The 57,671-nt window shown below is 52.8% G+C and carries 54 protein-coding genes (1 of these 54 running past the window's edge); 30 read left to right on the forward strand and 24 right to left on the reverse strand.

What is annotated here, in order from left to right; translation table 11 throughout:
• Positions 1–863: 863 nt before the first annotated feature.
• The 3 genes from ACLJPQ_RS17740 to ACLJPQ_RS17750 all read right to left on the reverse strand — a co-directional run bounded on the left by ACLJPQ_RS17740 (position 864) and on the right by ACLJPQ_RS17750 (position 5,605).
• Positions 864–1,085, reverse strand: a complete 222-nt coding sequence (locus ACLJPQ_RS17740) for a membrane protein (protein ID WP_000825645.1) — start codon at positions 1,083–1,085, stop codon at positions 864–866.
• Between the two features lie 237 nt (positions 1,086–1,322).
• Positions 1,323–4,436 (reverse strand): efflux RND transporter permease subunit, encoded by a 3,114-nt coding sequence (locus ACLJPQ_RS17745; RefSeq protein ID WP_001524677.1) that lies wholly within the window; start codon positions 4,434–4,436, stop codon positions 1,323–1,325.
• An 11-nt stretch (positions 4,437–4,447) separates the two neighbouring features.
• Positions 4,448–5,605, reverse strand: a complete 1,158-nt coding sequence (locus tag ACLJPQ_RS17750; RefSeq protein WP_000160383.1) for an efflux RND transporter periplasmic adaptor subunit — start codon at positions 5,603–5,605, stop codon at positions 4,448–4,450.
• Between the two features lie 413 nt (positions 5,606–6,018).
• Between ACLJPQ_RS17750 and envR the strand changes: the two genes are divergently transcribed.
• Complete coding sequence (envR, locus tag ACLJPQ_RS17755; protein ID WP_001085725.1) at positions 6,019–6,681, forward strand: acrEF/envCD operon transcriptional regulator; 663 nt, start codon at positions 6,019–6,021, stop codon at positions 6,679–6,681.
• Between the two features lie 2 nt (positions 6,682–6,683).
• Here envR and ACLJPQ_RS17760 read toward each other — a convergent pair whose 3' ends face one another.
• The 13 genes from ACLJPQ_RS17760 to ACLJPQ_RS17820 form a co-directional block, all read right to left on the reverse strand.
• A complete protein-coding gene (locus tag ACLJPQ_RS17760) occupies positions 6,684–8,783 on the reverse strand; it encodes a putative bifunctional diguanylate cyclase/phosphodiesterase (RefSeq protein WP_080185170.1) in 2,100 nt (699 codons plus the stop codon).
• Between the two features lie 150 nt (positions 8,784–8,933).
• A complete protein-coding gene (locus ACLJPQ_RS17765; protein WP_000620015.1) occupies positions 8,934–9,098 on the reverse strand; it encodes a DUF2556 family protein in 165 nt (54 codons plus the stop codon).
• A gap of 82 nt (positions 9,099–9,180) precedes the next feature.
• Positions 9,181–10,065: an adenine-specific DNA-methyltransferase gene (yhdJ, locus tag ACLJPQ_RS17770; RefSeq protein ID WP_000642611.1), complete on the reverse strand. Its 885-nt coding sequence runs from the start codon at positions 10,063–10,065 to the stop codon at positions 9,181–9,183.
• A gap of 85 nt (positions 10,066–10,150) precedes the next feature.
• Complete coding sequence (fis, locus tag ACLJPQ_RS17775; RefSeq protein ID WP_000462905.1) at positions 10,151–10,447, reverse strand: DNA-binding transcriptional regulator Fis; 297 nt, start codon at positions 10,445–10,447, stop codon at positions 10,151–10,153.
• Between the two features lie 25 nt (positions 10,448–10,472).
• Positions 10,473–11,438 (reverse strand): tRNA dihydrouridine synthase DusB, encoded by a 966-nt coding sequence (gene dusB / locus ACLJPQ_RS17780; RefSeq protein ID WP_001219664.1) that lies wholly within the window; start codon positions 11,436–11,438, stop codon positions 10,473–10,475.
• A 660-nt stretch (positions 11,439–12,098) separates the two neighbouring features.
• A complete protein-coding gene (gene prmA / locus ACLJPQ_RS17785) occupies positions 12,099–12,980 on the reverse strand; it encodes a 50S ribosomal protein L11 methyltransferase (RefSeq protein ID WP_001145851.1) in 882 nt (293 codons plus the stop codon).
• Between the two features lie 11 nt (positions 12,981–12,991).
• Positions 12,992–14,443 (reverse strand): sodium/pantothenate symporter, encoded by a 1,452-nt coding sequence (gene panF / locus ACLJPQ_RS17790; protein ID WP_001175684.1) that lies wholly within the window; start codon positions 14,441–14,443, stop codon positions 12,992–12,994.
• Positions 14,433–14,675 carry a YhdT family protein gene (locus ACLJPQ_RS17795; RefSeq protein WP_000340018.1) on the reverse strand — a complete coding sequence of 81 codons (243 nt, stop codon included), beginning with the start codon at positions 14,673–14,675 and terminating at the stop codon, positions 14,433–14,435. The genes panF and ACLJPQ_RS17795 overlap by 11 nt, the downstream gene beginning before the upstream one ends.
• A 108-nt stretch (positions 14,676–14,783) precedes the next feature.
• Positions 14,784–16,133, reverse strand: coding sequence for an acetyl-CoA carboxylase biotin carboxylase subunit (gene accC / locus ACLJPQ_RS17800; RefSeq protein ID WP_000884627.1), 1,350 nt, complete (start codon positions 16,131–16,133; stop codon positions 14,784–14,786).
• Positions 16,134–16,143: 10 nt separating this feature from the next.
• Positions 16,144–16,614, reverse strand: coding sequence for an acetyl-CoA carboxylase biotin carboxyl carrier protein (gene accB / locus ACLJPQ_RS17805; RefSeq protein WP_000354626.1), 471 nt, complete (start codon positions 16,612–16,614; stop codon positions 16,144–16,146).
• A gap of 392 nt (positions 16,615–17,006) precedes the next feature.
• Complete coding sequence (msrQ, locus tag ACLJPQ_RS17810) at positions 17,007–17,606, reverse strand: protein-methionine-sulfoxide reductase heme-binding subunit MsrQ (RefSeq protein ID WP_001240053.1); 600 nt, start codon at positions 17,604–17,606, stop codon at positions 17,007–17,009.
• Positions 17,607–18,611 carry a protein-methionine-sulfoxide reductase catalytic subunit MsrP gene (msrP, locus tag ACLJPQ_RS17815; RefSeq protein ID WP_080185169.1) on the reverse strand — a complete coding sequence of 335 codons (1,005 nt, stop codon included), beginning with the start codon at positions 18,609–18,611 and terminating at the stop codon, positions 17,607–17,609.
• Between the two features lie 112 nt (positions 18,612–18,723).
• Positions 18,724–19,698 carry an MDR family oxidoreductase gene (locus ACLJPQ_RS17820; RefSeq protein ID WP_001148246.1) on the reverse strand — a complete coding sequence of 325 codons (975 nt, stop codon included), beginning with the start codon at positions 19,696–19,698 and terminating at the stop codon, positions 18,724–18,726.
• 203 nt (positions 19,699–19,901) lie between these two features.
• Here ACLJPQ_RS17820 and csrD point away from each other — a divergent pair, with 203 nt between their 5' ends.
• The 8 genes from csrD (at position 19,902) to tldD (ending at position 32,363) form a co-directional block, all read left to right on the forward strand.
• A complete protein-coding gene (gene csrD, locus ACLJPQ_RS17825; protein WP_001241381.1) occupies positions 19,902–21,842 on the forward strand; it encodes an RNase E specificity factor CsrD in 1,941 nt (646 codons plus the stop codon).
• A gap of 307 nt (positions 21,843–22,149) precedes the next feature.
• Positions 22,150–23,193 (forward strand): rod shape-determining protein MreB, encoded by a 1,044-nt coding sequence (gene mreB / locus ACLJPQ_RS17830; protein WP_000913396.1) that lies wholly within the window; start codon positions 22,150–22,152, stop codon positions 23,191–23,193.
• A gap of 64 nt (positions 23,194–23,257) precedes the next feature.
• On the forward strand, positions 23,258–24,310 hold the full coding sequence (gene mreC, locus ACLJPQ_RS17835; RefSeq protein WP_000802538.1) for a rod shape-determining protein MreC: 1,053 nt from the start codon (positions 23,258–23,260) through the stop codon (positions 24,308–24,310).
• 2 nt (positions 24,311–24,312) lie between these two features.
• Positions 24,313–24,801 carry a rod shape-determining protein MreD gene (gene mreD / locus ACLJPQ_RS17840; RefSeq protein WP_000179403.1) on the forward strand — a complete coding sequence of 163 codons (489 nt, stop codon included), beginning with the start codon at positions 24,313–24,315 and terminating at the stop codon, positions 24,799–24,801.
• Positions 24,802–24,809: 8 nt separating this feature from the next.
• The gene (locus ACLJPQ_RS17845) at positions 24,810–25,403 is read left to right on the forward strand and encodes a Maf family protein (RefSeq protein ID WP_000210306.1); all 594 of its coding nucleotides are present in this window, start codon (positions 24,810–24,812) and stop codon (positions 25,401–25,403) included.
• Positions 25,393–26,862 (forward strand): ribonuclease G, encoded by a 1,470-nt coding sequence (rng, locus tag ACLJPQ_RS17850; RefSeq protein ID WP_000123188.1) that lies wholly within the window; start codon positions 25,393–25,395, stop codon positions 26,860–26,862. The genes ACLJPQ_RS17845 and rng overlap by 11 nt, the downstream gene beginning before the upstream one ends.
• 110 nt (positions 26,863–26,972) lie before the next feature.
• Positions 26,973–30,773 carry an AsmA2 domain-containing protein YhdP gene (yhdP, locus tag ACLJPQ_RS17855; RefSeq protein ID WP_001253499.1) on the forward strand — a complete coding sequence of 1,267 codons (3,801 nt, stop codon included), beginning with the start codon at positions 26,973–26,975 and terminating at the stop codon, positions 30,771–30,773.
• 144 nt (positions 30,774–30,917) lie between these two features.
• Complete coding sequence (tldD, locus tag ACLJPQ_RS17860) at positions 30,918–32,363, forward strand: metalloprotease TldD (protein WP_080185168.1); 1,446 nt, start codon at positions 30,918–30,920, stop codon at positions 32,361–32,363.
• 122 nt (positions 32,364–32,485) lie between these two features.
• Here the strand turns inward: tldD and aaeR are convergent, their stop codons facing one another.
• A complete protein-coding gene (gene aaeR / locus ACLJPQ_RS17865) occupies positions 32,486–33,415 on the reverse strand; it encodes an HTH-type transcriptional activator AaeR (protein WP_000440300.1) in 930 nt (309 codons plus the stop codon).
• Between the two features lie 181 nt (positions 33,416–33,596).
• On the opposite strand from aaeR, the gene aaeX reads away from it, so the two are divergent.
• From aaeX to ACLJPQ_RS17885, 4 genes are all read left to right on the forward strand, one after another.
• Positions 33,597–33,800, forward strand: a complete 204-nt coding sequence (gene aaeX, locus ACLJPQ_RS17870; protein ID WP_000051840.1) for a p-hydroxybenzoic acid efflux pump operon protein AaeX — start codon at positions 33,597–33,599, stop codon at positions 33,798–33,800.
• Between the two features lie 7 nt (positions 33,801–33,807).
• Positions 33,808–34,740: a p-hydroxybenzoic acid efflux pump subunit AaeA gene (aaeA, locus tag ACLJPQ_RS17875; RefSeq protein ID WP_000855134.1), complete on the forward strand. Its 933-nt coding sequence runs from the start codon at positions 33,808–33,810 to the stop codon at positions 34,738–34,740.
• 5 nt (positions 34,741–34,745) lie between these two features.
• Positions 34,746–36,713 carry a p-hydroxybenzoic acid efflux pump subunit AaeB gene (gene aaeB, locus ACLJPQ_RS17880; protein WP_000510913.1) on the forward strand — a complete coding sequence of 656 codons (1,968 nt, stop codon included), beginning with the start codon at positions 34,746–34,748 and terminating at the stop codon, positions 36,711–36,713.
• A 171-nt stretch (positions 36,714–36,884) separates the two neighbouring features.
• Positions 36,885–37,157, forward strand: coding sequence for a hypothetical protein (locus tag ACLJPQ_RS17885; protein ID WP_001103887.1), 273 nt, complete (start codon positions 36,885–36,887; stop codon positions 37,155–37,157).
• A 59-nt stretch (positions 37,158–37,216) separates the two neighbouring features.
• Here the strand turns inward: ACLJPQ_RS17885 and yhcN-B are convergent, their stop codons facing one another.
• The 3 genes from yhcN-B to argR all read right to left on the reverse strand — a co-directional run bounded on the left by yhcN-B (position 37,217) and on the right by argR (position 38,685).
• Positions 37,217–37,483 (reverse strand): DUF1471 family stress response protein YhcN-B, encoded by a 267-nt coding sequence (gene yhcN-B, locus ACLJPQ_RS17890; RefSeq protein ID WP_000853277.1) that lies wholly within the window; start codon positions 37,481–37,483, stop codon positions 37,217–37,219.
• Between the two features lie 103 nt (positions 37,484–37,586).
• Positions 37,587–37,850, reverse strand: coding sequence for a peroxide/acid stress response protein YhcN (gene yhcN, locus ACLJPQ_RS17895; RefSeq protein ID WP_000695693.1), 264 nt, complete (start codon positions 37,848–37,850; stop codon positions 37,587–37,589).
• Between the two features lie 364 nt (positions 37,851–38,214).
• Complete coding sequence (argR, locus tag ACLJPQ_RS17900; RefSeq protein ID WP_001257852.1) at positions 38,215–38,685, reverse strand: transcriptional regulator ArgR; 471 nt, start codon at positions 38,683–38,685, stop codon at positions 38,215–38,217.
• Between the two features lie 414 nt (positions 38,686–39,099).
• Here argR and mdh point away from each other — a divergent pair, with 414 nt between their 5' ends.
• The 10 genes from mdh to ACLJPQ_RS17950 all read left to right on the forward strand — a co-directional run bounded on the left by mdh (position 39,100) and on the right by ACLJPQ_RS17950 (position 48,716).
• Positions 39,100–40,038 (forward strand): malate dehydrogenase, encoded by a 939-nt coding sequence (gene mdh, locus ACLJPQ_RS17905; protein ID WP_000861586.1) that lies wholly within the window; start codon positions 39,100–39,102, stop codon positions 40,036–40,038.
• 119 nt (positions 40,039–40,157) lie between these two features.
• Entirely contained in the window at positions 40,158–40,787 is a 630-nt protein-coding gene (locus ACLJPQ_RS17910; protein ID WP_023227758.1) for a GntR family transcriptional regulator, read from the forward strand.
• Positions 40,774–41,439 (forward strand): GntR family transcriptional regulator, encoded by a 666-nt coding sequence (locus ACLJPQ_RS17915; RefSeq protein ID WP_080185167.1) that lies wholly within the window; start codon positions 40,774–40,776, stop codon positions 41,437–41,439. The genes ACLJPQ_RS17910 and ACLJPQ_RS17915 overlap by 14 nt, the downstream gene beginning before the upstream one ends.
• A 210-nt stretch (positions 41,440–41,649) precedes the next feature.
• Positions 41,650–42,918, forward strand: a complete 1,269-nt coding sequence (locus ACLJPQ_RS17920; RefSeq protein ID WP_000433390.1) for an SLC13 family permease — start codon at positions 41,650–41,652, stop codon at positions 42,916–42,918.
• 32 nt (positions 42,919–42,950) lie between these two features.
• Positions 42,951–43,850: a L(+)-tartrate dehydratase subunit alpha gene (gene ttdA, locus ACLJPQ_RS17925; RefSeq protein WP_000045349.1), complete on the forward strand. Its 900-nt coding sequence runs from the start codon at positions 42,951–42,953 to the stop codon at positions 43,848–43,850.
• Positions 43,850–44,467, forward strand: coding sequence for a L(+)-tartrate dehydratase subunit beta (gene ttdB / locus ACLJPQ_RS17930; protein WP_000162405.1), 618 nt, complete (start codon positions 43,850–43,852; stop codon positions 44,465–44,467). The genes ttdA and ttdB overlap by 1 nt, the downstream gene beginning before the upstream one ends.
• A gap of 156 nt (positions 44,468–44,623) precedes the next feature.
• Positions 44,624–44,866, forward strand: coding sequence for an oxaloacetate decarboxylase subunit gamma (locus ACLJPQ_RS17935; protein ID WP_000128598.1), 243 nt, complete (start codon positions 44,624–44,626; stop codon positions 44,864–44,866).
• 15 nt (positions 44,867–44,881) lie between these two features.
• Positions 44,882–46,648, forward strand: a complete 1,767-nt coding sequence (gene oadA, locus ACLJPQ_RS17940; RefSeq protein WP_138010022.1) for a sodium-extruding oxaloacetate decarboxylase subunit alpha — start codon at positions 44,882–44,884, stop codon at positions 46,646–46,648.
• A 15-nt stretch (positions 46,649–46,663) separates the two neighbouring features.
• A complete protein-coding gene (locus ACLJPQ_RS17945; protein WP_138010023.1) occupies positions 46,664–47,965 on the forward strand; it encodes an oxalacetate decarboxylase subunit beta in 1,302 nt (433 codons plus the stop codon).
• Positions 47,966–47,984: 19 nt separating this feature from the next.
• On the forward strand, positions 47,985–48,716 hold the full coding sequence (locus ACLJPQ_RS17950; RefSeq protein ID WP_161976243.1) for a triphosphoribosyl-dephospho-CoA synthase: 732 nt from the start codon (positions 47,985–47,987) through the stop codon (positions 48,714–48,716).
• 33 nt (positions 48,717–48,749) lie between these two features.
• On the opposite strand, the gene degS is transcribed toward ACLJPQ_RS17950, so the two are convergent.
• The 3 genes from degS to zapG form a co-directional block, all read right to left on the reverse strand.
• Complete coding sequence (gene degS / locus ACLJPQ_RS17955) at positions 48,750–49,820, reverse strand: outer membrane-stress sensor serine endopeptidase DegS (RefSeq protein WP_000497705.1); 1,071 nt, start codon at positions 49,818–49,820, stop codon at positions 48,750–48,752.
• Positions 49,821–49,912: 92 nt separating this feature from the next.
• On the reverse strand, positions 49,913–51,280 hold the full coding sequence (degQ, locus tag ACLJPQ_RS17960) for a serine endoprotease DegQ (RefSeq protein WP_076727261.1): 1,368 nt from the start codon (positions 51,278–51,280) through the stop codon (positions 49,913–49,915).
• Positions 51,281–51,436: 156 nt separating this feature from the next.
• Positions 51,437–51,835, reverse strand: coding sequence for a Z-ring associated protein ZapG (zapG, locus tag ACLJPQ_RS17965; protein ID WP_001519074.1), 399 nt, complete (start codon positions 51,833–51,835; stop codon positions 51,437–51,439).
• Between the two features lie 192 nt (positions 51,836–52,027).
• Between zapG and zapE the strand changes: the two genes are divergently transcribed.
• The 3 genes from zapE to rpsI all read left to right on the forward strand — a co-directional run bounded on the left by zapE (position 52,028) and on the right by rpsI (position 54,290).
• Positions 52,028–53,152 (forward strand): cell division protein ZapE, encoded by a 1,125-nt coding sequence (gene zapE / locus ACLJPQ_RS17970; protein WP_001191220.1) that lies wholly within the window; start codon positions 52,028–52,030, stop codon positions 53,150–53,152.
• Positions 53,153–53,453: 301 nt separating this feature from the next.
• Positions 53,454–53,882, forward strand: coding sequence for a 50S ribosomal protein L13 (gene rplM, locus ACLJPQ_RS17975; RefSeq protein ID WP_000847559.1), 429 nt, complete (start codon positions 53,454–53,456; stop codon positions 53,880–53,882).
• Between the two features lie 15 nt (positions 53,883–53,897).
• Complete coding sequence (gene rpsI, locus ACLJPQ_RS17980) at positions 53,898–54,290, forward strand: 30S ribosomal protein S9 (protein WP_000829815.1); 393 nt, start codon at positions 53,898–53,900, stop codon at positions 54,288–54,290.
• 26 nt (positions 54,291–54,316) lie between these two features.
• Here the strand turns inward: rpsI and ACLJPQ_RS17985 are convergent, their stop codons facing one another.
• Positions 54,317–54,490, reverse strand: coding sequence for a hypothetical protein (locus ACLJPQ_RS17985; RefSeq protein WP_001518027.1), 174 nt, complete (start codon positions 54,488–54,490; stop codon positions 54,317–54,319).
• A 114-nt stretch (positions 54,491–54,604) separates the two neighbouring features.
• Here ACLJPQ_RS17985 and sspA point away from each other — a divergent pair, with 114 nt between their 5' ends.
• From sspA to nanA, 4 genes are all read left to right on the forward strand, one after another.
• Positions 54,605–55,243: a stringent starvation protein SspA gene (sspA, locus tag ACLJPQ_RS17990; RefSeq protein ID WP_000257298.1), complete on the forward strand. Its 639-nt coding sequence runs from the start codon at positions 54,605–54,607 to the stop codon at positions 55,241–55,243.
• A 5-nt stretch (positions 55,244–55,248) separates the two neighbouring features.
• Positions 55,249–55,749, forward strand: a complete 501-nt coding sequence (gene sspB, locus ACLJPQ_RS17995; RefSeq protein WP_000366112.1) for a ClpXP protease specificity-enhancing factor — start codon at positions 55,249–55,251, stop codon at positions 55,747–55,749.
• Positions 55,750–55,857: 108 nt separating this feature from the next.
• A complete protein-coding gene (gene nanR / locus ACLJPQ_RS18000) occupies positions 55,858–56,649 on the forward strand; it encodes a transcriptional regulator NanR (protein WP_000382926.1) in 792 nt (263 codons plus the stop codon).
• A 133-nt stretch (positions 56,650–56,782) separates the two neighbouring features.
• Positions 56,783–57,671, forward strand: partial view of an N-acetylneuraminate lyase gene (gene nanA, locus ACLJPQ_RS18005; RefSeq protein WP_001029667.1) — the 5' portion only. Its footprint extends 5 nt past the window's final position; 889 of the gene's 894 nt are visible here — the first part of the coding sequence; its start codon is at positions 56,783–56,785; the stop codon falls past the right edge of the window.

The following is a 57,671-nucleotide window of genomic DNA, read 5'->3' on the forward strand; positions in this document are numbered from 1 at the left end:
TGCCGAACTCAGAAGTGAAACGCCGTAGCGCCGATGGTAGTGTGGGGTCTCCCCATGCGAGAGTAGGGAACTGCCAGACATCAAATAAAACAAAAGGCTCAGTCGAAAGACTGGGCCTTTTGTTTTATCTGTTGTTTGTTGGTGAGTAGTCTCCTGAGGAGGACAAATCCGCCGGGAGCGGATTTGAACGTTGCGCAGCAACGGCCCGTAGGGTGGCGGGCAGGACGCCCGCCATAAACTGCCAGACATCAAATAAAGCAAAGGGCCCAATCGAAAGACTGGGCCTTTTTGCATTTATCTTTCTATGGAAAAAGTTATCGGGTAATGACGCCGACGCGTTTTAAACATCTTCGTAGAGTGGATAAAAACCGTTTTAGTAAACGTGATTTCCCGCCATATATCCGCCTGAACCATCGAATGTGAACCGTGCTGAAGTAGATGTACAAACGGCTTTTACTTACGCCTCTAATAAGCAATAGAGATATTCGCTGAGGACTAAGAATCTGGCCCATTAGGCTATTTTATTTGCCAGTTTGGCCCTGGGGCAGTGCTCAAAATCCTCATGTATTACGTGTATGCTCCGGTTTATATCCAGACTGTCTGTAATAATTTACGCCTAATGACCACGCTCTAAGTCTTACTGTATAAAGCGTGTTTGTAATGCGGCTTACGATGCTATCAAGCTACAATTTTGTCTGCATCGGACAAGGAATAGAATAAATACCATCGGGATGGGCGAGTAAGAAAAGAGAGCGTTTTATCGTGTTAACTTTCGGGGGATAGGCTGAACAGATTACGTCGCTGAGTATCCTTACGACCTTTATATTATTACTGAAAGCGCGGCATTGCCGCGCCTGCATGTATCATTTAGAAAGCGCAATGATACCCATCGTCAACCCTGCTACCGCCGCAGCGCCGCCAGCAATAGCGCCTGCTGTCTCCCAGTTATCCTGCGTAGTACCTTTCATACATGTATTGGTATGAACCAGCCGCCCTTGATCGTCATAAACCGGTACGCAGGGAGAATCATGTGCACAACCTGCCAATAAGGTGGTAAGCAATGCAACTGGAATTAGTCTTTTCATGGTGTTACCTCATTAATCAGCGTTTCGCGAAGTACAACAACGTAAATGCTGGCTCTAACCGCTGCGAAAACGAGAGTTATTTTACCACCACAGAAAAAATGGCCGACATGAGGAATCATCTCAATTCATGTGAATTGTAAAAACTATGGAGAATGCAAAAGTAAGCGGAGAGGGAAGAATAGCGGAGATAAAGACGTACCGTTTAAAAAGGCGTCCGAAGACGCCTCTGTTTACCGGTTAATCATGATGGCGATTAAATCGGCGTTTTACAACAACGAAGAATACTGGCACGAAGAAGATAGCTAATAAGGTTGCGGTTAACATTCCCCCCATAACCCCTGTGCCTACTGCGTTCTGTGCCCCACTACCTGCGCCACGACTGATAACTAACGGCATTACCCCGAGAATAAAGGCCAGCGAGGTCATTAGAATAGGACGTAAACGCATACGGGATGCTTCCAGCGTCGCTTCAATCAATCCACGTCCTTCTTTCTCCATGAGATCTTTGGCGAACTCGACAATCAGGATGGCGTTTTTAGCAGAAAGGCCAATAGTGGTTAACAAGCCAACCTGGAAGTAAACGTCATTGTTCAGACCGCGCAATGACGCTGCAAGCAGAGCGCCAACCACGCCGAGCGGTACGACCAGCATTACCGAGAACGGAATTGACCAGCTTTCATACAGAGCGGCAAGGCAGAGGAAAACGACAATGAGTGAGATTGCGTACAGCGCCGGCGCCTGGTTACCTGACAACCGTTCCTGATACGACATACCTGTCCAGTCATAGCCAATACCGTTTGGCAGCTGTGAAGCCAGGTTTTCCATTAACGACATGGCTTCACCGGTGCTTCGTCCGGGTGCTGCTTCGCCGAGCAGTTCCATTGACGGCATCCCGTTATAGCGTTCCAGGCGTGGCGAACCATAAATCCACCGTGCTGAGCTAAAGGTAGAGAAGGGCACCATCTCGCCATTGGCGCTGCGTACATAAAGATTGTTGATATCTCCCGGCAGCATACGGAACTGAGCGTCAGCCTGAACGTATACTTTTTTCACTCGTCCGCGATCGATAAAGTCGTTAACGTAATAGCCGCCCAACGCCGCGGAGATGGTTTCGTTGATATCAGACAGCGAAACACCGAGCGCCTGCGCTTTTTCTTGATCGACATCCAGCTTGAACTGTGGCGTGTCTTCCAGCCCGTTCGGGCGTACGCGCACTAATAGGTCAGGATGCTTCGCGACCATACCCAGGAGTTGATTACGCGCTTTTGTTAACGCATCGTGACCGAGTCCTCCCTGATCAATCAGTTCAAAGTCGAAACCTGTCGCGGTACCTAACTCGACAATTGCCGGCATGTTGAAGGGGAACACCAACCCGTCGCGAATCTGGCTGAAGGCGCGTGTCGCTCTGGCGATAACGGCTTCGACGCTATTTTCTTCACCGTTACGCTCTTCCCAGGGTTTAAGGCTGACAAATGCCATCCCTGAGTTTTGTCCCTGACCGCTAAAGCTAAAGCCGTTTACGGTAAACACGCTTTCGACGTTCGCTTTTTCATTATTCAGGTAGTAATGAGTGACTTGATCCAGCACTTTCTGCGTACGTTCTTGCGTAGCGCCAGAGGGGAGCTGAATCATGGTCAGGAATACCCCCTGATCTTCTTCCGGCAGGAAGGAGGTCGGGAGGCGTAAAAACAGAACCGCCATTCCGACTACAATAAGTAGATAGATAATGAGATAGCGACCCGTATTACGCACGATGCCGCTTACGCTGTTAGTATAGTGGTTAACGCTGTGATCAAACTTGGTATTGAACCAGCCAAAGAAGCCGCTTTTTTTCTCGTGATGTTCAGCAGATACGGGTTTAAGCAGCGTAGCGCACAGTGCTGGCGTCAGAATCAACGCAACCAGAACGGATAGCGCCATTGCTGAAACAATAGTAATAGAGAACTGGCGATAAATTGCCCCGGTCGAGCCGCCAAAAAAGGCCATCGGGATAAATACCGCAGACAGTACCATCGCGATACCAACCAGCGCTCCCTGAATCTGCGACATGGATTTTTCCGTCGCCTCTCGGGGAGAAAGGTTATCCTCCATCATTACACGTTCAACGTTTTCTACGACTACTATCGCATCGTCAACCAACAGCCCTATCGCCAGTACCATACCAAACATCGTCAGAGTATTGATGGAATAGCCAAAGGCGGCGAGTACCGCAAAAGTGCCTAGCAACACGACAGGAACAGCGATGGTAGGAATCAGGGTTGCCCGGATATTCTGTAAGAACAGATACATTACCAGGAACACCAGAATAATTGCTTCAAACAGCGTTTTTACCACTTCGTGGATAGATATTTTTACGAAGGGCGTTGTGTCATAAGGATAAACCACCTTCATTCCCTGAGGGAAGAAAGGCTGCAGCTCCGCCAGTTTCGCTTTGATTGCGGTTGCGGTATCCAGCGCGTTAGCGCCGGTCGCCAGTTTAATACCGAGACCGGAGGCCGGTTTACCGTTAATGCGCGCTACAACGTTATAGTTTTCACCGCCAAGCTCAATACGCGCGACATCTTTGAGATGGACGACAGAACCGTCGGTATTGACACGCAACGTAACTTTGCCGAACTCTTCCGGATCTTTCAGACGCGTTTGGGCGATGATTGAGGCGTTAAGCTGCTGGCCCGGTAATGCTGGCGTGCCGCCCAGTTGGCCTGCCGCAATCTGGTCGTTCTGTACTTTTAACTGGTTGATGACGTCAACTGGCGTGAGCTGGTATTTATTTAGCAGATTCGCATCCAGCCAGATACGCATGGCGTACTGTGCGCCAAATAGCTGAACGTCGCCCACACCATTAAGACGGCTGATAGAATCCTTAATGTTAGAGGCGACATAGTCAGAGATGTCGTCCTGGGTAGTGTTCGGATTATCCGAGACGAACCCGGCGACCATCAAAAAGCTGCTGCTGGACTTTTCAACGCTAATCCCCTGCTGCTGGACTTCTTGCGGCAGTAAAGGCGTGGCGAGCTGCAATTTATTTTGCACCTGAACCTGCGCGATATCCGGATCGGTTCCGGACTGGAAGGTCAGGGTGATGGTCACGCTACCAGCAGAGTCGCTGGTAGAGGACATATACATCAGGTTATCGATACCGTTCATATTTTGTTCGATAACCTGAGTAACCGTATCCTGTACCGTCTGCGCATCCGCGCCAGGATAGGTTGCAGAAATAGAAACCGCTGGCGGCGCAATGGTTGGATACTGCGCAACGGGAAGTTGCATTATTGCCAGTGCGCCAGCCATCATCAGGATAATGGCCAGAACCCAGGCGAAAATAGGACGTCTAATAAAAAAGTTTGCCATGTACGGTTACCTTATTGCGCCGTTTTCGCTGCAGGAGCATCGGTAGTGGCTTTCACCTGGACGCCCGGTCGCGCTTTTTGTAAGCCGCTGACGATGACCTTATCGCCCGGTTTTAACCCTTCGCTGATGAGCCATTTATCGCCAATAGCCTGCGCCGCCACGACATTGCGGGCTTCGACCTGGCTTTTATCGTTAACCACCATCACCATTGCGTCGCCGCGCGGCGTGCGGGTTACGCCCTGCTGGGGGACAAGGATGGCATTGGGCTGGACGCCTTCATCAATGCGGGCGCGAACAAACATACCGGGAAGCAGACTGTGTTGCGGGTTAGGGAAAACTGCCCTGAGCGTGATAGAGCCGGTGCTTTCATCTACGGTAACGTCGGAAAATTGCAGCGTGCCTTTAATCGGGTAGACCTGACCATTTTCCATTACCAGTTGAACCGTGCTACTGGCGCTGTCTTTATGCAGGTTACCTTGTTCGACGGATTGCTTGAGTCGCATAAAGTCGTTGCTTGATTGCGTCACGTCGACATAAATCGGATCGAGTTGTTGCACGGTAGCCAGTTCAGTTGACTGACCATTAGTCACCAGCGCGCCTTCAGTCACATTAGATTTTCCTATACGGCCGCTGATGGGTGAGGTGACTTTGGTATACGCAAGGTTAATACGCGCGCTTTCAACAGCGGCTTTTGCCGCCACAACGGCGGCATCGGCCTGGCGGGCGTCGGCAATCGCCTGATCATATTCCTGTTGGCTGATATATTTTGTGCCGACCAGTGGAACATAGCGTTTGACCGTCAGGTGCGCGATAGCCGCAGCCGCTTCGCTTTTAGCAAGTTCGCCTTTAGCGCTGTCATAATCGGCCTGATAAGTGGCAGGATCGATCTGATAAAGCGACTGCCCGGCCTCTACATCGCTACCTTCGGTGAAGTTTCTTTTAAGCACGATCCCGCTCACCTGGGGGCGAACCTCCGCAATGCGAAATGCGGACGTACGTCCGGGAAGTTCGGTCGTTACGGCTAGCGGCGCTGTTTCGACCACATGGACGGTGACTTGCGGCTCGCCGGCATGAGCCTGGGTATCTCCCTGGTCATTACAACCGGCCAGCAGCGCAGCAGAGAATATGATGAATGAGGGCAGGAGTGAAAACCTGGCATGTTTCGTCATTACTGTTCCTTAAAAAACCGAAAGCTCGTTATTCACCGGATAACGGTAAGGCGTTAACGCGCGAAAAATAGAATAGCAGTGGGGTATCCTACAAATTATTAGCTTGTGATGTAAGCAATACTTATTTTGGGATGGGGTTCACGGCACATAAAAGCAAAAAAAAAGAACTATTCCCTGTCGTTTCATAATGTCCCGATTAGTAAAATCATGATGTTGAATAACATAATTAGAAATATATATTTTATATGAATATGTTTTATTAATTTATTTGTTTTTATTATTGATTTGGCGATATTGTGCGAAATAAAAATGGCTGTCTCTCGTCTGACTAAAAAGGACATGGTAAAGTTGTTTTTTGTGCTGAGTATTTTATCAGCGTATTTATCGTTTTTATGGTCCAGGATATCTTAATTATGGCGAAGAAAACGAAGGCGGATGCGCTTAAAACGCGGCAACATTTGATTGAAACCGCTATTGCGCAGTTCGCTTTGCGCGGCGTTGCCAACACGACGTTGAATGATATCGCTGATGCCGCTGATGTCACGCGGGGCGCCATCTACTGGCACTTTGAGAATAAAACGCAGTTGTTTAATGAGGTTTGGTTACAGCAACCACCTTTACGCGAACTTATTCAGGATAGGCTTACGGGATGCTGGAATGATAATCCTTTACAGGATCTACGAGAGAAATTTATTGCAGCCTTACAATATATTGCGGCAGTGCCTCGTCAGCAGGCATTAATGCAGATTTTATATCATAAATGTGAATTCCATAATGGTATGATATCGGAACAGGCCATTCGGGAGAAGATGGGTTTCCATCATCAGTCGCTGCTTGAAGTATTACAGCGATGTATGGATAAAAAGCTGATCTCAGGCAGTCTTGATCTGGATGTCATATTAATTATTCTGCATGGTAGTTTTAGCGGAATAGTAAAGAACTGGTTAATGAATCCCACAAGTTATGATCTTTATAAGCAGGCGCCTGCATTAGTCGATAATGTATTAAAAATGCTAAGCCCGGATGGCAGTGTGAGGCAATTAATGCCAAATGAACAACAGGCGGAAGAAGCCTGAGATTATTTTGAGTTGATATTATATATTGGCCTTGTGAATATATTGGCAGGGTCCCGAATATCGCGAGCAATTTCCTCTGCCGTACGCGGCTTGCCAAGCAGGAACCCCTGAAGCGTATGGCATCCTAACTGGGTCAAAAATTGTTGCTGTGTTTCATTTTCTACCCCTTCTGCCACAATTTGCAGATTTAACGCTTTCGCCAGCGCGACAATAGCCGCAACAATGGTCGCGCCGTCGCCTGCCTCGCTGAGTTCATGTACGAAAGCGCGATCAATTTTTAGTTCGCACGCCGGAAGACGTTTCAGATAGAGAAGGCTGGAATAACCGGTGCCAAAGTCGTCAATAGAGGCCTTAACCCCCATTTCCGTTAATCTGGTGAGTATAGCGACGCTTTGCTCTGGCTTGTTCATCGCCGTGGTTTCGGTGATTTCCAGAATCAATAAATCGGGACGGATACTGTGTCGGGCCAGGCTCCGCGTAATGGTGTCCACAAGCCCGGGCTGCTCAAATTGTAAGGCGGACAGGTTTACCGCCACTGACCATAAGGCGTATCCCTGTAAGTGCCACTCGCGGAGCTGTCGACACGCCTCGTCTATCACCCAGCTACCGATAGTGACGATAAGACCCGTTTTTTCCGCCAGCGGTAAAAACTGGTCAGGATTCAGTACGCCTTGTTTTGGATGATACCAGCGCAACAGGGCCTCAAATCCTACAATGGGGCCGGCAGGAGCCTGAAATTTAGGCTGGTACACCAGCCTGAGCTCTTGTCTTTCCAGCGCCAGCCACAGGTCATTCATTAGCTGAAGTTGGGTTTGCGCCAGCATATTCATTGATGGCTGAAAGAAATGGTATCCGTTACGCCCTGTATGCTTCGTGTGGTACATCGCGGCATCGGCGTTGAACATCAGTTCCCGTTCGTTTTTTCCGTCCAGCGGATAGAGCGCTATTCCCACGCTAAGGGTGACGACCAGTTCATACGGATCTATCGTAAAGGGCGCATCTATCGAATGTACCAGCGCGCTGGCAAGGGAAGCCGCTTCGTCAGGCGCGCTGACTTCTGCAAGCAGCACAAATTCGTCGCCGCCAATCCGCGCCAGGGTAAACTGCCCGCTCAGCGGTTGGTTCAGACGATGCGTGACCGCCACCAGTAGCTTATCGCCGATATCATGACCATAAGCGTCATTAACGGCTTTAAAGCCATCCAGATCCATAAACAGTAGCGCGAAAGACGTGCCTTCCCGATTCGCTTTGCTGATGGCCTGTTCCAGACGATCCTCAAGAAGTACCCGGTTTGGTAAACGGGTGAGCGTATCATGCAGCGCCAACTGCGCCAGTTCCTGGTTCGCCTGCGCCAGCGAAGAGGCAAGTAGTGCGGTACGGGCCTGAAGCCGGGCGTCAAATAAAGAAACCAGCAGAGTAATACCCAGGATAGTCAGCGCGACCACGCTGACAAGAACAGCCAGCCAGTTGCTATCGACGCCACGATGCTCCATCGGCCAGTTTTGGGGAAAGTGTGCGGCCTTCATGCCGGCGTAATGCATGCCGGCGATAGCTATCCCCATTAATACCGCGGCGCCTGCTCGCCTCAGGGCGACATCTGTTCCCTCATGACGCAGGCGGAACGTGAGCCACAGCGCGCCGCAGGACGCCAGTAGCGCGATAATGATAGAGAGGGCAACCCACGCGCTATTCCAGACGATAATGGAAGCAAATTGCAGCGCCGCCATCCCGGTATAATGCATTGCGCTGATGCCCAGTCCCATCACCAGCGCGCCCGGTAGTAAACGGCGCAGGCGCAGTTTTTCAGCGCTAACCAGCCATAGCGCAAACAGGGAGGAGCCGATCGCGATCAGCATGGAGAGGCCGGTGAGGAACGGATCGAAGCGCATGTTCATCGCGTGATCCATCGCCAGCATCCCGACAAAATGCATCGCCCAAATACCGACGCCCAGCGCGAAGCCGCCGCCCATTAGCCATATTCTGGCGTTTGATCGGGCGCTTCCGGCTACGCGTCCGGCCATATTTAATGCGGTATAGGACGCAAAAATAGCGACAGCAAATGAAACCGCCACAAGGATGTGGTTGTACTCACTAACCGGCATGTATCATTAGCTCATTGGTTATGCAGGAAAAGAACAGGACGAGACAGTATCACCCCTTCTTTTATCCTCAACGTGTTTTAATTCCCTGTTTTTATAAGGGATAAAAGAAATCCGGGTGATAAATAATCATAGGTTAAATCGCCCGGTTCGCTACTCCAGATCGGTACAATTGATCAATTTAAGAGGGTTAACCGAATCCATGTTTCGGCACTTATCCTGTTCAGTCGCCATCAATTCGATCCATTGCATCAAAAGCGCATCAAAAAGAAAAACGGAGACGGCAAAAACAACCAGCCACCAATACTTACGTATCATCGTCAAATCCTGTGTATTCATGCCCATGCGTGCTGGGAATATACATGAAATTTTGACGCTGAAAAGCGGACTTACAATGCTTTTACTTCTCTGAAGATAGCGCGTTTATCCCGACATTTCGCTGCTTTTTGGACAGGTTTTGTGTTTTTCTCTTTTTGACTTTTGCAAGTTCATTTTCTGAATAATGCGAAGTGACGCTCAATCTTCTGAGCCCCATTTTTACGTACTCATTATTGAGTTCAATACCGATAAACTTACGACCTGACGCCGCTGCGACAGCGCCTGTGGTGAAACTGCCCGCGAAAGGGTCCAATACGGTATCGCTCGGGTTAGAAGAGGCCAGTATGATCCGTTTTAACAGCGCGCTGGGCTTTTGCGTAGGATGGTTTTCATATTCATCCATCAGATAACGTACGCGAGGAAATGACCAGACGTTGCCCGGCACTTTTTTCTGATTGTATGGTTGGGGCGGGTTTTTTCGATAATCGATTAGCGCGCGCTTAGCGCCCGTGGTGGTTTCGACCAGAATCGCATCACGGTTAAAGGTATAGCTTTTCGGGTTTTTTACCATCATCAGGATCGGTTCATACATAGAACCAAAGTATTTTTTCGCCTGCACCCCGGAACTATCATAGGACCAGACGATACGGCTTTTGATGGTAAAAAGCGTTCGGCATTTGAGATCGATATACGGCATATTTTCTGTGCTATTCATGATGTACATGGTGCCGTGTTTCTTCAGTACGCGGTGGCATTCATCAATGCATTCATACAGCCAGGCCAGAAAAGACGCTTCGTCCCAGGATTCCACCATACCGTCGAAATCTTTTCCGATATTGTAAGGCGGATCGGCAAAAATTAAGTCAATGCTTTCAGAAGGCAGTTTTTTAAGTTCTGTTAGCGCGTCACCGTGAATAATCTTCTTCGATTCATCGCCAAAGTACTGAGGTTCACATTCCGCTTTCATGACCAAATTCCATGTGATGCGTATAAAAAAGGCGCTTCCCCATGCCGAGTAGCGCCTTTTTAAACAAGCAGTTAGCTAATCGAAATTAGTTCATGCCGTATTTTTTTAATTTTTTACGCAGCGTACCACGGTTGATGCCCATCATCAGAGCAGCACGGGTCTGGTTACCACGGGTGTATTGCATCACCATGTCCAACAGGGGCTGTTCTACTTCAGCCAGTACCAGCTCATACAGGTCATTAACGTCCTGACCATTCAGTTGAGCAAAATAGTTCTTCAGTGCCTGTTTAACCGAGTCACGCAGGGGTTTTTGGGTTACCTGATCCTGAGAGTTAACGGTAGAAACGGTCAGTACGTCAGAATTTACGCGTTGTTCGAACATAGTTCTGTCAGCTCTTTATTTCTGTTTACGCAAAATTTTCGAAGTATGCCTCCAACGCCTCCAGCTGTTCGCTGGCGTCCTCAATAGCGTTGAATGTGCGCCGAAACTGGTCGTCTGGAGCGTGCTCCTGGAGATACCAGGAGACGTGTTTACGCGCGATTCGGTACCCTTTTGCCTGACCGTAAAAGTCATGCAGTTCCCGAACATGCGTGCAAAGCAAGCGCTTTACCTCTGCCAGCGGCAGCGGCGGAAGCAGCTCCCCAGTGTCCAGATAATGCTGGATTTCCCGAAAGATCCAGGGTCTTCCCTGAGCTGCGCGGCCTATCATCAGGGCATCCGCCCCTGTATAGTCGAGAACAGCTCTGGCTTTATGCGGGTTAGTAATGTCGCCATTCGCGATAATCGGAATGGAAACTTTCTGCTTAACTGCCCGAATACTGTCGTATTCAGCTTCTCCGTTGAACAAACAGGCGCGGGTGCGGCCATGGATGGTCAGAGCCTGAATACCACAATCTTCAGCCAGTTGGGCAATCTCTACGCAGTTACGGTGTTCCGGCGCCCAGCCGGTGCGAATCTTGAGAGTCACAGGAACGTCCACTGCGTTTACGACCCCGATGAGTATAGACTTCACTAAATCCGGGTACTGCAAGAGGGCTGAACCTGCCAGCTTACGATTCACTTTCTTCGCCGGGCACCCCATATTGATATCAATAATCTGGGCGCCGCTTTCCACGTTAATACGTGCGGCATCGGCCATCTCAACAGGGTCGCTACCGGCAATTTGCACCGTGCGAATTCCTGGCTCATCAACGTGCACCATCCGTAAACGAGATTTATCGCTTTCCCACACTTGCGGGTTAGAAGACATCATCTCGGATACTGTCAATCCTGCTCCCATCTCATAGCACAGCGTCCGGAAAGGTCTGTCAGTAATGCCAGCCATGGGCGCTGCGATCAGGCGATTTCTGAGCTGATATTGTCCGATGCGCATGAGTTAAGAAATGACCATACTGTGACTGCAAGGCGGCGTATATTACGCATTTTTTGCACGAGATGAAAGGCCAAACTTTGAACAATCCACTGTTGTAGATCAATGAATCGTGCTTAAAAACAGCAAAATAAATTTATAATTCAGTAAAATCATAGGGTTATTTATTGTCGGCGGTTTTGTACGCGCTTACAAATTCCCGTAACTTCTCTCTATTTCTTCGTCCAGAAACAAGATAAGCGGAATAATCTGCTTTTTTTATAAGCTAATTACCCCAAATGAATGGGATCGCCGTCTCGTTTCAGGACAAGATCACTTCCCGCTGCGCGTGATTTTTCTCCATTGCCAGTCGGAAGGGGGCGCACAGATGCGCTTTTGTGTTCATGAATGGCACGGATAAATTTTTCCAGCTGCGTTGAAGAGAGGGTTAGCGGATGCTGCAGAACAACCCGGACAGCATTACTAAGTACGAGGGCGATGGCTGCGACCCGTTAAAACGCCAGTACCTTTTGTCCGCTGGTAGCAGCTGTTTATCCAGACGGATAGTGACAAAGAAGTCATTTCAGGCATTCATTTGATGAATTTAATGATGTCTCGGTGCCTGAAAGGCGTTAAGGCAGTTGTGTGGAGAAAAGCGTGGCCGGGCGACCACGCTGACAAGAATTATTTCTTACGGCCAGTAATGCGGCACCACTCTTCTTTTTCGACGACCGGGTCGAGAGTGAAAAGCTCGGCGTAAGCATCACAGACGCTTTCCGCCTGGCTGGCGAGAATACCTGAAAGCCCCAGCAGACCGCCCTCAACGGGCAGTACGCTGATTAATGGGGCCAGTTCGCGTAATGGGCCTGCCAGGATGTTAGCGACGACCACGTCGGCTTTCATGGCTTCTGGCTGGTCTTTCGGCAGGTACAGCTCCAGCCGGTCAGACACGCCGTTGCGTTCGGCATTATCGCGACTGGCCTGAATAGCTTGTGGATCGATATCAATACCAATCGCCTTTGCTGCTCCCAGTTTCAGCGCGGCAATCGCCAGAATGCCTGAACCGCAGCCAAAGTCGATCACGGTTTTGCCGTTGAGATCGAGCCCGTCCAGCCATTGCAGACATAAAGAGGTGGTGGGGTGCGTACCCGTACCGAACGCCAGTCCCGGGTCGAGCATCACGTTGACGGCATTCTCGTCCGGAATGTCACGCCAGCTGGGACAAATCCACAGACGCTCGCCAAAACGCATCGGATGGAAATTATCCATCCATTCGCGTTCCCAGTCTTTATCTTCCAGTTGTTCGATTTTATGGGTAAATCCGGCACCCAGCAGCGGATGTTGCTCCAGAATCGCGACAACGTCTTTCATGTCGGTTTCGGCGTCGAACAGACCGATCACATCGGTATCGCCCCACAGACGGGTTTCGCCCGGCAACGGCTCAAAAACCGGCGTATCGTGCGTATCCTGAAAGGTAATGGAAACGGCGCCCGCTTCCATCAGCGCATCACTCAGCTCTTCAGCATTCGCGCCGGTGGTATTCAGTTTCAATTGGATCCATGGCATGGCAAAACTCTTTATTTATCAGTAGACAATACGGTGGCTTGCGAAGCGGAAGAGCCGAATCGGTTTCCGATCAGAAAAGCCAATAAACTTAACAGTAACGCGGGCACAATCGGATGAAAGCCCAGGTACTGAATATTAAATGTGGCAAGCAGGGCATATAGCACGCCGCCCACGATCATGGCGCTTAATGCGCCTGCCGCGTTTGCCCGCTCCCAGTAAAGACCCAATACCAGCGGCCATAAGAACACCGCTTCCAGGCCGCCAAACGCCAGCAGGTTGAGCCAAATGATCATCTCTGGCGGTTTCCATGCGGCCAGCAGCAACAGCGCGCCTAGCAGTAATGTAATCGCTGCCGACATACGCTTCAGCCGGATCTCATTTTGCATCTGATCGGGGCGCAGGTTGAGATAGAGATCTTTAATGATCGTCGCGGAACTTTGCAGCAGTTGGGCGTTAATTGTTGACATGATCGCCGCCATTGGCGCAGCGAGGAAGATCCCGGCGGCAAACGGCGGCAAAACTTTCACCATTAGCGTTGGGATCACCAGATCCGGCACCGTCAGATCCGGAAGCACCGCGCGACCCAGCGCGCCGGCAAGGTGCATCCCGAACATTAAAATCGCCACGACAATCGTACCGATAATAATGCCCCGGTGTACCGCTTTACTGTCTTTATAGGAGATGCAGCGCACCGCCGTATGCGGCAGGCCAATCACACCAAAACAGACCAGTACCCAAAAAGAGGTCATAAAGGCGGGAGAAAGTATGTCATCGGCGCCCTGCGGCGTTACCAGTTTGGGGTCGAGAGCGTGCAGCGTGTCAACGGCCTGACTTAGACCGCCCGCCGCATGCACCACGCCCACCAGCAGCACTATCGTGCCGACCAGCATCACCAGGCCCTGTAGCGTATCGTTAAGTACGCTGGCGCGAAAGCCGCCAAACGCCGTATAGAGTGCGATACTGACGCCAAATATTAGCAGGCCGGTTTCGTAGGGAATTCCCGCCGCGGTTTCCAGCAGTCGCGCGCCGCCGATAAATTGTACGGTCATTGCACCAATAAACGCGACCAATAAACTCAGGCTTGCCAACCACACCAGCAGGCGGCTTTGGTAACGCGCGAATAGCATATCGTTAAGCGTGACGGCATTATAGCGACGCGCCAGGATAGCGAATTTTTTACCCAGAATACCCAGTGAAAGCCAGACGGCGGGAAGCTGGATCATCGCCAGCAAGACCCAGCCCAGACCGTATTTATAAGCCGCGCCGGGACCGCCGATAAATGAACTGGCGCTAATATAGGTGGCGGTAAGCGTCATCGCGAGCACGATCCCGCCCATCGAACGGCTGCCAAGAAAATATTCGTTTAAAAAAGTGCCGGCGGTACGCTTGCGCATAGCGTAAATCGAGACCCCGAAGACCACGATCAGATAGGCTACCAGCGGTAGAATGACCTCAAGCTGCATCGTCATCCTCCAGCGAAATATCGCGATAAATGAATTTCACCATCGCCCAGCACAGCAAAATAAAGACCAGCGGCGTCAATAAGCAGGCCATTTCGAACCAGTGCGGCAGACCGGTAATTCCCGGCGAGTCTCCAGGTAAGTAAGCAGCCACTAACCATGCCGCCAGATAGCAAAGGGTCAGCCACAGCGCCCAGCGCGCCTCTTTATGGGCCTGAACAAAACGAGCGTCCATTTTTTGTCCCTTATGGGTGAAGAAAGCGGGAATTGTACATGATGGGGCATCGCTATCCCCAGAAATAAAAAAGGCCGGATTCACCGGCCTTTTGAGATTAACGTGCGATTACTTTTCCTGAAGACCGAGTTTTTTCTCCAGATAGTGGATGTTGGTTCCACCGTGCTGGAAGTGCTCGTCATTCATGATGCGGGTCTGCAGATCGATATTGGTTTTGATACCATCGATAATCAGTTCCTGCAGGGCATTTTTCATACGGGCAATCGCCACGTCGCGGTTTTCACCGTAGCAGATGAGTTTGCCGATCATGGAATCATAGTACGGCGGCACCGTGTAGCCCGCGTAGATATGAGATTCCCAGCGAACGCCAAAGCCGCCAGGCGCATGGAAGCGCGTGATTTTGCCAGGGCTTGGCAGGAAAGTGTTCGGATCTTCGGCATTGATACGGCATTCTACCGCATGGCCTCGAACGACAACTTCGTCCTGTGTGATCGACAGCGGCTGACCCGCCGCGATGCGCAACTGCTCTTTGATCAAATCGACGCCGGTAATCATTTCAGTCACCGGGTGTTCAACCTGAATACGGGTGTTCATTTCGATGAAATAGAACTCGCCGTTTTCGAACAGGAATTCGAACGTCCCTGCGCCGCGATAGCCGATGTCTACGCACGCTTTCGCGCAGCGTTCGCCGATATAGCGACGCAGTTCCGGCGTAATGCCTGGCGCCGGGGCTTCTTCAACCACTTTCTGGTGGCGACGCTGCATGGAACAGTCGCGTTCCGCCAGATAGATAGCGTTGCCCTGGCCGTCCGCCAGCACCTGAATTTCGATGTGGCGTGGATTTTCCAGGTATTTTTCCATGTATACCATGTCGTTGCTGAAAGCCGCTTTCGCTTCCGCTTTGGTCATGGAGATGGACTGCGCCAGTTCAGCATCGCTACGAACCACGCGCATACCGCGGCCGCCGCCGCCGCCGGACGCTTTGATGATCACCGGATAGCCAATACGTTTGGCATGAGCGCGGTTCGCATTCATATCGTCGCCCAGCGGGCCGTCAGATCCTGGTACGGTCGGCACGCCCGCTTTTTTCATCGCGGTAATCGCGGACACTTTATCGCCCATCAGGCGGATGGTGTCCGCTTTCGGGCCGATAAAGATAAAGCCGGAGCGTTCAACCTGCTCGGCAAAATTGGCGTTCTCAGAAAGGAAGCCGTAACCCGGGTGGATTGCCACCGCGCCGGTGATTTCAGCGGCGCTAATGATAGCCGGGATGTTCAGATAACTTTTTACGGACGGTGCCGGACCAATACAGACCGTCTCATCCGCCAGCAATACGTGTTTTAAATCGCGATCCGCGCTTGAGTGCACAGCGACGGTCTTGATGCCGAGTTCTTTACAGGCTCGAAGAATACGTAGTGCGATCTCGCCGCGGTTGGCGATGACAATTTTATCCAACATGTTCGCCTCGTTACTCGATGACGACCAGTGGCTCGTCAAATTCTACCGGTTGACCACTTTCGACCAGAATCGCTTTCACAGTACCTGCTTTGTCAGCTTCGATCTGGTTCATCATTTTCATGGCTTCAACGATGCACAGGGTATCGCCCACGTTCACTTTCTGGCCCACTTCGATGAACGCTTTCGCGTCCGGGCTTGGGGTGCGGTAGAAAGTACCAACCATTGGGGAGCGTACGATGTGACCACTGATTTCCGCTGCGGCAGGCGCTTCCATTGCTGGAGTAGCCGCTGGCGCGACAGCGTTAGACAGAGCGGGTTGCTGCATCATCGGCGCCGCATAAGCCTGCTGCATCACCGGAAAACCGGCGTTTGCCGTTGTGCGGCTGATGCGAACAGATTCTTCGCCTTCAGAAATTTCCAGTTCGGAGATACCTGATTCTTCAACCAGCTCGATCAGTTTTTTAATCTTACGAATATCCATGAGTGGGTTCCGTACTCTTTGTTTAGTGTGATTGTGACAGGCGTTTTAGCGCCGTCTGTAAAGCATGTGAATGACTGCCGCGGGTAAAATACCGCGCATCTTTGATTTGCCTGTTATGCCGTAGCACCCGAAGGTGAAATTCATGATTTGCCAGTCATTGTGTGGCTATCTTCTGCCATTTTCGGGCAAAAAACAAAATATACCTTCATTGCTCGATTGTCACCCTTTCTGCGAACGAAAATCGCCGTTGGGGAATGTAAAGTCGCACATTATAACTATTTCGTCGCAATTGGCAGCTAAATACTGGTCTTATCAGGGAAGATAATCAACCCGAAACATAAAAAGGACATTACCTGTTTTGCGTTTTGCAATCGACCGCACAGTTCACCAAACTAGCGCCACCACTGGCGAAACTTCCGGTAACGCAACGCTAAAAGGGCTAACGCTAATGCCGCGTAGATGACCGGTTGCGGTGATAAAATCTTTACCGACCACAGGTAATGTATGGGAGCCAGGATCGCGACAAGATAGACGACGTTATGCAGTGTTTGCCAGCGTTTGCCCAATTTACGCTGCGCAAATTGCGTTGAGGTCAACGTCAGCGCCAATAACACCAGCCAGCTAATGATCCCAAGCGTCAAATAAGGGCGTGAAATCAACTCGCTTCCTAACAACGCCAGGTTATGTATCCCCAGTTCCAGTAAGGCATAGCTGGTTAAATGCAGCGTAGCCCAAACGAAACACCATAATCCTAACAGGCGGCGTGTGCGTATCAATAATGGCTGTTTAGCGTAGCGCGCCAGCGGCGAAACCAGCAAGGTGGCGAGCAAAAATTTGAGCGCGGTTCTGCCGGTAAAGTGTTGGATATCCTTTACCGGGTCTGCGCTGAGTCCACCGTGATTTATCGCCCAAAAGAGCCACAGAAGCGGCAAAAAACCCGCAAGATGCAGACAAACTTTTAGCCAGGTTATCTGTTTTGCTGTCAGACGCACTTAAAAATTCTCCCGCAAATTGAGACCGCGATACAGCGAAGCGACTTCATTGGCGTAGCCGTTAAACAGCAGCGTCGGCTGTCTTTGTACATCAAGGATACCGCCTGAACCAATAAAGCGTTCGGTAGCCTGAGACCAGCGTGGATGATCCACATGCGGGTTCACATTGGCATAAAAACCATATTCGTTGGGAGCCGACAAATTCCAGGTGGTTGGCGGACGTTCGCGGGTGAGTTTAATGCTGACAATAGATTTAATACCTTTAAAACCATACTTCCATGGAACGATGAGTCGAATAGGCGCGCCGTTTTGCGGGGGTAACGCCTTACCATAGACGCCAACGGTCATCAGAGTCAGCGGATGCATGGCTTCGTCCAGACGTAGCCCTTCGACATAAGGGTATTTCAGTCCGCCGCCAATAAAGCGATCTTTCTGTCCTGGCATATCATCCGGCGCGTATAGCGTTTCGAATGCCACATATTTAGCGTGGCTGGTGGGCTGTGCCTGCGCGAGTAGCTTATATAAAGGGAAACCAATCCACGGCACGACCATGGACCACGCTTCGACGCAGCGCATTCGATAGATACGCTCTTCTAATGGGAAACGATGTGTTAAATCGTCGTAATCCAGCGTAAATGGCTTCGCGACTTCCCCGCTGATTTTCAACGTCCACGGTTCGGTTTTCAGACTTCCGGCATTGGCCGCCGGGTCGGCTTTATCAAGGCCAAACTCATAGAAATTGTTGTAGCCCGTCACCTTATCTTCCGGCGTTAACGCTAAATCGCTTCGCCAGGCGGCAGGCTGACTAAACTCAAGCGGTTTACCGGCAGGCGCTTTCGAACGATCGTTGCCTTTAAACCAACTGAAGAGATCGGCCTGCGCCGTTGAGGGTAAGGATAAGGCGGCCGCGCTGATGCCTAATGCTTTTAGCACCTGTCGGCGCTGCATAAAAAAAGCCGATTCCGCAGTCACATCGGCTTCTGTTAATGGACGTATCTTTTTCATCACAGACTCCCGGTCTACCCACCACAACATGGCGTGTAGTGAATATGACAGGGAGTGTGTCAATGTGTAAAAATAAATAGTTAATTAAGTGTAAATTTTTTTATACGTGACGTTATTTTATCTTCACCAGCGTACGGCCCTGAACCTGATTATTGATGATGGCATCGGCGAACTTCGGCGCATCCGCCAGCGTAATCTCTGTGGCGGCCTGAGCATAGAACGATTCCGGCAGATCCTTAACCAAACGCGCCCAGGCCTCTGCGCGACGTGCCGGTGGGGTCATCACCGAGTCCACCCCTTGCAAACGCACATTACGCAGAATGAATGGCATAACGGTGGTCGGCAGCGCGAAGCCGCCCGCCAGGCCGCAGGCAGCCACGCAACCGCCATAGTTCATCTGTGCCAGCACTTTCGCCAGCACTTTATCGCCAACGGTATCAATTGCACCGGCCCACAGCTGTTTTTCCAACGGGCGAGATTCAGCAAACTCATCGCGGCTGAGAATACGGTTAGCTCCCAGGCTCTTAAGATAGCCGTGGGTGCTTTCACGTCCTGATACTGCTGCAACCTGATAGCCCAGCTTATGCAGTAATGCAACGGCAGTGCTGCCTACGCCGCCGCTGGCGCCGGTGACGACAACCTCACCGTCTTGCGGGCGAATACCTGCATCTTCAAGCGCCATGACGCACAGCATGGCGGTAAAACCGGCGGTGCCGATGATCATGGCGTTACGGCTGCTCAGTCCCGCAGGCAGCGCGACCAGCCAGTCGCCTTTAACGCGTGCGCGTTCGGCCAGGCCGCCCCAGTGGTTTTCGCCCACGCCCCAGCCAGTCAGTAGTACTTCCTGGCCTGCATGAAAGCGAGGATCTTCGCTTGCGTGAACGGTGCCGGCGAAATCAATACCAGGAATCATCGGAAAATGACGGATAATTTTCCCTTTTCCGGTGATAGCCAGAGCATCTTTATAATTCAGGCTGGACCAGTGGACATCCACCGTCACATCACCTGCCGGCAGTTGACTCTCTTCGAGATGTTGCACGGATGCGAGGGTTTTACCGTCCTGCTGTTCTAAGATCAACGCCTGCATAACCTGTCCTCACTTTACATGGTAGATTGGAAAAATAGCTACGAAGACTATACTCGCTAATTAAAACGTGATGCCGATGCAACGCAATAAATTGCCAGATAGATCCATTTTGGTAGTATGCCTGCTTCATTGCGCGCCGTGGCGAATTCCGCCTTCAGATTCGCTTTTTCATACTGTTTATAACCGTCGGAGTTAACTCAAGGATGCGATTAACGACGAAATTCTCAGCTTTTATCACGCTGCTCACGGGGTTAACGATCTTCGTGACTCTGATAGGTTGCTCGCTAAGCTTTTATAACGCCGTACAGTATAAGTATGTCAGCCGTGTGCAGGCGACGGCGACAGCCATTGATACGCACCTGGTGACCCATGATATTGTCTCGCTGACGCCGCAAATCGACGAACTCATGATCGCTTCCGATATTGTGCGTGTCGATCTGTTGCAGGGGGAGCGCAGCGTCTACAGCCATTCTCGCGCCAGAGGTTATCGGCCAGCCGGCACCAGCGACATGTATCGCGAGCTGGTCGTACCGCTGATAAAACATCCAGGAATGTCGCTACGTCTGGTTTACCAGGACCCGATGGGTAACTATTTTCACTCACTGATCACCACGGCGCCGCTGACGCTGGCGATCGGTTTTATCGTTCTGATTTTGTTTTTATCGGTGCGCTGGCTGCAGCGGCAGCTTTCCGGGCAAGAGCTTCTGGAAATTCGCTCCACGCGCATTCTGAACGGCGAACGCGGGGCGAATGTCCGCGGTTCTGTTTACGAATGGCCAGCGCGCACCAGTAGCGCGCTTGATGTATTGCTTTCCGAAATTCAGTTTGCTCACGAACAGCGTAGTCGCCTGGACACCCTCATTCGCTCCTACGCCGCGCAGGACACCAAAACCGGGCTCGGTAACCGTCTGTTTTTTGATAACCAACTGGCTACGCTGCTGGAAGATCAGGAAAAAGTGGGAGTGCATGGCGTGGTGATGATGATCCGCTTGCCAGACTTCAATCTTCTGCGCGACAGCCTGGGAGGCAATCAGGCGGAAGAGCAGATGTTTATGCTTATCAATCTGCTATCGACATTTATTATGCGTTACCCAGGCTCGCTGCTGGCGCGTTATCACCGCAGCGACTTTGCCGTGCTGCTACCGCATCGAACGCTGAAAGAAGCGGAAAGTATTGCCGGACAACTTTTAAAAGCTGTCGATGCGCTACCGGCTAACAAAATGCTCGATCGTGACGATATGGTACATATCGGCATTTGCGCCTGGCGCAGCGGACAGTCCACCGAGCAGGTGATGGAACATGCTGAAGCCGCGGCGCGGAATGCCGCCCTGCAGGGGGGAAATAGCTGGGCTATTTACGACGACACTCTGCCGGAAAAAGGGCGCGGCAATGTGCGCTGGCGCACATTGATTGAGCAGATGCTGAACCGGGGCGGACCGCGACTTTATCAAAAACCAGCGGTCACGCGAGAGGGTCGCGTACATCATCGGGAATTGATGTGTCGCATCTATGACGGTAAAGAAGAGGTGAGCTCGGCGGAGTATATGCCGATGGTGTTGCAATTTGGTTTATCGGAAGAGTATGACAGATTACAAATTAGCCGCCTGATTACGTTGCTGGGCTACTGGCCGGATGAAAATCTGGCAATGCAGTTGACGGTTGAGTCGCTGATTCGTCCGCGTTTTCAGCGCTGGTTGCGCGATACGTTAATGCAGTGTGAAAAATCACAGCGAAATCGCATAATTATTGAACTTGCGGAGGCAGATGTTTGTCAACACATCAGCCGGTTACAACCCATCCTTCGCTTAGTCAATGCGCTTGGCGTTCGGGTGGCGGTGACACAGGCGGGTTTGACGCTGGTTAGCACGAGCTGGATTAAAGCGCTCAATGTGGAATTACTCAAGCTGCATCCGAGTCTGGTCAGAAACATTGAGAAGCGAACGGAAAACCAGCTTCTGGTTCAAAGTCTGGTAGAGGCCTGCGCGGGCACGCCTACGCAGGTTTACGCGACGGGCGTCCGTTCGCGCGGCGAGTGGCAGACGCTGACAAAACGCGGCGTGGCTGGCGGGCAGGGTGATTTTTTTGCCTCCTCCCAACTACTTGACACAAACGTGAAAAAATATTCGCAAAGATACTCGGTTTAACCTGCCGTTTAATTTGTTTTCACGTAGAATAACGCGCGCTGCGCCTCATGGGGGTGTGCTTGTCTGCTCGCCAGATTGTTGCAGCAAATATGCAGGTGAATGACCTTTGACAGGTTGCAAACGAAGGCGAGGATTGCTGCTGATTTTTTCAGCCCTGAGGGACTCAGGCCGAGATTTGTAACAAAGGAAACGAACTGCACTAATTTTCACCGTAGCAGATGATTTTTGCGCCTTGTCGCTGCTGCGTGTGGTTGGTAAAGTAAGCGGATTTTGTTTTCCGCCCCAGCTTTCAGGATTATCCCTTAGTATGTTGAAAAAATTTCGTGGCATGTTTTCCAATGACCTGTCCATTGACCTGGGTACCGCGAATACCCTCATTTATGTAAAAGGACAAGGCATCGTATTGAATGAGCCTTCCGTTGTGGCCATTCGTCAGGATCGTGCCGGTTCGCCGAAAAGCGTGGCTGCAGTCGGTCATGATGCGAAGCAGATGCTGGGCCGTACGCCGGGCAATATCGCTGCGATCCGTCCGATGAAAGACGGCGTTATCGCTGACTTCTTTGTGACCGAAAAAATGCTCCAGCACTTTATTAAACAAGTGCACAGCAACAGCTTTATGCGCCCAAGCCCGCGCGTACTGGTATGCGTGCCGGTCGGCGCGACGCAGGTAGAACGCCGCGCGATTCGTGAATCCGCTCAGGGCGCAGGCGCCCGTGAAGTCTTTTTGATCGAAGAGCCGATGGCGGCCGCGATCGGCGCAGGTCTGCCAGTTTCTGAAGCAACCGGTTCAATGGTTGTGGATATCGGTGGTGGTACCACTGAAGTTGCCGTTATCTCCCTGAACGGCGTGGTTTACTCTTCTTCTGTCCGTATTGGTGGTGACCGCTTCGACGAAGCCATCATTAATTACGTTCGTCGTAACTACGGTTCTCTGATTGGTGAAGCTACCGCAGAACGTATTAAACACGAAATCGGTTCCGCTTATCCGGGCGACGAAGTCCGCGAGATCGAAGTGCGTGGCCGTAACCTGGCGGAAGGCGTTCCACGCGGCTTTACTCTGAACTCAAACGAGATTCTGGAAGCGTTGCAGGAACCGTTGACCGGTATCGTCAGCGCGGTAATGGTGGCGCTGGAACAGTGTCCGCCGGAGCTGGCGTCAGACATCTCCGAGCGCGGTATGGTGCTCACCGGCGGCGGCGCGCTGCTGCGTAACCTTGACCGTCTGTTAATGGAAGAGACGGGCATTCCTGTCGTGGTTGCTGAAGATCCGCTGACCTGTGTGGCGCGCGGCGGCGGCAAGGCGCTGGAAATGATCGATATGCACGGCGGCGACCTGTTCAGCGAAGAGTAGTTGGATACGGGCAGGATTATCCCTGGATTGTCCTGCCTCTCCGACGCGAGAATACGCATAGCCTATGAAGCCAATTTTTAGCCGTGGCCCGTCGCTACAGATTCGCCTTATTCTGGCGGTGCTGGTGGCGCTCGGCGTTATCATTGCCGACAGCCGCCTGGGGACGTTCAGTCAAATCCGAACGTACATGGACACTGCCGTCAGTCCTTTCTATTTTATTTCAAACGGCCCTCGTGAACTGCTCGACAGCGTGTCGCAAACGCTGGCTTCTCGCGACCAGCTTGAGCTGGAAAACCGGGCGCTGCGCCAGGAATTACTGCTAAAAAACAGCGACCTGCTGATGCTGGGGCAGTACAAACAGGAGAACGCGCGGTTGCGCGAGCTGCTGGGGTCGCCGCTGCGTCAGGACGAGCAGAAAATGGTGACGCAGGTTATTTCAACGGTTAACGATCCTTACAGCGATCAGGTCGTTATCGATAAAGGCAGCGTTAATGGCGTATATGAAGGTCAACCGGTCATTAGCGACAAAGGCGTCGTAGGGCAGGTTGTCGCCGTGGCGAAACTGACCAGCCGCGTACTGCTGATTTGCGATGCGACTCATGCGCTGCCGATTCAGGTACTGCGCAATGACATCCGCGTGATTGCCGCCGGTAACGGCTGCACTGACGATCTTCAGCTTGAACATCTGCCCGCCAATACCGATATTCGCGTCGGCGATGTGCTGGTAACGTCCGGACTTGGTGGGCGTTTCCCGGAAGGGTATCCGGTGGCGGTGGTCTCCTCCGTCAAGCTGGACACTCAGCGCGCTTATACCGTCATTCAGGCACGTCCAACCGCGGGTTTGCAGCGTTTACGCTATCTGCTGCTGTTGTGGGGAGCCGATCGTAACGGCGCCAATCCGATGACGCCGGAAGAGGTTCACCGCGTCGCCAATGAGCGCCTGATGCAGATGATGCCGCAGGTGTTGCCTTCTCCGGATGCGATGGGGCCGCCGGCGCCAGTGCCGGACCCGGCGACGGGGATTACTCAGCCATCTGCGGGCCAGACGGCGCCGGTATCAACGCAACCATCGCCTTCGGGCGCGACCACGCCGCCTGCGCGTGCGCCGGGAGGGTAATGGTGGCGAGCTATCGTAGCCAGGGGCGCTGGGTTATCTGGCTCTCGTTTCTTATTGCGCTGTTGCTGCAAATCATGCCCTGGCCGGACGACATCATTGTTTTCCGGCCAAACTGGGTTTTGCTCATCTTACTGTACTGGATTCTGGCCCTGCCGCACCGCGTAAATGTGGGGACGGGATTTGTGATGGGTGCCATACTTGATCTCATCAGCGGTTCCACACTTGGCGTGCGCGCTCTGTCGATGAGTATTGTCGCCTACCTGGTCGCTCTGAAATTCCAGCTCTTCCGTAACCTGGCGCTCTGGCAGCAGGCGCTGGTGGTAATGTTGCTTTCACTGGCCGTGGACATTATTGTTTTCTGGGCCGAGTTTTTAGTGATCAACGTCTCTTTCAGACCGGAAGTGTTCTGGAGTAGTGTAGTCAATGGCGTGCTGTGGCCCTGGCTCTTTTTGCTGATGCGTAAAGTACGCCAGCAGTTTGCTGTGCAATAAAGGTCGATATGACAACTCTGTATCTTGCTTCCGGTTCCCCGCGTCGCCAGGAATTATTGACTCAACTTGGATTTTCATTCGAGCAGGTCGTGCCTGGTATTGAAGAGCAACGGCGTGCTCAGGAAAGCGCGCAGCAGTATGTTGTTCGGCTGGCGCGCGAAAAGGCGCAGGCTGGCGTGGCGCTGGTTCCCCGTGATCTGCCGGTGTTGGGCGCGGATACGATAGTCGTGTTAAACGGCGAGGTGCTGGAAAAGCCGCGCGACGCCGCTCATGCCGCAGAAATGCTGCGTTTGCTTTCCGGAAATACGCATCAGGTGATGACTGCTGTTGCGCTTGCGGACTCGCAGCAGACGCTGGATTGTCTGGTGGTAACGGAGGTGACTTTCCGCACGCTTTCTGCGCAGGATATTACTGGCTATGTCGCCAGCGGCGAGCCTTTAGATAAAGCAGGTGCATACGGTATTCAGGGGCGGGGTGGCTGTTTTGTCAGGAAGATAAATGGCAGCTATCACGCCGTGGTCGGCTTACCGCTGGTTGAAACGTATGAGTTGTTGAGTCATTTTAACGCACTGCGTGATAAAAGGGATAAACATGACGGCTGAATTGTTGGTAAACGTAACGCCATCGGAAACGCGCGTGGCGTACATTGATGGCGGTATTCTTCAGGAAATCCATATTGAGCGCGAAGCGCGACGCGGAATCGTAGGCAATATCTACAAAGGTCGTGTAAGTCGTGTACTTCCAGGTATGCAGGCGGCTTTTGTAGATATTGGGCTGGATAAAGCCGCATTTCTTCATGCTTCCGACATTATGCCGCATACCGAATGCGTGGCAGGCGACGAGCAAAAACAGTTTACCGTGCGCGATATCTCCGAGCTGGTGCGCCAGGGACAGGATCTGATGGTGCAGGTAGTGAAAGATCCGCTCGGCACGAAAGGCGCGCGTTTGACCACGGACATCACGTTGCCCTCCCGTTACCTTGTTTTTATGCCTGGCGCGTCACACGTTGGCGTTTCCCAGCGTATCGAAAGCGAAAGTGAACGCGAGCGCCTGAAAAAGGTGGTGGCGGAATACTGCGACGAACAGGGCGGGTTTATTATCCGTACCGCGGCGGAAGGCGTGTGTGAAGAGGATCTCGCGTCTGACGCCGCCTATCTCAAGCGCGTCTGGACGAAAGTCATGGAGCGCAAAAAGCGTCCGCAAACGCGCTACCAGATGTATGGCGAACTGGCGCTGGCGCAGCGCGTGCTGCGCGATTTCGCCGATGCGCAGTTGGACCGAATTCGCGTCGACTCACGTCTGACCTATGAGTCGCTGCTGGAGTTTACTGCAGAATACATCCCGGAAATGACCAGTAAGCTGGAGCATTACAGTGGCCATCAGCCGATCTTCGATCTTTATGACGTGGAAAATGAGATCCAGCGCGCGCTGGAGCGTAAGGTTGAACTCAAGTCCGGCGGTTATCTGATTATCGACCAAACCGAAGCGATGACGACGGTAGATATCAATACCGGCGCGTTTGTCGGACACCGTAATCTCGACGACACCATTTTTAATACCAATATTGAAGCGACTCAGGCCATTGCCCGCCAGCTACGCCTGCGTAATCTGGGCGGCATTATCATTATCGATTTTATCGACATGAATAATGAAGATCATCGCCGCCGGGTGCTGCATTCGCTGGAACAGGCGTTAAGTAAGGATCGCGTGAAAACCAGTATTAACGGTTTTTCGCCGCTGGGACTGGTGGAAATGACCCGTAAACGGACTCGTGAAAGCGTGGAACATGTGCTTTGTAACGAATGTCCAACCTGTCATGGCCGCGGGACGGTAAAAACGGTGGAAACCGTCTGCTATGAGATCATGCGTGAAATTGTACGTGTTCATCACGCTTATGACTCCGATCGCTTCCTGGTTTATGCTTCTCCTGCGGTGGCGGAAGCGCTGAAAGGCGAAGAATCACACGCGCTGGCGGAAGTCGAAATCTTTGTCGGCAAACAGGTTAAAGTTCAGGTCGAACCGCTTTATAACCAGGAGCAGTTTGACGTCGTAATGATGTAATTGAGTAGTAGCACCAGCGCATGTAGGCCGGATAAGGCGCAAGCGCCGCCATCCGGCAATATACCTTCAAGGGGTGTGAGTCGTATTTTTTGGCAGACAAGGAGAGACGCGTGAGGCGATTGCCGGGGATTTTATTGCTCACTGGAGCCGCGCTCATCGTCATTGCAGCGCTGCTGGTTAGCGGGCTGCGCCTGGCGTTGCCTCATCTTGACGCCTGGCGTCCAGCTATCCTGAATAAAATTGAGTCTGTGACCGGCGTGCCGGTGGCCGCCAGCCAACTCTCCGCAAGCTGGCAAAATTTTGGCCCTACGCTGGAAGCGCATAATATTCATGCCGCCCTGAAAGATGGCGGCGAACTGTCGATAAAACGCGTTACGCTGGCGCTGGACGTCTGGCAAAGCCTGTTGCATATGCGCTGGCAGTTTCGCGACCTGACCTTCTGGCAACTCAATTTCCGCACCAACACGCCTCTTCAAAGCAGCGACGGCGAAGGCATCGAAACCAGCCGTTTAAGCGATCTTTTCCTGCGTCAGTTCGATCATTTCGATCTGCGCGATAGCCAAATCAGTTTTCTGACGCTTTCCGGACAACGCGCGGAGCTGGCGATCCCACAGCTTACCTGGCTAAACGGCAAAGAGCGGCACCGCGCCGAAGGCGAAGTCAGCCTCTCCAGCCTGACCGGGCAGCACGGCGTGATGCAGGTGCGGATGGATTTACGCGATGACGACGGTTTGCTGAATAACGGCAGAGTCTGGTTACAGGCCGATGATATTGACGTCAAGCCGTGGCTGGGCAAATGGATGCAGGATAATGTGGCGCTCCAGACGGCGCGTTTCAGTCTGGAAGGCTGGATGACGCTCAGTAAAGGCGAAATCGCCGGAGGAGACGTCTGGCTGAAACAGGGCGGCGCAAGCTGGCTGGGCGATAACACGACGCACACGCTGTCTGTCGATAACCTGACGGCGCAGATTAGCCGCGAGCAGCCGGGCTGGCAGTTTTATATTCCGGACACACGGATTACGCTTGATGGTAAACCCTGGCCGAGCGGAGCCTTAACCGTGGCCTGGCTCCCGCAGCAGGACGTCGGCGGCGAGAATCACACACGTAGCGATGAACTACGCATTCGCGCCAGTAATCTTGAACTGGCGGGGCTGGAAGCATTACGTCCGCTGGCGGCTAAACTGTCGCCTGTGCTGGGCGAAATATGGCAGGCTACGCAGCCGAGCGGAAAGATCGCCACACTGGCGCTGGATATTCCGCTACAGGCCACCGAAAAAACGCGTTTTCAGGCATCGTGGGAAAATCTTGCCTGGAAACAGTGGAAGCTGTTGCCCGGCGCGGAACATTTTTCCGGTACGCTGGCGGGAAGCGTAGAAGACGGGCAGATGAAGGTTGCGATGCAGCAGGCTAAGATGCCCTATGAAACCGTTTTTCGCGCGCCGCTGGAAATTGAAAACGGCGTCGCGACGCTTAGCTGGTTGAAGAATGAGAACGGCTTTCAGCTTGATGGCCGCGACATTGACGTCAAAGCAAAGGCGGTACATGCGCGCGGCGGGTTCCGCTATCTGCAACCGACGGGCGACGAACCGTGGCTGGGTATTCTGGCCGGAATCAGTACCGACGATGGATCTCAGGCGTGGCGCTATTTTCCGGAAAACCTGATGGGCAAAGCGCTGGTCGATTACCTTAGCGGCGCGATTCAGGGCGGCGAGGCGGATAACGCCACGTTGGTTTACGGTGGTAACCCGCACCTCTTTCCCTATAAGCATAACGAAGGTCAGTTTGAAGTGCTGGTGCCGCTACGCAATGCGACGTTTGCTTTTCAACCCGACTGGCCGGCGCTAAAAAATCTCAACATTGAACTGGATTTCCTGAACGACGGCCTGTGGATGCGTTCGGATAGCGTCGATTTGGGCGGGGTGAAGGCCAGCAAACTCGCGGCGGCGATTCCGGATTATTCCAAAGAGAAACTGCTCATTGATGCCGATATTAACGGGCCGGGAAAAGCCGTTGGGCCTTATTTTGACGAGACGCCGCTAAAAGACTCGCTTGGCTCGACGCTGGCGGAGCTCCAGTTAGATGGCGATGTGAATGCTCGCTTACATCTTGATATTCCGCTGGACGGAGAACAGGTTACCGCCGAGGGCGATGTCTCGTTGCGTAATAACAGTCTGTTTATTAAGCCGCTAAACAGCACGCTCAAAAATCTGAACGGTAAATTCAGCTTTGTGAATGGCGCGCTAAAAAGCGGGCCGCTGACGGCAAACTGGTTTAATCAGCCGCTTAACCTGGATTTCAGTACGACGGAAGGGGCAAAAGCCTATCAGGTCGCCGTCAACCTGAACGGTAACTGGCAACCAACGCGTATGGGCGTCTTACCGCCGCAACTGAATGACGCCCTGAGCGGCAGCGTGACGTGGAATGGTAAAGTCGGCATCGATCTTCCGTATCACGCTGACACCACTTATCACATCGAGCTGAATGGCGATCTGAGAAATGTGAGCAGTCACTTACCTTCTCCGCTAAATAAACCCGCAGGCGAAGCCATTCCGGTGAACATTCAGGCTGACGGCAACCTGAAAAGTTTTGCGCTAACGGGGAGCGCAGGGAGTAAAAATCACTTTAACAGCCGCTGGTTATTAAATCAGAAGCTGACGTTGGATCGGGCTATCTGGACGACGGACAGCCGGACGATTCCGCCATTACCTGCTCAACAAGGCGTTGAGCTCAATCTGCCAGCGCTGGATGGCGCGCAGTGGCTGGCGTTATTCCAGAAAGGCGCGGCGGATAACGTGAGCAGTTCGGCCGAGTTTCCTCAACGCGTCACGTTGCGTACTCCCGCGCTATCGCTGGGCGGCCAGCAGTGGAACAATTTGAGCGTCGTTTCAGCCCCCTCGCTGAACGGAACAAAAATTGAAGCGCAGGGCCGTGAGGTGAACGCCACGCTGCTCATGCGCAACCATGCGCCGTGGCTGGCGAACATTAAGTACCTGTACTACAACCCTGGCGTCGCAAAAACGCACGCCTCGTCACCAACGCCGACATCGCCGTTGGCTTCGGCGAACACGATTAGCTTCCGCGGCTGGCCGGACTTACAGCTTCGCTGCGAAGAGTGCTGGCTGTGGGGGCAAAAATATGGGCGTATTGACGGCGATTTCGCCATCAAAGGCAATACGCTGACTCTGGCGAATGGCCTGATCGATACCGGATTCGCCCGTTTGAAAGCGAACGGCGAGTGGGTGAATGCGCCGGGTAATGAACGAACCTCGCTGAAAGGTAGTCTGCATGGTAGTAACCTCGACACGGCTGCCGGGTTCTTCGGTATCTCGACGCCAATCCAGAACGCGTCTTTTAACGTCGATTACGATCTGCACTGGCGAAACCCGCCCTGGCAACCTGATGAAGCCACGCTCAACGGGATTTTACGCACGCGTCTGGGTAAAGGCGAGTTTACTGATCTCAGTAGCGGCCATGCCGGACAGCTACTGCGGCTGCTCAGTTTTGATGCGTTGCTGCGTAAGCTGCGGTTTGACTTCAGAGATACCTTTAGCGAGGGCTTCTATTTCGACTCTATTCATAGTACCGCGTGGATTAAAGATGGCGTCCTGCATACTGACGATACGCTGGTGGATGGGCTGGAAGCGGATATTGCAATGAAAGGTTCTGTTGATCTGGTGCGTCGTCGTCTTGATATGGAGGCCGTTGTCGCGCCGGAAATTTCCGCCACCGTGGGCGTCGCCGCCGCGTTTGCCGTTAACCCGATTGTCGGCGCGGCGGTATTTGCCGCCAGTAAAGTGTTGGGGCCGCTATGGAGCAAGGTCTCCATTTTGCGATATCGCATTACCGGTCCGGTCGATGCGCCGCAGATCAACGAAGTTCTGCGCCAACCGATAAAAGAAAGCCAGCAATGATTTGACGGGGGCGAGGAATTGCCCCACTCTCAGTAAATAGTCATGCCGGACGGCGCTGCGTTTATCCGGTTTGTACAATCTAACAACGTAGTCCGGATAAGGCGTGAACCGCCATCCGGCAGAAATCAACGAGTAGCAAAAACGATGAGTCTGAACCTGGTAAGTGAACAATTGCTAGCGGCGAATGGCCTGAACCATCAGGATCTGTTCGCTATTTTGGGCCAACTGGCCGAACGCCGTCTTGATTATGGCGACCTCTATTTTCAGTCGAGCTATCACGAATCCTGGGTTTTAGAAGACCGCATCATTAAAGATGGTTCATATAATATCGACCAGGGCGTTGGCGTTCGCGCCATTAGCGGCGAAAAAACCGGTTTTGCTTATGCTGACCAGATAAGCCTCCTGGCGCTGGAGCAGAGTGCGCAGGCAGCGCGAACCATTGTACGCGAGAACGGCGAAGGCAAGGTAAAAACGCTCGCCGCCGTAGCGCATCAGCCGCTCTACACCACCCTTGATCCACTGCAAAGTATGAGCCGCGAAGAGAAGCTGGATATCCTCAGACGCGTTGACAAAGTGGCGCGAGAAGCCGATAAACGCGTGCAGGAAGTTAACGCCAGCCTGACCGGCGTATATGAATTAATCCTCGTGGCGGCGACCGACGGGACGCTGGCGGCGGATGTCCGTCCACTGGTGCGGTTGTCCGTTAGCGTGCAGGTGGAAGAAGACGGTAAACGCGAGCGCGGCGCCAGCGGCGGCGGCGGTCGCTTTGGTTATGAGTATTTTCTTGCCGATCTCGACGGCGAGGTTCGCGCCGACGCGTGGGCGAAAGAAGCGGTACGCATGGCGCTGGTTAATCTCTCCGCGGTCGCTGCGCCAGCGGGGACGTTACCGGTGGTTCTGGGCGCCGGGTGGCCGGGCGTATTGCTGCACGAAGCGGTCGGGCACGGGCTGGAAGGTGATTTCAACCGTCGTGGGACGTCTGTGTTTAGCGGTCAGATCGGTGAGCAGGTTGCCTCCGCGCTTTGCACCGTAGTGGATGACGGCACAATGATGAACCGTCGCGGCTCCGTTGCTATCGATGATGAAGGTACGCCAGGCCAGCACAACGTATTGATTGAAAATGGCGTACTGAAAGGATACATGCAGGACAAGCTGAACGCGCGCCTGATGGGCGCTGCGCCGACCGGTAACGGGCGTCGCGAATCTTATGCGCATCTGCCAATGCCGCGTATGACGAATACCTATATGTTGGCGGGGCAGTCAACGCCGCAGGAAATTATCGAATCCGTTGAGTACGGCATCTATGCGCCTAACTTTGGCGGCGGTCAGGTGGATATCACCTCCGGCAAGTTTGTGTTCTCTACCTCGGAAGCGTATCTGATTGAAAACGGCAAAGTCACGACGCCGGTGAAGGGCGCGACGTTGATTGGATCAGGCATTGAAACGATGCAACAGATCTCCATGGTCGGCAATGACCTTAAGCTGGATAACGGGGTGGGGGTTTGCGGTAAAGAGGGTCAAAGTCTGCCGGTAGGCGTAGGCCAGCCGACGCTGAAAGTCGATAACCTGACGGTTGGCGGCACCGCATAACTGTCCGCCTTATCAGGCCTGTGGTGTGTGCCGCCCAGGCCTGATAAGCGCAGCGCCATCAGGCAATGTCTGCGTCGGGTGGCATCTGGCCTACAATCGTCTTCAGCAATTACCCGGTGTTTTTATTTTTCTTTCCCTCGCCCGTGCATTCCCTGAAACAGGTGTGCGACATCGACAAAATAGTCAGTTAACGCGTTAATCACTACCTGCACTTTAAGCGGCAGCTTATCTTTTTCGGTGTACAGCGCGTACACCGGACGGGGATCGGACTGATAGCGAGGCAGCAGGATCTCCAGATCGCCACGATTGATCTCATCGATCACCCACATCAGCGGCACATAAGCGATTCCGGTTCCGGCGGTCAGCCAGCGTACCAGCGTCATCGGATCGTTAGTGACGAACCGCCCCTGTGGAATCAGTCGGGTAGAAATTCCTTCCGGCGCGATAAGTTCAAACTCATTATCCGGGCGCACGCTATATTCCAGCCAGGAATGGCTACTGAGATCGGCGGGTTTTTCCGGGACGCCGTACTGAGCGAGGTAGGGCTTGGCGGCGCACACAACCATCGGCATCGCGCCGAGTCGACGGGAAAACAGGCTGGAGTCTTGCAGCGCGCCCACGCGGATCACCACGTCCAGCCCGTCGGCAATTAAATCCGGAGCCGGAATTCCTGTCACCAGATTGACCGCCAGACCGGGATACTCTTTTAATAATTTTGCGGTAAGCCCGGCCAGCACATTTTGCGCCATGGTTGAAGAACAGCCGATACGCAATGTACCGATAGGCGTGTTATTAAAAGCGTAAAGCTGCTCATGAACATCCTGCACTTCATGCAGCATACGACGACAGCCCTGATAATAGATTTTTCCAGCCTCGGTGAGCCCAATGCTGCGTGTGCTGCGGTTGAGCAATTTAACCTGAAGCTCATCTTCCAGTTTCGCCACAGTCTGGCTGATGGACGATACGCTCATTTGCAGCTGTCTGGCTGCGGCGGTAAAAGAGCCAAACTCGACAACTTTGGCGAATACCGACATTCGTTTTAATCGTTCCATTATTCACTCTGGCTTAAAAGTGATTTAGATCACATAATATAGATAACAGCATAACAATTACGTTAATATACTATTATTCGAATAAGAGCTATGTCGCTCTCGCCTGGCGTCTCTTGCCCTTCTCTGCGGCGATGTAGCTTAACAATCTATCGCCTGCTCTCTCTCAGAAATCAAGGTCAACATGAGTCTGTTTCCCGTTATCGTGGTGTTTGGTCTTTCCTTCCCACCGATATTTTTCGAATTGCTTTTGTCACTGGCTATTTTTTGGCTGGTGCGTCGGATGCTTGTGCCGACGGGTATCTATGATTTTGTCTGGCATCCGGCTTTGTTCAATACCGCGCTGTATTGTTGTCTGTTTTATTTAATATCGCGCCTGTTCGTTTGAGGTTGAAGTGAAAACACTAACAAGAAAACTCTCCCGTACGGCCATTACCCTCGTACTGGTTATTCTGGCCTTTATCGCCATTTTCCGCGCCTGGGTGTATTACACCGAATCTCCCTGGACGCGCGACGCGCGTTTTAGCGCCGATGTCGTCGCTATTGCCCCGGATGTCGCGGGCCTGATTACCCATGTAAACGTGCATGATAACCAACTGGTGAAAAAGGATCAGGTCCTGTTTACCATCGATCAGCCACGCTATCAAAAAGCACTGGCGGAAGCGGAAGCTGATGTAGCCTATTATCAGGTCCTGGCGCAGGAAAAACGCCAGGAAGCCGGTCGCCGTAATCGCCTCGGCGTACAGGCGATGTCCCGGGAAGAGATCGATCAGGCGAACAATGTCTTGCAGACTGTACTGCATCAACTGGCTAAAGCCCAGGCGACGCGCGATCTGGCTAAACTCGATCTGGAACGCACCGTCATTCGCGCGCCTGCCGACGGCTGGGTGACTAACCTCAATGTTTATGCCGGTGAATTTATTACCCGCGGTTCCACAGCCGTCGCCCTGGTGAAAAAGAACTCTTTTTACGTGCAGGCCTATATGGAAGAGACCAAGCTGGAAGGCGTGCGTCCGGGATATCGTGCCGAAATCACGCCGCTTGGCAGCAACCGGGTATTAAAAGGTACCGTCGATAGCGTGGCGGCAGGGGTAACGAATGCCAGCAGTACCAGCGATGCGAAAGGGATGGCGACGATAGACTCTAATCTCGAATGGGTGCGTCTGGCCCAGCGTGTTCCGGTGCGCATCCGGCTCGACGAGCAGCAGGGGAATTTGTGGCCTGCCGGTACGACGGCAACCGTCGTGATCACCGGTAAGCAGGATCGTGACGCAAGCCAGGACTCCTTCTTCCGTAAACTGGCGCACCGGCTGCGCGAATTCGGTTAATCGTCATGGGCATTTTCTCCATTGCCAACCAGCACATTCGTTTTGCGGTAAAGCTGGCGTGCGCCATTGTGCTGGCATTATTTATCGGCTTCCATTTTCAACTGGAGACGCCGCGTTGGGCGGTGCTGACCGCCGCGATCGTGGCGGCAGGCCCGGCATTTGCCGCCGGCGGGGAACCCTATTCCGGCGCTATCCGTTATCGCGGAATGTTGCGTATTATCGGGACGTTTATTGGCTGTATCGCCGCGCTTATCATTATTATCTCTATGATCCGCGCGCCGCTATTGATGATTCTGGTGTGCTGTGTCTGGGCCGGTTTTTGTACCTGGATCTCCTCTTTAGTACGGATCGAAAACTCTTATGCGTGGGGACTGTCAGGTTATACTGCGCTGATTATTGTGATTACCATTCAGACGGAGCCGCTGCTCACGCCGCAATTTGCGCTTGAGCGCTGTAGCGAAATCGTTATCGGCATTGGCTGCGCTATTTTAGCGGATCTGCTTTTCTCGCCGCGATCGATAAAGCAGGAGGTTGATCGCGAACTGGACAGTTTACTGGTAGCGCAATATCAGCTAATGCAACTTTGTATTAAGCATGGCGACAGCGAAGAAGTCGACAACGCCTGGGGCGATCTGGTGCGACGCACGGCGGCGCTGGAGGGGATGCGAAGTAATCTGAATATGGAATCTTCGCGCTGGGTACGCGCTAACCGCCGCCTGAAAGCGTTGAATACGCTTTCGCTCACGCTGATTACGCAATCCTGTGAAACTTATCTTATTCAAAACACGCGGCCGGAACTGATTACCGATACATTCCGGGAACTGTTCGAGACGCCGGTTGAAACGGTACAGGACGTCCACAGGCAGTTAAAACGGATGCGGCGTGTTATTGTCTGGACCGGCGAGCGCGAAACGCCCGTCACGCTTTATAGCTGGGTAGGCGCTGCGACGCGCTATCTGCTGCTTAAACGCGGCGTGATCAGTAACACCAAAATCAGCGCGACGGAAGAAGAGATCCTGCAAGGCGAGCCCGTAGTTAAAGTGGAATCCGCTGAACGCCACCATGCGATGGTGAACTTCTGGCGCACCACGCTTTCCTGCATTCTGGGGACATTATTCTGGCTATGGACCGGCTGGACATCGGGTAATGGCGCGATGGTGATGATTGCCGTGGTGACCTCGCTGGCGATGCGTTTACCCAATCCGCGCATGGTCTGCATTGATTTTATTTATGGCACTCTGGCGGCGTTGCCGCTGGGATTGCTCTATTTCCTGGTGATTATTCCCAATACGCAGCAAAGTATGCTGTTGTTATGTTTGAGCCTGGCGGTATTGGGGTTCTTTATCGGCATTGAGGTCCAGAAACGACGTCTGGGGTCGATGGGGGCGCTGGCCAGTACGATTAACATTATTGTGTTGGATAATCCGATGACGTTCCATTTCAGCCAGTTCCTCGACAGCGCGTTGGGGCAAATTGTCGGCTGTATGCTGGCGTTTATCGTCATCCTGCTGGTGCGTGATAAATCCAAAGATCGAACCGGTCGCGTGCTGCTTAATCAGTTTGTTTCCGCTGCGGTCTCGGCAATGACGACTAACGTGGTACGTCGTAAAGAAAACCGTCTGCCTGCGTTATATCAGCAACTCTTTTTGCTGATGAATAAATTCCCTGGCGATTTGCCGAAGTTTCGCCTGGCGCTAACGATGATCATTGCTCATCAACGTCTGCGCGACGCGCCGATACCGGTTAATGAGGATCTGTCAGTGTTCCACCGCCAGCTTCGTCGTACCGCAGACCATGTTATTTCCGCCGGAAGCGATGATAAACGGCGACGCTACTTTGGTCAGTTGCTGGATGAGCTGGATATCTATCAGGAGAAATTACGTATCTGGGAGGCGCCGCCGCAGGTGACGGAACCGGTTAAACGCCTGACGGGCATGTTACATAAATACCAGAACGCGCTTACCGATAGCTAACCCACAAGAACCGATGCCAAAAGCGTCGGTTTTTTTATGACTATACTTATTTGAGATACAAAAACAGCGCAAGAGTGCTCCGGGGCTAAAGGCGTTTCTGGAAGTGAAACCTCTGCATAATGATGCTTAGTAGTAAAACAGACAATTGTCTGTCGGGGATGGTGGCTGGCTATGAATGTCTATACTTTTGATTTTAATGATATTAAAAACCAAAGCGATTTTTATCGCGAGTTTACGCAGACGTTTGGTCTTGCCAGTGAGAAAGTAAGCGATCTTGATACATTATGGGATGCGGTAATGAGCGATATCTTACCTCTACCGCTAGAGATTGAGTTCGTTCACCTGCCTGATAAACTGCGCAGGCGCTACGGGGCGCTGATTTTACTCTTTGATGAAGCGGAAGAAGAGCTGGAGGGGCGGCTACGGTTTAATGTCCGGCATTGAAAAAGCATAAAAAAGCCCCCGGCAGGCGGGGGCAAGTCGTCGGGTTAGACGACGAGGGTTTACTTATACAACTCGGCGGTGGCGTGCCAGTTATCACCTTCTTTTAATTCGATGATGCGATAGCTATTAGCGCCTGCTTTTTCGGCTTTAGCGACGATCTCCTGGCGCATATCCATTGGCGTACTACCAATCTGCGAGACGGAAATGGTGCCCATCGGTTGCAGATTCTGCGCCTGTTCCGCGTTGACCTGATGTACTGCGGCATTTGCGCCGAAAGAGAGCAGAGTGGCCAGGCCGAGTGATGCGATAATGTATTTCGTTTTCATGGTCTTTTATTCCTTTATAGGGTCAACCTCGCGGATTAATGGGCTTTTCTTATGCGATATCTCCGCGAAGCAATGACACGTTATATGCGATGGCAGGTGAATTTTATTTGTACAGTTCGGCAGTGGCGTGCCAGTTGCTGCCGCTACGCGCTTCGGTAATGTGGTAGGCCGTAGCGCCTTGTTCATCCGCTTTTTTGCTCAGCATGGCGTTCATATCCATAGGCGATGAGCCGATAGCGCTGACTGAAACCGATCCGATTGCTTCACGATTTTGCGCTTGCTCTGCGCTGATAGGTTCTGCGGCGAAAGCGCCAAAAGAGAGAACGGACAGAATACTTAATGTTGCAACAGTGGTTTTGATTTTCATGATTTTTACCTCGTCGAATTCCTTTACTGGGGTCTTTGTTTCGTGACCCTCATCACAAAATTAAGTATACACTAATCACGCGATTAATTAATACCACGCTAATTGTTTCTGCTTTTTAAAGACATTAAAAATTTTATTTTTTATAACGTTATGGAATTAAAATTGCTGTTTTTCGCCGCTGCTGTTTAAAGAATAAAAGAAAATCAATCGGTTAAAAAACTTGACATTTTGTGCGTTTTTTTGATTTGTCATTCATGTGGTGAATGTTTAAGGGCATGATTTGCCAAATGATAGCCGTACAGGAAAGCGGCGAGGGGAGAGGACAAAAAGGTGCCTCCGCCGTACGACGACGGAGGAAGTGGGACTAAAGCTCTTGTTCAAAAAGTTCCAGAATGGCTTCGTACAGATCTCTTACGGAAAAGCCGCTGGCAGGCGTAGTGAAGATAGTATCGTCGCCGGCAATCGTGCCGAGAATACCTTCTGCTTTCCCCAGTGAATCCAGCAGGCGCGCGATGAGTTGTGCCGCGCCGGGGCTGGTATGAATCACCACGACAGCGTCGTTATAGTCGATATCCAGCACCAGATTTTTCAACGGACTGGATGTTGTTGGGACGCCCAGTTCAGCCGGAAGACAGTACACCATTTCCATTTTTGCGTTACGTGTACGCACTGCGCCGAACTTAGTCAACATGCGCGAGACCTTGGACTGATTGATATTTTCAAAGCCCTGATCCTGCAACGCGAGGACGATTTCGCCCTGTGAGCTGAATTTTTCTTCTTTGAGGAGCGCTTTAAACGCTCTTACTAGTTCTTCTTGTTTAGCCGAGCTTCGCATAAGTCACCCGTAATATGGCGGTAGAAACAACATTATTGTGCATACAGATGAATTTTTATGCAAACAGTCTGCCTTGTTTAAGGCTGAAATAATGTTATGAAAGAGCGGAATTTTATCAAATTTCGTTATCAAGAAACATGCCTGTGTCACGCCTCGCAAATAAGATTAAAAGTAAATTAATTGTTATCAAAATGATGTTGTTTTGAGAGGATAGTAGGGTATATTGTCACCACCTGTAGGAACGTTGCTCTCTGGTTGCAGTCGATCCGGATTACGCAAATTAAATGCATAAAAGCCAAAATTGCGCGACTCCGCATTCTTGATGAGTGAGGATTGTAATCATTGAATTTGTGAATTAAGGTCGCCGCCGCGGAGCAATAGACACTTAGCTAATCATATAATAAGGAGTTTAGGATGAAAGTCGCAGTCCTCGGCGCTGCTGGTGGTATCGGTCAGGCGCTGGCATTACTTTTAAAAAACCAACTGCCTTCAGGTTCAGAACTCTCCCTGTACGACATCGCTCCAGTGACTCCCGGTGTGGCCGTTGATTTGAGCCACATCCCCACCGCTGTAAAAATCAAAGGTTTCTCCGGTGAAGACGCAACCCCGGCGCTTGAAGGCGCTGACGTAGTACTGATTTCTGCGGGTGTGGCGCGTAAGCCGGGTATGGACCGTTCCGATCTGTTTAACGTTAACGCTGGCATCGTGAAAAACCTGGTGCAGCAGATCGCTAAAACCTGCCCGAAAGCGTGCGTGGGCATTATCACCAACCCGGTGAACACCACCGTTGCGATTGCGGCGGAAGTGCTGAAAAAAGCAGGCGTATACGACAAAAACAAACTGTTTGGCGTTACCACGCTGGATATCATCCGCTCTAATACCTTTGTCGCAGAGCTGAAAGGTAAGCTGCCAACGGAAGTTGAAGTTCCGGTGATTGGCGGACACTCCGGCGTGACGATTCTGCCGCTGCTGTCGCAGATTCCAGGCGTAAGTTTTACCGAGCAAGAAGCGGCTGAGCTGACTAAACGTATTCAGAACGCCGGTACCGAAGTCGTCGAGGCGAAAGCCGGCGGCGGATCGGCAACCCTCTCTATGGGTCAGGCTGCCGCACGTTTCGGTCTTTCTCTGGTTCGCGCTCTGCAGGGCGAAAAAGGCGTGGTGGAATGCGCCTATGTGGAAGGCGACGGTCAGTATGCCCGTTTCTTCTCTCAGCCGCTGCTGCTGGGTAAAAACGGTGTAGAAGAGCGTAAATCCATCGGCACACTGAGCGCTTTCGAGCAACATTCGCTGGACGCTATGCTGGATACGCTGAAAAAAGATATTCAGTTGGGTGAAGATTTTATTAATAAATAAGCTGTTCCTGCCCGATGCCGGGGCTTTTGCTCCGGCTTCTTTGACTGTAAACAAGCCACGAAATCAAGTACTAAATCTGCTAAACTCCTCACGTCTTATCGGTTATTAACGAGAACGTCGTGAAAAAGATCCAAAGAACGCAAACCCGCGATCACATTACGCAAATGCTTCGCTATGAAATTCTTTCCGGCAATATAAAAGCGGGAGAAGAACTCGCGCAGGAAAGTATTGCGGAGCAGCTTGGTCTTTCACGAATGCCGGTTCGAGAAGCGCTACAGTCACTCGAACAGGAAGGTTTTTTAATCCGACTGCCCAACAGGCACATGCAGGTCGCGCATCTTGAGGCCGATCGCGTGAGTCATATTTTTCGCGTGATTGCCGCGATGGCCGCCGAAATGTTTTCGCTGATACCCAGCGAAGCAGGCGATGCCCTCCTGATACGTGCGCAAGCGCTGGCTGTCGCAGAAGACAAATCCTGCGAACTGGAGTGTCATGCGATGCTGATTTCTTATGTGAATAACCGCTATCTGGAAAAGGTGTATCAGCAGTTCCTGGACGGTTATGTCTCTTATGTTATTTTGCATCTGAAAAAAGATAATCAGGAGTCGGCGCAGCTTTTCGCTGAACTGGCTGACGTCATACGCCAGGGGCGGCGTGATGAGATTGGGCAAGTTATGCAGCGTTATTTCCTCTCTTTAGCAGAAATAATGCGTCAACATATGAAGGATTGGGAAAGTGCAGAAGCCTAAGTTAGGGAAGATTAAGCTTCTTTCAGCGAAAGAACAGGTCGCGGCAGTGCTGCGTAAAGCGATTCTTTCGAGGGAGTTCGTGGAAGGGCAGGAGATTACGTTAGAAGGCATTGCCAGAATGGTCGGCGTGTCCAGTATGCCAGTGCGCGAGGCGTTTCAGATTCTGGCGGCGGATGGGCTGATAAAAGTGCGCCCTAATAAAGGGGCGGTGGTGTTGGGCATCAATGAACAAACGATCCGTGAACACTATGAAATTCGCGCGCTGTTAGAAAGTGAGGCGGTGGCTAAAGCTTCTCGTCCTGGCACCGATATCTCGCGGATAGCCCAGGTGCATTATGCCGCTGAAAAGGCTCTCGCGGAAAATAACTCGGCGGAATACTCCGACCTGAATCAGGCATTTCATATGGAAATATGGAATGTTGCTGGCAACGAAAAAATGAAAATGTTGCTCTGTAATATGTGGAACGGCCTGTCGATGGGCCATAAGGTCACCGAAGAAGAGTATGCCGTGATTTCCATTCAGGAACATAAAAGTATTCTGCAAGCTCTTGAACTTCATGATGAAACATTGGCACGCCAGCGCATGCGCGAACACATTATTCGCTCAATGGAGAATATGCTGACCCGCTATGTTGGTGACCCTTCTGCCTGATCTTTTCGCCTGCGTGAGCATCGCAGGCGCTTCAACCAATTCTTCAATTCTATTAATCACGTCCAGTAACGATCTAACCACGATCTTGATGTAGATCCCACTCCTGCATCTTTCCTGAGAAACGATTTGACTTAGTTTTTGTATGGGAATAATTTCTCCCTGTCAACATTGGATACAATATCATATATCATTGATTGGATAATTATAAATATGGAACCCATTACCCTTACCTTATGTTTATTGGTGTTCGCTATCGTCATGTTTGTATGGGAAAAAGTGCCACTGGCCGTCACTTCCATGATTGTCTGCGTGGCCTTAGTGATCACCGGCGTTCTGAATATCAAACAGGCCTTTGCTGGCTTTATCGACACTAACGTCATCCTCTTTGTCGCGATGTTCATCGTGGGCGGCGCGTTGTTCGAGACCGGTATGGCAAACAAAGTGGGCGGCGTCATCACGCGCTTCGCGAAAACAGAAAAACAGCTGATCTTCACCATTATGGTGGTGGTGGGTTTGATGTCTGGCGTCCTTTCTAACACCGGTACCGCTGCGGTTTTGATTCCGGTGGTGATCGGCGTGGCGGCAAAATCGGGCTTCTCGCGTTCTCGTCTACTGATGCCGCTGGTTTTCGCCGCTGCGTTGGGCGGTAACCTGTCGTTAATTGGCGCGCCGGGAAATCTTATCGCGCAGTCTGCGCTACAGAATATTGGCGGCGGCTTTGGCTTTTTTGAATACGCAAAAATCGGTCTCCCGATGCTCATCTGCGGCATTCTCTACTTCTTGACTATTGGCTATCGCTTTCTGCCGAATAATGCGACCGGCGGTGAGGTGGGGAGCGTCGGGGAGCAACGTGACTACAGCCATGTTCCACAGTGGAAACAACGGCTCTCACTCGTGGTGTTGATCGCAACGATCCTCGGCATGATCTTTGAGAAGAAGATCGGTGTCAGCCTGGCCGTGACCGGTTGTATTGGCGCTCTTGTGCTGGTAGTAAGCGGCGTACTCACGGAAAAACAGGCCTATAAAGCCATTGATTCACAGACTATTTTTATCTTTGGCGGCACCCTGGCGCTGGCAAAAGCGCTGGAAATGACCGGGGCAGGCAAGCTGGTTGCGGACTATGTAATCGGCATGCTGGGGCAAAACTCCTCACCGTTCATGTTGCTGATCGCCGTTTTCGCCTTATCCGTTGTGATGACCAACTTTATGTCCAATACCGCAACGACAGCGCTATTGGTGCCGGTGAGTTTGTCCATTGCCGCAGGCATGGGGGCCGACCCGCGTGCGGTTCTGATGGCGACGGTCATTGGCGGTTCCTGCGCCTACGCAACCCCTATCGGTATGCCTGCCAACATGATGGTGCTCTCCGCGGGTGGCTATAAATTTGTCGACTACGCTAAGGCCGGTATCCCCCTGATTATCGTTTCAACCATTGTCAGCTTGATCCTGCTGCCAATCCTTTTCCCTTTTCATCCGTAATTAACGGAAGCTGTTCTGACTAAGGAGCATTTATGAGTAAAAGTGAACAGATATCCCATATGACCGACGTTATGGCCAAGTTTGTGGGATATACCGGCAAAGTTTTGCCTGATGATGTCACTGCAAAACTGGAAGATTTGCATAAGAAAGAGACCAGTAAACTGGCCGACGTCATCTTTACTACCATGATTGAGAACCAGCGTCTGGCGAAAGAGCTGGATCGACCTTCCTGCCAGGACACCGGTGTCATTCAGTTTCTGGTGGAGTGCGGGACGAACTTTCCGCTGATTGGCGAGCTGGAAGCGTTGTTGCGTGAGGCGGTGATCAAAGCAACTGTAGATTCTCCGCTGCGCCACAACAGCGTAGAAACTTTTGATGAATACAACACCGGTAAAAACGTGGGTAAAGGTACGCCGACGGTCTTCTGGGAAATCGTTCCCAATTCCGATCAGTGCAGCATTTATACCTATATGGCAGGCGGTGGTTGTTCTCTGCCGGGGAAAGCGATGGTGCTGATGCCGGGTGCAGGCTATGAAGGTGTGACCCGCTTTGTACTGGATGTGATGACCAGCTACGGCCTCAACGCGTGTCCGCCGCTGCTGGTTGGCGTGGGCGTAGCGACCTCTGTTGAAACGGCGGCACTGCTATCGAAAAAAGCGCTGATGCGTCCGATCGGTTCGCATAACGAGAATGAGCGTGCAGCCTCGCTGGAAAAAATGCTGGAAGACGGCATTAACAAAATTGGCCTGGGGCCGCAGGGGATGTCCGGTAATACCTCCGTTATGGGCGTGAACATTGAAAACACCGCGCGTCATCCTTCTACCATCGGCGTGGCGGTAAACGTCGGCTGCTGGTCGCACCGTAAAGGGCATATCGTTTTCGATAAAGATTTGAATTACACCATTACGTCTCACAGCGGAGTGAATTTCTGATGACTAAAAAAATCCTGACTACGCCAATTAAAGATGAAGATTTAGCGGATATTAAGGCTGGCGATATTATTTATCTCAATGGTCATATTGTTACCTGCCGTGACGTAGCCCATCGCCGTTTAATTGAAGGTGGTCGCGAACTTCCGGTAGATGTTCGCGGCGGCGCTATTTTACACGCTGGCCCCATTGTCCGCCCAATTAAAGGCGAAGACGATAAGTTTGAAATGGTCTCCGTTGGACCAACCACCAGCATGCGTATGGAGAAATTCGAAAAAGAATTTATTGCGCAGACCGGCGTCAAATTAATTGTGGGTAAAGGCGGTATGGGTAAAGGTACCGAAGAGGGCTGTGCTGAACACAAAGCGCTGCACTGCGTATTCCCTGCCGGTTGTGCGGTTGTAGCCGCCGTGTGCGTGGAAGAAATTGAAGATGCCCAATGGCGCGATCTGGGGATGCCGGAAACGCTGTGGGTCTGCCGGGTTAAAGAGTTTGGCCCGCTGATTGTTTCTATTGATACCCATGGGAATAATCTGTTTGAACAGAACAAAATTATTTTTAATCAGCGTAAAGAGATCGTCGCTGATGAAATATGCCAGAACGTAAGTTTCATCAAATAAACCTGATTACGTAAATTGCACGATAATGGTGGCAATACGTTATGACGATAATAATAACTAAGGGCTCTGGCCGGGGGCGGCTCAGGGAAATCCACCCTTATTATTTCATCGTCATAAATAGCACCATTATCGTGCCTCCTGCCTGAAGGCTATTTTATGACTGATGCAGCTCTGCTATTAGGTGAAGGCTTCACCCTGATGTTCCTCGGCATGGGGTTCGTGCTGGCGTTTCTGTTCCTGCTGATTTTCGCCATCCGCGGCATGTCCGCCGCCGTCAACCGCTTCTTCCCCGAACCGGTCGCCGCGCCCGCACCGCGCGCCGTTCCCGTCGTGGACGACTTCACCCGCCTCAAGCCGGTGATTGCCGCCGCCATTCACCATCACCGCCTTAACGCTTAATTCCCGGAGGGATCCATGACCATTGCCATTACCGACGTCGTCCTGCGTGACGCCCACCAGTCCCTGTTCGCCACCCGCCTGCGTCTTGACGATATGCTGCCGATTGCCGCTCAGCTTGATGACGTGGGCTACGGCTCCCTCGAATGCTGGGGCGGCGCCACCTTTGACGCCTGCATCCGCTTTCTCGGCGAAGACCCGTGGCTGCGCCTGCGCGAGCTTAAAAAGGCCATGCCCAAAACCCCGCTGCAGATGCTGCTGCGCGGCCAGAACCTGCTCGGCTACCGCCATTACGCCGATGACGTGGTGGAACGCTTCGTCGAACGCGCGGTAAAAAACGGCATGGATGTGTTCCGCGTCTTCGACGCCATGAACGACCCGCGCAATATGAAAGCCGCCCTGCAGGCGGTGCGCAGCCACGGCGCGCACGCCCAGGGCACGCTGAGCTATACCACCAGCCCGGCGCACACGCTGCAGACCTGGCTGGACTTAACCGAACAGTTGTTAGAGACCGGCGTTGACTCGATTGCCATCAAGGATATGTCCGGCATTCTCACGCCGATGGCGGCGTATGAGCTGGTCAGTGAAATCAAAAAACGTTTTGAGGTGCGCCTGCACCTGCACTGTCATGCCACCACCGGGATGGCGGAGATGGCCCTGCTGAAGGCTATCGAGGCGGGCGTCGACGGCGTGGACACGGCAATTTCGTCCATGAGCGCCACCTACGGCCACCCGGCCACCGAGGCGCTGGTGGCCACGCTTGCCGGCACAAAATATGACACCGGGCTGGATATCCTGAAGCTGGAAAGCATCGCCGCCTACTTCCGCGAGGTGCGCAAAAAGTATCACGCCTTTGAAGGCCAGCTGAAGGGCTACGACAGCCGTATCCTCGTGGCCCAGGTGCCGGGCGGAATGCTCACTAACCTCGAAAGCCAGTTGAAGCAGCAGAACGCGGCGGACAAACTCGACCAGGTGCTGGCGGAAATCCCCCGCGTGCGCGAGGACCTCGGCTTTATCCCGCTGGTGACCCCCACCTCGCAGATTGTCGGCACCCAGGCGGTGCTCAACGTCCTGACCGGCGAACGCTACAAAACCATCGCCAAAGAAACCGCCGGCATTCTGAAAGGCGAATACGGCCACACCCCGGTGCCGGTGAACGCCGCGTTACAGGCCCGCGTGCTGGAAGGGGGCGCTCCGGTGACCTGCCGCCCGGCGGACCTGCTGAAGCCGGAACTGGCTGAACTGGAAGCGGACGTCAGGCGCCAGGCGCAGGAGAAGGGCATCACTCTGGCGGGAAACGCCATTGACGACGTGCTCACCGTGGAGCTGTTCCCGCAGATTGGGCTGAAATTCCTCGAAAACCGCCATAACCCGGCGGCGTTTGAGCCGGTGCCGCAGGCGGAAGCCGCGCAGCCTGCTGCTGCCCCGGCAAAAGCCGCTGCCTCCGGCGTCTACACCGTGGAAGTGGAAGGTAAGGCCTTTGTGGTGAAGGTCAGCGACGGCGGCGATATCAGCCAGCTGACCGCAGCCGTTCCTGCCTCCGCGCCAGCCGCTGCCGCTCCGGCAGGCGCCGGCACCCCGGTCACCGCCCCGCTGGCGGGCAACATCTGGAAGGTGATTGCCACCGAGGGCCAGACGGTGGCGGAAGGCGATGTGCTGCTGATTCTGGAAGCCATGAAGATGGAAACCGAAATCCGCGCCGCGCAGGCCGGGACGGTACGCGGTATCGCGGTGAAGTCCGGGGACGCGGTCTCCGTCGGCGACACCCTGATGACGCTGGCGTAAGGACGAGGAGCGGAAATGGAAAGTCTGAACGCCCTGCTTCAGGGCATGGGGCTGATGCACCTTGGCGCAGGCCAGGCCATCATGCTGCTGGTCAGCCTGCTGCTGCTGTGGCTGGCGATTGCGAAAAAGTTCGAACCGTTACTGCTGCTGCCGATTGGCTTCGGCGGCCTGCTCTCCAACATCCCGGAAGCGGGCATGGCGCTGACCGCGCTGGAAAGCCTGCTGGCGCATCACGACGCCGGGCAGCTGGCGGTGATTGCCGCGAAGCTGAACTGCGCGCCGGACGTGCACGCCATCAAGGAAGCGCTGGCCCTTGCTCTGCCGTCGGTGCAGATCCAGATGGAGAACCTGGCGGTGGACATGGGCTACACGCCGGGGGTGCTGGCGCTGTTCTACAAAGTGGCGATTGGCTCCGGTGTCGCGCCGCTGGTCATCTTCATGGGCGTGGGCGCGATGACCGACTTCGGCCCGCTGCTGGCCAACCCGCGCACCCTGCTGCTCGGCGCGGCGGCGCAGTTCGGCATCTTCGCCACCGTGCTGGGGGCGCTGACGCTGAACTACTTCGGCCTGATTTCCTTCACCCTGCCGCAGGCGGCGGCCATCGGCATTATCGGCGGCGCGGACGGTCCGACGGCCATTTACCTGTCGGGCAAGCTGGCGCCGGAGCTGCTGGGGGCCATCGCGGTGGCGGCGTACTCGTATATGGCGCTGGTGCCGTTAATCCAGCCGCCGATTATGAAGGCGCTGACCACGGAGACGGAGCGCAAAATCCGCATGGTGCAGCTGCGCACCGTGAGCAAGCGGGAGAAGATTCTGTTCCCGGTGGTGCTGTTACTACTGGTGGCCCTGCTGCTGCCGGACGCCGCGCCGCTGCTGGGGATGTTCTGCTTTGGCAACCTGATGCGCGAAAGCGGCGTGGTGGAGCGTCTGAGCGACACGGTACAGAACGGGCTGATTAATATCGTCACCATTTTCCTCGGGCTGTCGGTGGGCGCGAAGCTGGTGGCGGACAAGTTCCTGCAGCCGCAGACGCTGGGCATTCTGCTGCTGGGGGTGATTGCCTTTGGTATCGGGACGGCTGCCGGGGTGCTGATGGCGAAGCTGATGAACCTGTGCAGTAAGAACAAAATCAACCCGCTTATCGGTTCGGCGGGGGTGTCGGCGGTGCCGATGGCAGCCCGCGTATCGAACAAAGTGGGGCTGGAATCAGACCCGCAGAACTTCCTGCTGATGCACGCGATGGGGCCGAACGTGGCGGGGGTTATCGGTTCGGCCATTGCGGCGGGCGTGATGCTCAAGTACGTGCTGGCAATGTAATCCAATCTAATCGGGAGCAGTGATTCTGCTCCCGCCAAATGAGGACACAGTAATGAGTGAAATGGTTGCGTTTCGGCAAGGTACATCCATGCCATCCAGAGAAACCATCTTGCGTTATGTTGTTGAGACGGTGAATCAGATAACTGAGCTTGAGCCAGCGCTGCATTTGCTGCCGTGGTCTGGCGTCAACTCAGCAATATATGAGCAACGTTTTGCACAGTGTTACGACGAGGGGCTTTGTGCCGCACAGACGTCGGCACCGAATGTTCCGCAGGGGATTCTGCCATCGACCGATTGGGCTCAGGGTATCGGGTTACTCTGTTTTGCCGCAGGGTATATGAGCGCAGGCGAGCGGCCATTAACACACAATCAGTTATGCGATTTCGTCAAACAGGCGGCTGTTGGTTTATCGCCGATTGAGGGGGAGGCGGCGAGCGGTTTCTCGACGGTACGTAGTATTGCATTACCCGTATTCAGGCGATTACAACGCGATGGTCACGCGTCTCGGATCCTGCTGTTACAAACGTTGCTGCATCTGGTTGCCTGGAAAAGCGCATCGCAGTATGCGCGTCAACAGGCGCAACGACTGCTCTGGATGGGCGGCATTCTGGGGGAAGGGGGCGAGTCTGGCTTATTGGCACTCGATAAGGCGCTGCGTGAAGAGGCCGTCGGGGAGAAAAGTCTCCCCGCTCTGCTGATCTTCACGAGTTTCCTGGCGCATTTTCCGGCAGGGCCAGTCTTCATTGACTAGTCGTCGAACGACGCGGGCAAAAGCCGCGTCGTTTTAGTTCGACGCCGGGTATTCCTGCACCGTCACCTGGAACGTGAGCTGCTTATCATCCCGCATTACCACGACCGGAATGACGGAGCCCGGGCGGATTTCCGCCACCTGATCCATCGTCTCCAGCGCGGACACAGCGGGTTTATTATTGACCGAAATAATCAAATCATTAACCTGAATACCGGCAAGCGCGGCGGGGCCGTTTGGCGTCACTTCATTAACGACAATGCCCTGAATCGGGTCCATGCCGCTACCCTGCTGCGCGTGCAGCGGCGCGATTTCTCGTCCGCCAATACCGATATAGCCGCGAATCACGCGACCGTCGCGGATAAGCTTATCCATAATTTTCGTGGCTAGCTGGAAGGGAATCGCAAAACCAAGGCCTTCCGGCGTTTCGCCATCGTTACTCTTATCAAAAGAGAGGGTGTTGATCCCCATCAGTTCACCTAACGAGTTGACCAGCGCGCCGCCGGAATTACCGTGGTTAATCGAGGCGTCGGTCTGGAGAAAATTCTGTCGCCCCGTCGGGTTCAGGCCGATACGACCCGTTGCGCTGATGATCCCCTGGGTGATGGTCTGTCCCAGATTATATGGGTTGCCGATAGCCAGTACGACGTCGCCAATATGCGGTGTACGCTTTGTATTAATCGGGATGGTAGGCAGCCCGCCAGTGGCGTTGATCTTCAGCACCGCCAGGTCGGTAAGCGAATCGGAGCCCACCAGTAGCGCTTCAAAGACGCGGCCATCCTGTAGCGCGACGATAATCTGATCGGCATCGTTAATCACGTGCTTGTTGGTAATAATATAACCGCGTTGATCCATGATCACGCCGGAACCCAGCGTGCGGATCTCCAGTTGATTATGCGCGGTACTGTTCATACTGCGGTTATAGACATTGACGACGGCAGGCGCGGCGCGGCGAACCGCAAAATTATAACTGGCTGGCGTCTCATCGGTACTGTCGAATTGCGGGACGGCGATAGGATTAATTTTGCGCAAAGAAGGCATGACGGCCAACAGAATAGCGCCGACAATTAAACCTATTGCGACCGAACGTAAGAGCTTCACAAACATGATGGAGGCGTCGTTAAAAAAGGGAACGGCAGCAGCATACCATGAGTTAACCGGACATCACATCGCAGGCTGATGCCCGGTTTAAGACAGGATTAGCGCAGCAATAGATAAATGTTCTCGTTGCCGCGTACTACCTGAAGAGCAATGATGGACGGTTTTGCCGCCATCACTTTGCGCATTTCGGCGATAGAACTGATGCGATCGCGATTAACGCCGATGATAACATCATCTTTTTGCAAACCGGCCTGCGCGGCAGGACTGCTTTTTTCGACGCTATCAACCTTAACGCCTTTCGTCCCGTCTTTCAGCTGGCCGTCGCTCAACGTCGCGCCTTGCAACGCCGGGGCGATCATTTCGGCGCTGGCGGAAGAAGAGGTATTGGAATCCAGCGTGACTTCCACCTCCAGCGGCTTACCATCGCGCAGCAGGCCCAGCTTCACTTTCGTGCCCGGTTCGGTGGTGGCGATACGTGAACGCAGTTCGGCAAAGCTATTCAGCGGCTTACCGTTAAGACTGATAATCACGTCTCCGGATTTCACCCCGGCCTTCGCCGAACCTGAATTGGGTAAAACCTCGCTGACAAAAGCGCCACGCTGAACGTTCAGTTTGAATGCCTTAGCGATATCAGCAGTCATTTCAGTGCCTTTAATTCCCAGCAATCCGCGTTTGATTTCGCCGAACTGAATCAACTGCTGCGCCAGCGTCTGCGCCATATTGGAAGGAATAGCAAAGCCAATGCCGATGCTCCCGCCCCCTGGCGCGAGGATCGCGGTATTAATCCCGATCAGCTCGCCGTTCAGGTTAAGCAGCGCGCCGCCGGAGTTGCCGCGGTTAATAGAGGCATCGGTTTGAATAAAGTTCTCAAGCCCTTCCAGATTAAGCCCGCTGCGTCCCAGCGCTGAAATAATCCCGGAGGTGGCGGTTTGCCCAAGGCCAAACGGATTACCGACTGCCACGGCGAAATCGCCGACGCGGAGTTTGTCGGAATCGGCGATGGCAATTTGCGTTAACTTGCTGGGATTCTGAATTTGTAACAGAGCGATATCGCTCTGGTCGTCGCCGCCGATCAGCTTCGCGTCGAATTCGCGTCCGTCATTCAGTTGAATACTGATCTTCTGTGCCTGATTAATCACATGATTATTGGTTAATACATAGCCTTTCGCGGCATCGATAATCACCCCCGAACCGAGTCCTTCAAACGGCTGGGACGGCTGGTCTGGCAGATCCTCGCCAAAGAATTTTTTAAACTCCTCCGGCACTTTTTGGCTCTGGGCGGCGGTTCCCTCGACTTTTACGCTGACGACAGCAGGCAGCACTTTCTCCAGCATAGGGGCAAGGCTTGGCAGCGTCGCCTGGCTTGGCACCTGGCCTGGTATCGATGCAAGGGCTGGAAACGGCGCCGAAAGAGTTAACCCGACACTTAACGCTAATGCACTTAACAGCTGGGTGTGTTTTTTCATGGATGCTGCTCTCGTACCTTGAATGAACGGATAGACAATTCAAAACAGATTGATGTTATTGAATTTTCAGCCTGGTAACAATGATAATAGCTGGGACAGGAAAGATAGAGAGAGGGCGCAAGCGATGCGCCCGATAAATTTCTTAACGGCGTGCGATTAATCGCGCTTTGCGCCGCTACGTAACAGGCCAGACGCGCCTTCAGAATAATCACGTGGCATTTGTACTGGCGCCTGATCGTTGCTCGCCTCAGACTCCGCCAGACGGTTACGGAACGGATTCGACTCCGCAGACATTTCCGGCAGCAGGCTGCTGGAGCTTTTCGCCATATGCTGATACAGCTGGCGATAATCATGCGCCATGGTATCCAGCAGTTCCGCGCTGCGGGCAAAGTGGCTAACCAGCTCTTCACGGTACTCTTCCAGCTCAGCTTTGTTTTTTTCCAGTTCGTACTGCAATGCCTGCTGTTGACGTAACTTACGATTACCAAAACGCATGGCCACGGCACCAATGATGATACCGACGACTAATCCAATTAGCGCATATTCCCAGGTCATGAACATCTCCCGTTGTCTTATGTTTCCGTAGGGTGTTGGCTCCAGGCTCCATGCCCGCGCCTGATTATGCCACTATAACCGCTAATTCCGTAGAAGTGGAATCCCGACAGCATATCGCGTAGTGTAGAACGGCCTTTTTTTCGTCAGCCGTGAACGACGGCACATCGATTTTCAAGGAATAACAATAACATTATGCAAAGCCTTTCCCCTACATCGCGTTATCTCCAGGCACTCAACGAAGGCACCCATCAGCCTGACGACGTACAGAAAGAGGCGGTCGACCGTCTGGAAACCCTTTATCAGGCGCTCACCGCGAAAAAATCGTCGGCTACGCCACCCGGCGGACTGATAGCGCGACTGGGGAAATTATTAGGCAAAAACGAACCGGACGCGCAAATACCGGTTCGCGGGCTGTATATGTGGGGGGGCGTGGGGCGCGGCAAAACCTGGCTCATGGATCTCTTCTACCACAGCCTGCCGGGCGAGCGAAAACTACGTCTGCATTTTCATCGGTTTATGCTGCGCGTGCATGAAGAACTTACCGCGTTACAGGGACAGATCGATCCGTTAGACATTATTGCCGATCGGTTTAAAACCGAGACGGACGTACTGTGTTTCGATGAGTTTTTCGTCACCGATATTACCGACGCCATGCTGCTGGGCGGTTTAATGAAAGCGCTGTTTGCACGCGGCATTACGCTGGTCGCGACCTCCAATATTCCGCCGGATGAACTCTACCGCAACGGTTTGCAACGCGCCCGCTTCCTGCCAGCTATCGATGCCATTAAACAGCACTGCGACATTATGAATGTGGACGCCGGCGTCGATTACCGACTGCGGACGCTGACGCAGGCCCATTTATGGCTAACGCCGCTTAATGATGAAACCCGGCGGCAAATGGATAAACTGTGGCTGGCGTTAGCGGGGGCCGCGCGCGAGCACGCTCCGACGCTGGAAATCAATCATCGCCCTTTATCCACCCTGGGCGTTGAAAACCAAACGCTAGCGGTCTCTTTCGCTACGCTGTGCGTCGAGGCCCGCAGCCAGCATGATTACATTGCGCTCTCAAGGTTATTTCATACGGTTCTGCTGTTTGACGTGCCGGTCATGACGCCGCTGATGGAGAACGAAGCGCGCCGCTTTATTGCGCTGGTGGATGAGTTTTACGAGCGCCACGTTAAGCTGGTGGTCAGCGCCGCCGCGCCGTTATATGAGATTTATCAGGGGGAGCGGCTCAAGTTTGAATTTCAGCGCTGTCTGTCGCGCCTGCAAGAGATGCAGAGTGCGGAGTACCTCAAGCGGGAGCATATGCCGTAAGCCGGACAAGCGCAGCGCCCCGGCATTGTGCGGTATCATATCTGTGCAACCTCCCCTACCGGAGGGGGAACCAGGCCTGAACAAAACCCGCGGCAAATCGCAAAAAGGGGTCGATCTTTGACCTGGACTTCTCTATAATCCTGCGACCCCACGTTACAAGAGAGTTTTTTCCCAAACTTTCTCTGTGCCGGCCAAACATATCCGAGGGGGTAGGTTTACCGGACTTTGTCGTGTGAACCTCAACTATTTAAACGTTTGGGTGTTCACCAACGTGTAACTTATTTATTTGGGTAAGCTTTTAATGAAAACTTTTACAGCTAAACCAGAAACCGTAAAACGCGACTGGTATGTTGTTGACGCGACCGGTAAAACTCTGGGCCGTCTGGCTACTGAACTGGCTCGTCGCCTGCGCGGTAAGCACAAAGCGGAATATACTCCGCACGTAGATACCGGTGATTACATCATCGTTCTGAACGCTGACAAAGTTGCTGTAACCGGCAACAAGCGTACTGACAAAGTGTACTATCACCACACCGGCCACATCGGTGGTATCAAACAAGCGACCTTTGAAGAGATGATTGCCCGCCGTCCTGAGCGTGTGATTGAAATCGCGGTTAAAGGCATGCTGCCAAAAGGCCCGCTGGGTCGTGCTATGTTCCGTAAACTGAAAGTTTACGCGGGCAACGAGCACAACCACGCGGCACAGCAACCGCAAGTTCTTGACATCTAATCGGGATTATAGGCAATGGCTGAAAATCAATACTACGGCACTGGTCGCCGCAAAAGTTCCGCAGCTCGCGTTTTCATCAAACCGGGCAACGGTAAAATCGTTATCAACCAACGTTCTCTGGAACAGTACTTCGGTCGTGAAACTGCCCGCATGGTAGTTCGTCAGCCGCTGGAACTGGTCGACATGGTTGAGAAACTGGATCTGTACATCACTGTTAAAGGTGGTGGTATCTCTGGTCAGGCTGGTGCGATCCGTCACGGTATCACCCGCGCTCTGATGGAGTACGACGAGTCCCTGCGTGGCGAACTGCGTAAAGCTGGCTTCGTTACTCGTGACGCTCGTCAGGTTGAACGTAAGAAAGTCGGCCTGCGTAAAGCACGTCGTCGTCCGCAGTTCTCCAAACGTTAATGGGGTTCTGCTTCGGCAGACAACTGTTAGCGAAAAAACCCGCTTCGGCGGGTTTTTTTATGGGCAATGCATTTATCTGTCACGATGAAATGCGGATTGTTGTCTCTTTTTCCCCAATTCCAGAATCGACTCACCACAAAGGTCACAAAATCTGGTAAACTATCATCCAATTTTCTGCCCAAATAGCGGGGAATGTTCATTTTTTGTCTCGTTTCTGAGCAATGATGGCTTTTTTCGCCCTGGGTGACATAACATCTGGCTGGTCACATTGTGGCTGGTAGCAGTAAAAATTCTGAATATACCTGGAGGTTTTCATGGCTGTCGCTGCCAACAAACGTTCGGTAATGACGCTGTTTTCTGGTCCTACTGACATCTATAGCCATCAGGTCCGCATTGTGTTGGCTGAAAAGGGTGTTAGTTTTGAGATCGAACATGTGGAAAAGGACAATCCACCTCAGGATCTGATTGACCTCAACCCGAATCAAAGCGTTCCGACACTGGTGGATCGTGAGCTGACCCTGTGGGAATCTCGCATCATTATGGAATATCTGGATGAGCGTTTCCCTCATCCGCCGCTGATGCCGGTTTATCCGGTCGCGCGCGGTGAAAGCCGTCTGTACATGCACCGTATTGAAAAAGACTGGTATACGCTGATGAACGTCATCGTAAACGGGTCTGCTTCCGAGGCCGACTCTGCGCGTAAACAACTGCGTGAAGAGCTGCTGGCGATTGCGCCGGTATTTGGTCAGAAACCGTATTTCCTGAGCGACGAATTCAGCCTGGTTGATTGCTACCTGGCGCCTCTCCTGTGGCGTTTACCGCAGTTGGGTATTGAATTCAGCGGCGCAGGGGCGAAAGAGCTGAAAGGCTATATGACCCGCGTCTTTGAACGTGATTCTTTCCTGGCTTCTTTAACCGAAGCTGAACGTGAAATGCGCCTCGGTCGGGGTTAACCTGTATGGATTTGTCACAGTTGACGCCGCGTCGTCCTTATCTGTTGCGTGCTTTCTACGAGTGGTTGCTGGATAACCAGTTGACCCCGCATCTGGTGGTGGATGTGATGCTGCCTGGCGTGCATGTCCCTATGGAATATGCGCGCGATGGGCAAATCGTCCTCAATATTGCGCCGCGGGCGGTAGGTAATCTGGAGCTGTCTAATGATGAAGTGCGTTTTAATGCGCGCTTCGGCGGCGTTCCCCGTCAGGTTTCTGTGCCTTTGGCTGCGGTGCTGGCGATTTACGCCCGTGAAAACGGCGCAGGCACCATGTTTGAGCCTGAAGCCGCCTATGATGAAGACGTTGTCAGCTTAAATGATGATGACAATACCGCAGGCGCGGAAAGCGAGACCGTGATGTCCGTCATTGATGGCGATAAGCCCGACCACGATGACGACAGTAGTCCTGATGACGAGCCGCCTCCGCCGCGTGGCGGACGTCCGGCGCTACGCGTAGTAAAATAATCAACAGGCCCTGAAGGGCCTGTTTTGTTTGGTCTCCTCGCGGGTTCACCCTGCTTTTGAAGCTGTGTTACGATAAGCTTGCTATTATTTGCCACCGACCACTCATGAATGGACGTTATGAACGCATTTGATTCGCAAGCAGAAGATTCACCGACATCCCTCGGGCGTAGTTTGCGCCGCCGCCCGCTGGCGCGTAAAAAACTGTCTGAAATGGTTGAGGAAGAGCTGGAGCAGATGATCCGCCGTCATGAGTTTGGCGAGGGAGAACAGCTACCGTCTGAACGTGAATTAATGGCCTTCTTCAATGTAGGACGTCCCTCCGTGCGTGAAGCGTTAGCTGCGCTGAAGCGTAAAGGTCTGGTGCAAATCAATAACGGCGAACGCGCCCGCGTCTCGCGCCCCTCTGCTGATACCATCATCAGTGAACTGTCGGGTATGGCGAAAGATTTTCTTACTCATCCTGGCGGCATCGCTCACTTTGAACAGCTACGGCTTTTCTTTGAATCCAGCCTGGTACGCTATGCGGCGGAACATGCCACCGACGAGCAGATCGCGTTGTTAACGAAAGCGCTGGAAATTAATAGCCAGTCGCTGGATGACAACGCGCTGTTTATTCGTTCGGATGTCGAGTTTCACCGGGTGCTGGCTGAAATTCCCGGCAATCCGATCTTTATGGCTATTCATGTTGCTCTGCTGGACTGGCTAATCGCCGCTCGCCCAAGCGTTCCCGATCGTGAGCTGCATGAACATAATAACGTGAGTTATCAACAGCATATTGTGATTGTTGATGCCATTCGCCAGCGAGATCCCGATAAAGCGGATCGCGCTCTGCAAACCCACCTCAATAGCGTTTCCGCTACCTGGCACGCGCTCGGTAAAAAAAGTCAAAAAATGCGGTAGCGATCGCGCCTCCGATCCCAGTTTAGTGAAGCAGATCGCACTATAAGCGTTCTGTATTATTTGCTGCTTATTTGATCTGGTATAACAGGTATAAAGGTAGGTAGTAATATATTCATCATCCGTAGAGGTAGGTATGGCAAAAGCATTGCAAGGCGTAATGGCGGCGTTGTTGACCCCATTTGATCATCAGCAGCAACTGGATAGCGAAAGCCTGCGCCGTCTGGTGCGTTTTAACATCGGGCAGGGTATCGACGGGCTGTACGTTGGCGGTTCCACCGGGGAAGCATTCGTACAGAGCCTTGCTGAAAGAGAGCAGGTACTGGAGATTGTCGCCGAAGAGGCGAAGGGAAAAATCACGTTGATCGCCCATGTCGGGACGGTAAGCACCGCAGAAAGCCAGCAGCTTGCCAGCGCCGCAAAGCGTTACGGTTTTGATGCGGTCTCTGCGGTGACGCCTTTTTATTACCCTTTCAGTTTTGAAGAGCACTGTGACCATTATCGGGCAATCATTGATTCCGCAGATGGATTGCCGATGGTGGTATACAACATTCCGGCGTTAAGCGGTGTAAAACTTACCCTCGATCAGATCAATACGCTGGTGACATTACCGGGCGTGAGCGCGCTGAAGCAAACCTCCGGCGATCTCTTCCAGATGGAGCAGATCCGCCGCGCGCATCCGGATCTGGTGCTGTACAACGGTTATGACGAAATCTTCGCTTCCGGCCTGCTGGCGGGCGCGGACGGCGGTATCGGCAGCACATACAACATTATGGGCTGGCGTTACCAGGGGATTGTGCAGGCATTACGTGAGGGCGATGTGGCGAAAGCGCAGCGTCTGCAAACCGAGTGCAATAAGGTTATTGATTTACTGATTAAAACCGGCGTATTCCGCGGCCTGAAAACGGTCCTGCATTATATGGACGTGGTATCGGTGCCGCTGTGTCGTAAACCGTTCGCGCCTGTTGATGAAAAATACCTGCCGGCGCTCAAGGCGCTGGCTCAACAACTGATGGAAGAAAAGG

The organism is Salmonella sp. SAL04213, from assembly GCF_046550535.1.
Classification (GTDB): Bacteria; Pseudomonadota; Gammaproteobacteria; order Enterobacterales; family Enterobacteriaceae; genus Salmonella; species Salmonella enterica.

What these genes read in the sequence shown, in the direction of transcription:
- dusB (WP_001219664.1), bottom strand. Translation starts at nt 11,438, where the DNA reads ATGCGCATCGGACAATATCAGCTCAGAAATCGCCTGATCGCAGCGCCC.
- rplM (WP_000847559.1), top strand. Translation starts at nt 53,454, where the DNA reads ATGAAAACTTTTACAGCTAAACCAGAAACCGTAAAACGCGACTGGTAT.
- ACLJPQ_RS17750 (WP_000160383.1), bottom strand. Translation starts at nt 5,605, where the DNA reads ATGACGAAACATGCCAGGTTTTCACTCCTGCCCTCATTCATCATATTC.
- accB (WP_000354626.1), bottom strand. Translation starts at nt 16,614, where the DNA reads ATGGATATTCGTAAGATTAAAAAACTGATCGAGCTGGTTGAAGAATCA.
- msrP (WP_080185169.1), bottom strand. Translation starts at nt 18,611, where the DNA reads ATGAAAAAGATACGTCCATTAACAGAAGCCGATGTGACTGCGGAATCG.
- sspA (WP_000257298.1), top strand. Translation starts at nt 54,605, where the DNA reads ATGGCTGTCGCTGCCAACAAACGTTCGGTAATGACGCTGTTTTCTGGT.
- ACLJPQ_RS17935 (WP_000128598.1), top strand. Translation starts at nt 44,624, where the DNA reads ATGACTGATGCAGCTCTGCTATTAGGTGAAGGCTTCACCCTGATGTTC.
- mreC (WP_000802538.1), top strand. Translation starts at nt 23,258, where the DNA reads ATGAAGCCAATTTTTAGCCGTGGCCCGTCGCTACAGATTCGCCTTATT.
- sspB (WP_000366112.1), top strand. Translation starts at nt 55,249, where the DNA reads ATGGATTTGTCACAGTTGACGCCGCGTCGTCCTTATCTGTTGCGTGCT.
- oadA (WP_138010022.1), top strand. Translation starts at nt 44,882, where the DNA reads ATGACCATTGCCATTACCGACGTCGTCCTGCGTGACGCCCACCAGTCC.
- mdh (WP_000861586.1), top strand. Translation starts at nt 39,100, where the DNA reads ATGAAAGTCGCAGTCCTCGGCGCTGCTGGTGGTATCGGTCAGGCGCTG.
- ACLJPQ_RS17985 (WP_001518027.1), bottom strand. Translation starts at nt 54,490, where the DNA reads ATGAACATTCCCCGCTATTTGGGCAGAAAATTGGATGATAGTTTACCA.
- ACLJPQ_RS17820 (WP_001148246.1), bottom strand. Translation starts at nt 19,698, where the DNA reads ATGCAGGCGTTGATCTTAGAACAGCAGGACGGTAAAACCCTCGCATCC.
- ACLJPQ_RS17920 (WP_000433390.1), top strand. Translation starts at nt 41,650, where the DNA reads ATGGAACCCATTACCCTTACCTTATGTTTATTGGTGTTCGCTATCGTC.
- ACLJPQ_RS17845 (WP_000210306.1), top strand. Translation starts at nt 24,810, where the DNA reads ATGACAACTCTGTATCTTGCTTCCGGTTCCCCGCGTCGCCAGGAATTA.
- accC (WP_000884627.1), bottom strand. Translation starts at nt 16,133, where the DNA reads ATGTTGGATAAAATTGTCATCGCCAACCGCGGCGAGATCGCACTACGT.
- ACLJPQ_RS17885 (WP_001103887.1), top strand. Translation starts at nt 36,885, where the DNA reads ATGAATGTCTATACTTTTGATTTTAATGATATTAAAAACCAAAGCGAT.
- yhdJ (WP_000642611.1), bottom strand. Translation starts at nt 10,065, where the DNA reads ATGAAAGCGGAATGTGAACCTCAGTACTTTGGCGATGAATCGAAGAAG.
- tldD (WP_080185168.1), top strand. Translation starts at nt 30,918, where the DNA reads ATGAGTCTGAACCTGGTAAGTGAACAATTGCTAGCGGCGAATGGCCTG.
- aaeR (WP_000440300.1), bottom strand. Translation starts at nt 33,415, where the DNA reads ATGGAACGATTAAAACGAATGTCGGTATTCGCCAAAGTTGTCGAGTTT.
- panF (WP_001175684.1), bottom strand. Translation starts at nt 14,443, where the DNA reads ATGCAGCTTGAGGTCATTCTACCGCTGGTAGCCTATCTGATCGTGGTC.
- rpsI (WP_000829815.1), top strand. Translation starts at nt 53,898, where the DNA reads ATGGCTGAAAATCAATACTACGGCACTGGTCGCCGCAAAAGTTCCGCA.
- prmA (WP_001145851.1), bottom strand. Translation starts at nt 12,980, where the DNA reads ATGCCATGGATCCAATTGAAACTGAATACCACCGGCGCGAATGCTGAA.
- aaeX (WP_000051840.1), top strand. Translation starts at nt 33,597, where the DNA reads ATGAGTCTGTTTCCCGTTATCGTGGTGTTTGGTCTTTCCTTCCCACCG.
- zapG (WP_001519074.1), bottom strand. Translation starts at nt 51,835, where the DNA reads ATGACCTGGGAATATGCGCTAATTGGATTAGTCGTCGGTATCATCATT.
- ACLJPQ_RS17945 (WP_138010023.1), top strand. Translation starts at nt 46,664, where the DNA reads ATGGAAAGTCTGAACGCCCTGCTTCAGGGCATGGGGCTGATGCACCTT.
- degS (WP_000497705.1), bottom strand. Translation starts at nt 49,820, where the DNA reads ATGTTTGTGAAGCTCTTACGTTCGGTCGCAATAGGTTTAATTGTCGGC.
- ttdB (WP_000162405.1), top strand. Translation starts at nt 43,850, where the DNA reads ATGACTAAAAAAATCCTGACTACGCCAATTAAAGATGAAGATTTAGCG.
- nanR (WP_000382926.1), top strand. Translation starts at nt 55,858, where the DNA reads ATGGACGTTATGAACGCATTTGATTCGCAAGCAGAAGATTCACCGACA.
- envR (WP_001085725.1), top strand. Translation starts at nt 6,019, where the DNA reads ATGGCGAAGAAAACGAAGGCGGATGCGCTTAAAACGCGGCAACATTTG.
- csrD (WP_001241381.1), top strand. Translation starts at nt 19,902, where the DNA reads ATGCGATTAACGACGAAATTCTCAGCTTTTATCACGCTGCTCACGGGG.
- ACLJPQ_RS17760 (WP_080185170.1), bottom strand. Translation starts at nt 8,783, where the DNA reads ATGCCGGTTAGTGAGTACAACCACATCCTTGTGGCGGTTTCATTTGCT.
- ACLJPQ_RS17765 (WP_000620015.1), bottom strand. Translation starts at nt 9,098, where the DNA reads ATGATACGTAAGTATTGGTGGCTGGTTGTTTTTGCCGTCTCCGTTTTT.
- ACLJPQ_RS17745 (WP_001524677.1), bottom strand. Translation starts at nt 4,436, where the DNA reads ATGGCAAACTTTTTTATTAGACGTCCTATTTTCGCCTGGGTTCTGGCC.
- degQ (WP_076727261.1), bottom strand. Translation starts at nt 51,280, where the DNA reads ATGAAAAAACACACCCAGCTGTTAAGTGCATTAGCGTTAAGTGTCGGG.
- zapE (WP_001191220.1), top strand. Translation starts at nt 52,028, where the DNA reads ATGCAAAGCCTTTCCCCTACATCGCGTTATCTCCAGGCACTCAACGAA.
- rng (WP_000123188.1), top strand. Translation starts at nt 25,393, where the DNA reads ATGACGGCTGAATTGTTGGTAAACGTAACGCCATCGGAAACGCGCGTG.
- aaeB (WP_000510913.1), top strand. Translation starts at nt 34,746, where the DNA reads ATGGGCATTTTCTCCATTGCCAACCAGCACATTCGTTTTGCGGTAAAG.
- yhcN-B (WP_000853277.1), bottom strand. Translation starts at nt 37,483, where the DNA reads ATGAAAACGAAATACATTATCGCATCACTCGGCCTGGCCACTCTGCTC.
- ACLJPQ_RS17740 (WP_000825645.1), bottom strand. Translation starts at nt 1,085, where the DNA reads ATGAAAAGACTAATTCCAGTTGCATTGCTTACCACCTTATTGGCAGGT.
- yhcN (WP_000695693.1), bottom strand. Translation starts at nt 37,850, where the DNA reads ATGAAAATCAAAACCACTGTTGCAACATTAAGTATTCTGTCCGTTCTC.
- ttdA (WP_000045349.1), top strand. Translation starts at nt 42,951, where the DNA reads ATGAGTAAAAGTGAACAGATATCCCATATGACCGACGTTATGGCCAAG.
- argR (WP_001257852.1), bottom strand. Translation starts at nt 38,685, where the DNA reads ATGCGAAGCTCGGCTAAACAAGAAGAACTAGTAAGAGCGTTTAAAGCG.
- fis (WP_000462905.1), bottom strand. Translation starts at nt 10,447, where the DNA reads ATGTTCGAACAACGCGTAAATTCTGACGTACTGACCGTTTCTACCGTT.
- mreB (WP_000913396.1), top strand. Translation starts at nt 22,150, where the DNA reads ATGTTGAAAAAATTTCGTGGCATGTTTTCCAATGACCTGTCCATTGAC.
- ACLJPQ_RS17795 (WP_000340018.1), bottom strand. Translation starts at nt 14,675, where the DNA reads ATGGACGCTCGTTTTGTTCAGGCCCATAAAGAGGCGCGCTGGGCGCTG.